General features: G+C 34.3%; 54 protein-coding genes, 1 tRNA gene and 3 pseudogenes. 43 read left to right on the top strand and 15 right to left on the bottom strand.

Annotated features, from left to right (window positions below):
• Positions 1-34 precede the first annotated feature (34 nt).
• The 13 genes and pseudogenes from NAAC61_RS07810 (at position 35) to NAAC61_RS07745 (ending at position 14,697) form a co-directional block, all read left to right on the top strand.
• The gene (locus NAAC61_RS07810) at positions 35-691 is read left to right on the top strand and encodes an MBL fold metallo-hydrolase (RefSeq protein WP_202695634.1); all 657 of its coding nucleotides are present in this window, start codon (positions 35-37) and stop codon (positions 689-691) included.
• A gap of 52 nt (positions 692-743) precedes the next feature.
• Positions 744-2,138 (top strand): YfcC family protein, encoded by a 1,395-nt coding sequence (locus tag NAAC61_RS07805; protein ID WP_121515496.1) that lies wholly within the window; start codon positions 744-746, stop codon positions 2,136-2,138.
• Positions 2,042-3,246 (top strand): annotated as a pseudogene (locus tag NAAC61_RS07795) (M14 family metallopeptidase). The gene NAAC61_RS07805 and the pseudogene NAAC61_RS07795 overlap by 97 nt, the downstream one beginning before the upstream one ends.
• 74 nt (positions 3,247-3,320) lie before the next feature.
• On the top strand, positions 3,321-4,244 hold the full coding sequence (locus tag NAAC61_RS07790) for an L-lactate dehydrogenase (RefSeq protein ID WP_012209677.1): 924 nt from the start codon (positions 3,321-3,323) through the stop codon (positions 4,242-4,244).
• 14 nt (positions 4,245-4,258) lie between these two features.
• Positions 4,259-4,942 (top strand): RsiV family protein, encoded by a 684-nt coding sequence (locus tag NAAC61_RS07785; protein ID WP_202695631.1) that lies wholly within the window; start codon positions 4,259-4,261, stop codon positions 4,940-4,942.
• A gap of 83 nt (positions 4,943-5,025) precedes the next feature.
• Positions 5,026-5,601, top strand: a complete 576-nt coding sequence (locus NAAC61_RS07780) for a nitroreductase family protein (RefSeq protein ID WP_202695630.1) — start codon at positions 5,026-5,028, stop codon at positions 5,599-5,601.
• 36 nt (positions 5,602-5,637) lie between these two features.
• Positions 5,638-7,173: a type I restriction-modification system subunit M gene (locus NAAC61_RS07775; RefSeq protein WP_202695629.1), complete on the top strand. Its 1,536-nt coding sequence runs from the start codon at positions 5,638-5,640 to the stop codon at positions 7,171-7,173.
• Entirely contained in the window at positions 7,164-8,489 is a 1,326-nt protein-coding gene (locus NAAC61_RS07770) for a restriction endonuclease subunit S (RefSeq protein ID WP_202695628.1), read from the top strand. Before NAAC61_RS07775 ends, NAAC61_RS07770 begins: the two co-directional genes overlap by 10 nt.
• A gap of 89 nt (positions 8,490-8,578) precedes the next feature.
• The gene (locus tag NAAC61_RS07765) at positions 8,579-11,524 is read left to right on the top strand and encodes a type I restriction endonuclease subunit R (protein ID WP_202695627.1); all 2,946 of its coding nucleotides are present in this window, start codon (positions 8,579-8,581) and stop codon (positions 11,522-11,524) included.
• Positions 11,517-11,795, top strand: a complete 279-nt coding sequence (locus NAAC61_RS07760; RefSeq protein ID WP_121959608.1) for a M48 metallopeptidase family protein — start codon at positions 11,517-11,519, stop codon at positions 11,793-11,795. Before NAAC61_RS07765 ends, NAAC61_RS07760 begins: the two co-directional genes overlap by 8 nt.
• A gap of 15 nt (positions 11,796-11,810) precedes the next feature.
• Entirely contained in the window at positions 11,811-12,647 is an 837-nt protein-coding gene (locus NAAC61_RS07755) for a sulfide/dihydroorotate dehydrogenase-like FAD/NAD-binding protein (protein WP_202695626.1), read from the top strand.
• On the top strand, positions 12,641-14,056 hold the full coding sequence (gene gltA / locus NAAC61_RS07750) for an NADPH-dependent glutamate synthase (RefSeq protein ID WP_202695655.1): 1,416 nt from the start codon (positions 12,641-12,643) through the stop codon (positions 14,054-14,056). Before NAAC61_RS07755 ends, gltA begins: the two co-directional genes overlap by 7 nt.
• Positions 14,056-14,697 (top strand): protein-L-isoaspartate(D-aspartate) O-methyltransferase, encoded by a 642-nt coding sequence (locus NAAC61_RS07745; protein ID WP_202695625.1) that lies wholly within the window; start codon positions 14,056-14,058, stop codon positions 14,695-14,697. Before gltA ends, NAAC61_RS07745 begins: the two co-directional genes overlap by 1 nt.
• Positions 14,698-14,750: 53 nt before the next feature.
• Here NAAC61_RS07745 and NAAC61_RS07740 read toward each other — a convergent pair whose 3' ends face one another.
• Positions 14,751-15,851 (bottom strand): BMP family lipoprotein, encoded by a 1,101-nt coding sequence (locus NAAC61_RS07740; protein WP_012209686.1) that lies wholly within the window; start codon positions 15,849-15,851, stop codon positions 14,751-14,753.
• A gap of 307 nt (positions 15,852-16,158) precedes the next feature.
• Between NAAC61_RS07740 and NAAC61_RS07735 the strand changes: the two genes are divergently transcribed.
• The 13 genes from NAAC61_RS07735 to gcvPB all read left to right on the top strand — a co-directional run bounded on the left by NAAC61_RS07735 (position 16,159) and on the right by gcvPB (position 28,803).
• A complete protein-coding gene (locus tag NAAC61_RS07735; RefSeq protein WP_202695624.1) occupies positions 16,159-17,514 on the top strand; it encodes an MBL fold metallo-hydrolase in 1,356 nt (451 codons plus the stop codon).
• Positions 17,515-17,637: 123 nt separating this feature from the next.
• Positions 17,638-17,713, top strand: a tRNA-Ala gene (locus NAAC61_RS07730).
• 202 nt (positions 17,714-17,915) lie between these two features.
• A complete protein-coding gene (gene guaB, locus NAAC61_RS07725; RefSeq protein ID WP_121515477.1) occupies positions 17,916-19,367 on the top strand; it encodes an IMP dehydrogenase in 1,452 nt (483 codons plus the stop codon).
• A gap of 256 nt (positions 19,368-19,623) precedes the next feature.
• Positions 19,624-20,667 (top strand): 23S rRNA (adenine(2503)-C(2))-methyltransferase RlmN, encoded by a 1,044-nt coding sequence (rlmN, locus tag NAAC61_RS07720; protein WP_121515476.1) that lies wholly within the window; start codon positions 19,624-19,626, stop codon positions 20,665-20,667.
• Positions 20,668-20,672: 5 nt separating this feature from the next.
• The gene (locus tag NAAC61_RS07715) at positions 20,673-21,176 is read left to right on the top strand and encodes a PASTA domain-containing protein (RefSeq protein WP_012209690.1); all 504 of its coding nucleotides are present in this window, start codon (positions 20,673-20,675) and stop codon (positions 21,174-21,176) included.
• Positions 21,173-22,075 (top strand): ribosome small subunit-dependent GTPase A, encoded by a 903-nt coding sequence (gene rsgA / locus NAAC61_RS07710; RefSeq protein WP_121515474.1) that lies wholly within the window; start codon positions 21,173-21,175, stop codon positions 22,073-22,075. The genes NAAC61_RS07715 and rsgA overlap by 4 nt, the downstream gene beginning before the upstream one ends.
• 12 nt (positions 22,076-22,087) lie before the next feature.
• Positions 22,088-22,747, top strand: a complete 660-nt coding sequence (rpe, locus tag NAAC61_RS07705) for a ribulose-phosphate 3-epimerase (RefSeq protein WP_012209692.1) — start codon at positions 22,088-22,090, stop codon at positions 22,745-22,747.
• On the top strand, positions 22,740-23,363 hold the full coding sequence (gene rdgB, locus NAAC61_RS07700) for an RdgB/HAM1 family non-canonical purine NTP pyrophosphatase (RefSeq protein ID WP_202695623.1): 624 nt from the start codon (positions 22,740-22,742) through the stop codon (positions 23,361-23,363). Before rpe ends, rdgB begins: the two co-directional genes overlap by 8 nt.
• 115 nt (positions 23,364-23,478) lie before the next feature.
• Positions 23,479-23,751 carry an HU family DNA-binding protein gene (locus NAAC61_RS07695; protein WP_012209694.1) on the top strand — a complete coding sequence of 91 codons (273 nt, stop codon included), beginning with the start codon at positions 23,479-23,481 and terminating at the stop codon, positions 23,749-23,751.
• Between the two features lie 71 nt (positions 23,752-23,822).
• A complete protein-coding gene (locus tag NAAC61_RS07690) occupies positions 23,823-24,494 on the top strand; it encodes a metallophosphoesterase (protein ID WP_202695622.1) in 672 nt (223 codons plus the stop codon).
• A gap of 138 nt (positions 24,495-24,632) precedes the next feature.
• Positions 24,633-25,958, top strand: coding sequence for a glycine cleavage system aminomethyltransferase GcvT (gcvT, locus tag NAAC61_RS07685; protein WP_202695621.1), 1,326 nt, complete (start codon positions 24,633-24,635; stop codon positions 25,956-25,958).
• Between the two features lie 65 nt (positions 25,959-26,023).
• Positions 26,024-27,370: an aminomethyl-transferring glycine dehydrogenase subunit GcvPA gene (gcvPA, locus tag NAAC61_RS07680; protein ID WP_202695620.1), complete on the top strand. Its 1,347-nt coding sequence runs from the start codon at positions 26,024-26,026 to the stop codon at positions 27,368-27,370.
• Positions 27,367-28,803 carry an aminomethyl-transferring glycine dehydrogenase subunit GcvPB gene (gene gcvPB / locus NAAC61_RS07675; protein WP_202695619.1) on the top strand — a complete coding sequence of 479 codons (1,437 nt, stop codon included), beginning with the start codon at positions 27,367-27,369 and terminating at the stop codon, positions 28,801-28,803. The genes gcvPA and gcvPB overlap by 4 nt, the downstream gene beginning before the upstream one ends.
• Positions 28,804-28,880: 77 nt before the next feature.
• Here gcvPB and NAAC61_RS07670 read toward each other — a convergent pair whose 3' ends face one another.
• Positions 28,881-29,354, bottom strand: a complete 474-nt coding sequence (locus NAAC61_RS07670) for a Fur family transcriptional regulator (RefSeq protein ID WP_158245175.1) — start codon at positions 29,352-29,354, stop codon at positions 28,881-28,883.
• 229 nt (positions 29,355-29,583) lie between these two features.
• Between NAAC61_RS07670 and pfkA the strand changes: the two genes are divergently transcribed.
• From pfkA to NAAC61_RS07640, 6 genes are all read left to right on the top strand, one after another.
• Positions 29,584-30,576, top strand: a complete 993-nt coding sequence (pfkA, locus tag NAAC61_RS07665; RefSeq protein WP_369973670.1) for a 6-phosphofructokinase — start codon at positions 29,584-29,586, stop codon at positions 30,574-30,576.
• Positions 30,577-30,684: 108 nt separating this feature from the next.
• Complete coding sequence (pyk, locus tag NAAC61_RS07660) at positions 30,685-32,121, top strand: pyruvate kinase (RefSeq protein ID WP_103064809.1); 1,437 nt, start codon at positions 30,685-30,687, stop codon at positions 32,119-32,121.
• A 44-nt stretch (positions 32,122-32,165) separates the two neighbouring features.
• Positions 32,166-33,575, top strand: a complete 1,410-nt coding sequence (gene hslU / locus NAAC61_RS07655) for an ATP-dependent protease ATPase subunit HslU (protein WP_121515468.1) — start codon at positions 32,166-32,168, stop codon at positions 33,573-33,575.
• A 60-nt stretch (positions 33,576-33,635) separates the two neighbouring features.
• On the top strand, positions 33,636-34,070 hold the full coding sequence (locus NAAC61_RS07650) for an NAD(P)-binding protein (protein WP_103064811.1): 435 nt from the start codon (positions 33,636-33,638) through the stop codon (positions 34,068-34,070).
• Positions 34,063-34,737, top strand: coding sequence for a potassium channel family protein (locus NAAC61_RS07645; RefSeq protein ID WP_121515467.1), 675 nt, complete (start codon positions 34,063-34,065; stop codon positions 34,735-34,737). Before NAAC61_RS07650 ends, NAAC61_RS07645 begins: the two co-directional genes overlap by 8 nt.
• Positions 34,738-34,747: 10 nt before the next feature.
• Positions 34,748-36,292: a TrkH family potassium uptake protein gene (locus NAAC61_RS07640; protein WP_012209705.1), complete on the top strand. Its 1,545-nt coding sequence runs from the start codon at positions 34,748-34,750 to the stop codon at positions 36,290-36,292.
• Positions 36,293-36,396: 104 nt separating this feature from the next.
• Here NAAC61_RS07640 and NAAC61_RS07635 read toward each other — a convergent pair whose 3' ends face one another.
• The 12 genes and pseudogenes from NAAC61_RS07635 to NAAC61_RS07585 form a co-directional block, all read right to left on the bottom strand.
• Positions 36,397-37,230, bottom strand: a complete 834-nt coding sequence (locus NAAC61_RS07635) for a carbohydrate ABC transporter permease (RefSeq protein ID WP_202695618.1) — start codon at positions 37,228-37,230, stop codon at positions 36,397-36,399.
• Complete coding sequence (locus NAAC61_RS07630) at positions 37,227-38,150, bottom strand: carbohydrate ABC transporter permease (RefSeq protein ID WP_012209707.1); 924 nt, start codon at positions 38,148-38,150, stop codon at positions 37,227-37,229. Before NAAC61_RS07630 ends, NAAC61_RS07635 begins: the two co-directional genes overlap by 4 nt.
• Positions 38,151-38,226: 76 nt before the next feature.
• Positions 38,227-39,474: an ABC transporter substrate-binding protein gene (locus tag NAAC61_RS07625; RefSeq protein WP_012209708.1), complete on the bottom strand. Its 1,248-nt coding sequence runs from the start codon at positions 39,472-39,474 to the stop codon at positions 38,227-38,229.
• A gap of 60 nt (positions 39,475-39,534) precedes the next feature.
• Positions 39,535-40,701 carry an ROK family transcriptional regulator gene (locus NAAC61_RS07620; protein ID WP_202695617.1) on the bottom strand — a complete coding sequence of 389 codons (1,167 nt, stop codon included), beginning with the start codon at positions 40,699-40,701 and terminating at the stop codon, positions 39,535-39,537.
• A gap of 324 nt (positions 40,702-41,025) precedes the next feature.
• A complete protein-coding gene (locus NAAC61_RS10780) occupies positions 41,026-41,214 on the bottom strand; it encodes an ATP-binding protein (RefSeq protein ID WP_337919954.1) in 189 nt (62 codons plus the stop codon).
• A 17-nt stretch (positions 41,215-41,231) separates the two neighbouring features.
• A complete protein-coding gene (locus tag NAAC61_RS07615) occupies positions 41,232-41,996 on the bottom strand; it encodes a sensor histidine kinase (protein ID WP_237729827.1) in 765 nt (254 codons plus the stop codon).
• Positions 41,993-42,691, bottom strand: a complete 699-nt coding sequence (locus NAAC61_RS07610) for a response regulator transcription factor (RefSeq protein ID WP_012209711.1) — start codon at positions 42,689-42,691, stop codon at positions 41,993-41,995. The genes NAAC61_RS07615 and NAAC61_RS07610 overlap by 4 nt, the downstream gene beginning before the upstream one ends.
• Before the next feature lie 14 nt (positions 42,692-42,705).
• Positions 42,706-43,368, bottom strand: a complete 663-nt coding sequence (gene phoU, locus NAAC61_RS07605) for a phosphate signaling complex protein PhoU (RefSeq protein WP_012209712.1) — start codon at positions 43,366-43,368, stop codon at positions 42,706-42,708.
• A gap of 58 nt (positions 43,369-43,426) precedes the next feature.
• Positions 43,427-44,195, bottom strand: a pseudogene (gene pstB, locus NAAC61_RS07600) (phosphate ABC transporter ATP-binding protein PstB).
• A complete protein-coding gene (pstA, locus tag NAAC61_RS07595; RefSeq protein ID WP_012209714.1) occupies positions 44,192-45,040 on the bottom strand; it encodes a phosphate ABC transporter permease PstA in 849 nt (282 codons plus the stop codon). Before pstA ends, pstB begins: the two are co-directional and overlap by 4 nt.
• Positions 45,028-45,855: a phosphate ABC transporter permease subunit PstC gene (pstC, locus tag NAAC61_RS07590; RefSeq protein WP_369973671.1), complete on the bottom strand. Its 828-nt coding sequence runs from the start codon at positions 45,853-45,855 to the stop codon at positions 45,028-45,030. Before pstC ends, pstA begins: the two co-directional genes overlap by 13 nt.
• Positions 45,856-45,926: 71 nt before the next feature.
• A complete protein-coding gene (locus tag NAAC61_RS07585) occupies positions 45,927-46,751 on the bottom strand; it encodes a phosphate ABC transporter substrate-binding protein PstS family protein (protein WP_012209716.1) in 825 nt (274 codons plus the stop codon).
• A 272-nt stretch (positions 46,752-47,023) separates the two neighbouring features.
• Here NAAC61_RS07585 and NAAC61_RS07580 point away from each other — a divergent pair, with 272 nt between their 5' ends.
• From NAAC61_RS07580 to NAAC61_RS07570, 3 genes are read left to right on the top strand one after another with little or no spacing between them, the layout of a single operon-like run.
• A complete protein-coding gene (locus NAAC61_RS07580) occupies positions 47,024-49,162 on the top strand; it encodes a RelA/SpoT family protein (protein WP_202695616.1) in 2,139 nt (712 codons plus the stop codon).
• Between the two features lies 1 nt (position 49,163).
• The gene (dtd, locus tag NAAC61_RS07575; RefSeq protein WP_012209718.1) at positions 49,164-49,616 is read left to right on the top strand and encodes a D-aminoacyl-tRNA deacylase; all 453 of its coding nucleotides are present in this window, start codon (positions 49,164-49,166) and stop codon (positions 49,614-49,616) included.
• Positions 49,617-49,648: 32 nt separating this feature from the next.
• Positions 49,649-49,846, top strand: coding sequence for a hypothetical protein (locus NAAC61_RS07570; protein WP_103899214.1), 198 nt, complete (start codon positions 49,649-49,651; stop codon positions 49,844-49,846).
• On the opposite strand, the gene NAAC61_RS07565 is transcribed toward NAAC61_RS07570, so the two are convergent.
• On the bottom strand, positions 49,833-50,918 hold the full coding sequence (locus tag NAAC61_RS07565; RefSeq protein ID WP_202695615.1) for a YfbR-like 5'-deoxynucleotidase: 1,086 nt from the start codon (positions 50,916-50,918) through the stop codon (positions 49,833-49,835). The genes NAAC61_RS07570 and NAAC61_RS07565 overlap by 14 nt on opposite strands.
• Positions 50,919-51,059: 141 nt before the next feature.
• Here NAAC61_RS07565 and dxr point away from each other — a divergent pair, with 141 nt between their 5' ends.
• The 8 genes and pseudogenes from dxr to NAAC61_RS07525 all read left to right on the top strand — a co-directional run.
• Entirely contained in the window at positions 51,060-52,217 is a 1,158-nt protein-coding gene (dxr, locus tag NAAC61_RS11230; protein ID WP_202695614.1) for a 1-deoxy-D-xylulose-5-phosphate reductoisomerase, read from the top strand.
• Complete coding sequence (locus NAAC61_RS07555; RefSeq protein ID WP_121567190.1) at positions 52,214-53,737, top strand: site-2 protease family protein; 1,524 nt, start codon at positions 52,214-52,216, stop codon at positions 53,735-53,737. Before dxr ends, NAAC61_RS07555 begins: the two co-directional genes overlap by 4 nt.
• Positions 53,738-53,750: 13 nt before the next feature.
• Entirely contained in the window at positions 53,751-54,800 is a 1,050-nt protein-coding gene (ispG, locus tag NAAC61_RS07550; RefSeq protein ID WP_121567189.1) for a flavodoxin-dependent (E)-4-hydroxy-3-methylbut-2-enyl-diphosphate synthase, read from the top strand.
• A gap of 17 nt (positions 54,801-54,817) precedes the next feature.
• On the top strand, positions 54,818-55,288 hold the full coding sequence (locus NAAC61_RS07545; protein WP_012209726.1) for a YaaR family protein: 471 nt from the start codon (positions 54,818-54,820) through the stop codon (positions 55,286-55,288).
• A gap of 23 nt (positions 55,289-55,311) precedes the next feature.
• On the top strand, positions 55,312-56,352 hold the full coding sequence (locus NAAC61_RS07540; protein WP_147429920.1) for a hypothetical protein: 1,041 nt from the start codon (positions 55,312-55,314) through the stop codon (positions 56,350-56,352).
• 23 nt (positions 56,353-56,375) lie between these two features.
• Positions 56,376-57,212 (top strand): PSP1 domain-containing protein, encoded by an 837-nt coding sequence (locus NAAC61_RS07535; RefSeq protein WP_202695613.1) that lies wholly within the window; start codon positions 56,376-56,378, stop codon positions 57,210-57,212.
• Positions 57,213-57,216: 4 nt separating this feature from the next.
• A complete protein-coding gene (locus NAAC61_RS07530; protein ID WP_121515455.1) occupies positions 57,217-57,426 on the top strand; it encodes a DUF2905 domain-containing protein in 210 nt (69 codons plus the stop codon).
• A 2-nt stretch (positions 57,427-57,428) separates the two neighbouring features.
• Positions 57,429-57,671: pseudogene (locus NAAC61_RS07525) on the top strand (hypothetical protein); the annotation flags it as partial.

The following is a 57,671-nucleotide window of genomic DNA, read 5'->3' as shown; positions in this document are numbered from 1 at the left end:
TTTTAAGACAGCAATTAAAAAAGGGGGAACAACTATGGCAGAAAATAAACAATTGAAAGTTACCATTTTATACGATAACACAGTGCATGACAAAAATCTTCAAGCTAATTGGGGATTCTCTGCTTTGATTGAAGTAGAAAATGCACCTAAGATTCTTTTCGATACCGGTGGGAGTGGGGAGATTCTGTTAAATAACATGAAAAAGCTAGGAGTTGATCCATCTACAATAGATGAGGTTTTTATATCTCACAACCACTATGATCATGTGGGCGGTTTGTCGGGTTTTCTCTCAAAAAACCCCGATGTAACGGTTTACGTTCCTCCATCTTTCAGGGGAGTGAAAAATGCGAAAGAAGTTATTACCATAAAAGGTCCTATTGAAATACATGAAGGCATTTATTCCACAGGAGAATTAGAAGGGATAGAACAATCTCTTTGTGTAAAAACTGAAAAAGGAATAGTAATCATAGTTGGATGTTCACATCCAAAGATGGAAAATATATTAAAAACCGCTTCAACATTTGGAGAAGTATACGGAATAATTGGAGGGTTACATGGAACACCTGCAGAATCTTTGAAGGGTTTAAAACTAATTTGTGCAACACATTGTACCCAACACAAAGAAGATATAAAAAAACTTTTTCCAGAAGCCTATTTAGAAGGTGGCGCTGGAAAGGTTGTTGAAATTTAAAAATACTAAAGACAATAAAATATCAAAACATATTATACAAGGGGGATGAGGTATGGAAAAGTCTGTAAAAATAAGCAGAAATATGTTTATAACCTCAGCACTAGTTATTTTTTCTATCATGATGATCTCAGGGGTATTAACAATTTTATTGCCTGCGGGGGAGTATCAAAGAGAGTTTATAGATGGAAGAACAGTCATCGTAGAAGATTCTTACCAGACAATAGAAAAACCAAATTATCCCTTTTGGCGATGGTTTACCGCTCCAATCGAAGTATTATGGAGCTCTGATGCACCCCTTATAATCACTATTATTGTGTTTATATTGGTAGTTTCCGGTTCGATCTATATTTTGAACAAAAACCATGTCATCGAATACATCATTAATAAAATTGTTAAAAGGTACAGCAAGCAAAAAAACGTTTTATTAGGTTTGATGATTCTAGTTTTTATGCTTTTAGGTGCATTGATGGGGATTTTTGAAGAAATTGTCCCTTTAATACCGATTGTAATAATGTTTTCAGTTTCCTTGGGTTGGGATGACCTAACAGGTTTGGGGATGAGTTTACTCGCAGCAGGATTTGGTTTTTCTGCAGCAATAGCGAATCCGTTCAGTTTAGGGGTGGCACAAAGAATAGCTGAAATCCCACTTTTTTCGGGAATAGGTCTCAGAATAATTATTTTTATCACTACTTACCTACTTTTATTCTTTTTTTTGAGGAATTATGCTAAGAAGCACCAAAAAGAGGTTGTTGATCAGCAAATAGAAACCATCGATTATGATGTAAATACTTCAAAAGCTTCTAAAATTTTAATAACAATAATTTCAATTTTGTTTATACTGATTTTAATTTCTGGTTTTACTGGATTTATGAGTGGTCTTATGTTGCCCGTTGTTGGTGTGTTATTCATGGTAGGAGGTTTTTTATCGGGTTTGGTTGTTGAAAAAAGTATTTCTAAAGTATTCAAAGATTTTTTAATAGGGATGAGCAATCTGTTGCCTGGAGTCATATTGATTCTCATGGCTATGTCGGTAAAACTGATAATTACCAATGGAAAAATCTTAGATACGATATTGTACAATGCATCTATTGTTATATCTGAATCTGGAACTGTCGCTGCAACTTTTTTGATTTATTTGCTTTTTTTTATTATGAATTTATTTATAGGTTCAGCTTCAGCAAAAGCATTTTTGACTATGCCAATTATAGTGCCTTTGGCAGATTTGGTTGGAATCACGAGACAAACCGCTGTACAAGCTTTCGTTTTTGGAGATGGGTTTAGTAATTTGTTGTATCCAACTAACGCAGTGTTGTTAATCTCGTTGGGAATTGCTGGAGTTAGTTATTTTAAATGGTTCAAATTCATTTGGAAGATTCAGCTTGCTGTGTTTTTTCTTTCTTTGCTATATTTGTATATTGCAGTAAAAATAGGATACGGTCCTATATAACAGGAGATAGAGAGATGTATGATTATTCCTATGATTATGATGAATGTAGAAAAAATTTTTTCACCTTTGAAAATGAGCTAAAGAAATATTATTCTACAGTTTCTAATGATTCCTATTCAATTGAAGAGGACAGTTATATTGATAGTTTTTTATGTCAGAACGAAGGTAACAGAAAGTTATTTCTTATTACAACAGGCGAGCATGGAATAGAAGGATACGCAGGTAATGTGTTCATTCAGATATTCGTCAAAGAGTTTTTACATCGAATAAAAAATCAAGAGATTTCGTTGTTTCTCATTCATTCCTTGAACCATGGGGGATGAGGCATAAAAGAAGAGTAAATGAAAACAACGTTGATTTAAATAGAAATTTTCTTTATCAAAACGAGGAACTAAACAACGAGTCATATGAAAAAATGCAAAGGTATTTCACTAAAAAAAGGCCGGTTGGTGTTTTAGATTCAAGTTTAATAGTGGGATTTTTTGAATTGTTACCTTATTTATTAAAATTAGGCACAAAAGGGGTAAAAGAGGCTCTAACCAAAGGTCAATATGTTGATAATAAATCTATTTATTATGGCGGAAAGGAAGAAGAGAAATCAACTAAGTATATAAAAGAAATCTATGAAAGAGTTTTTAACACCTACGAATTTATCCTCCATTTAGACATCCATACTGGGGCAGGTCCAAAAGATAAATTGTTGATTGTTGACTCTGCCTTTGACAAAGAAGATTGCAATACCAGAGAAAAGCAATTTAATTACTCTCCTATTACACAAGCAAAAAAAGAAACTTTTTACAGTATAAATGGAGATATGATTGATTATATACACAAAAAGTATCAGAGTACTTCGAATTTCTATTCTACATGCTTAGAATTCGGTACATATGGAGAAGGATTAATAGGTCAACTGAAAAGTATAAAAAGTTTGGTTTTAGAAAATCAAGCTTGGTGGTATGGTACAAAAAATTCTCAAGTAAGATCGAAAGTTGATAAATTATTCAGAGAAATGTTTTTTCCGGAGCGTAACGAGTGGCGAAATTCTTTTGAAGAAGATACTAAAAAGGCATTGAATGGAATATTGAAATATTTTGAATTTTTAAAGTAGAGAACAAAAGCATACTATAACTTTGAGATATGTTTTTAATAGATGCAAACTTAAAAAATTGGAGGGATATAATTTTGAAAATTAGCATAATAGGAACGGGAAGAGTGGGTTCAAGTACTGCTTTTGCTTTAATAAACGCAGCAGTTGCTGACGAGATCGTTCTTTACGATCTCAACAAAGAAATGGCTGAAGGTGAAGCATTGGACTTATTGCATGCAACAACCTTTCACAAAAGAATGATTATAAGGGCAGGGGAATATAGTGATATAGAAGGAAGCGATATAGTATTAATTACAGCAGGAGCTGCTCAAAAGCCTGGTGAAACAAGGTTAGATTTGACAATAAAGAATGCTAAAATAATAAAAGGCATTTCAGAAAATATAAAAAAATATGCTCCAAATACGTTGATAATAAACATTACTAACCCTGTTGATGTTATGAGCTATGTTGTGTGGAAAGTAACTGGTTTTGAATCTAATAGGGTAATTGGGACTGGAACAATATTGGACACCGCAAGATTAAGAGCCTTAATAGGGAAAAATTGTGGAGTTTCCCCAATGAGTGTTCACGCCTATATAATAGGTGAACATGGTGACTCAGAGTTGGCAGCGTGGAGTTCGGCAATGATTGGAGGTGTTCCAATTAAAGGTTTTTGCCGTAATTGCCCGTACAAAGATAATTGTAATAAAGATCTGAGTAAGATTTTTGATGATGTAAAAAATTCTGCTTACACTATAATAAGCAAAAAAGGTGCAACTAATTATGGAATAGCTTCAGCAACTACTGCACTGGTAGAATCGATAATTAAGAATGAAGGAAGAGTATATACCCCTTCCGTGTTGTTGGATGATGTGTACATAGGATATCCTGCGGTTATAAACAAAGACGGGGTGGAACGAACTATCGATATAACTTTGAATGATGAAGAAACAGAAAAGTTTGAAAGTTCAAAAAGCATAATAAAAGAATATCTCGAATCAATCAAAAACTTACTTTAAGGGGGAGAGCAACTATGAAAAAATTTTTAAGTATATTTTTATTGCTTATACTGTTTTCTATAACCCTCTATTCAATCGAATACATAACCCTATCGTCAGATCTATCAGAAAACTTAGGTGGAAGAGTAAGTATTCCATTTTTTTACGGTACAAAGGATGCACCAAGTGCCTTTCTTTTAAATAGTTACTTAGCAAAAGATGTTGAAGATTTCTTAAGTGAATATCTCGATCAGCTTTATGGTCTTAGAAATAGTATAGACGAATCTGAGGAACCATACGTTCAAGTAGTTATAGAATCAGAAATAGGATTTGTTTCAGACAGTTTTGTGAGCTTTTACACTGATTATTTTTCTTATGTTTATCACCAGGCTCATCCAATGACTACAAGAAAAACTTACAATTATGATCTAACTCTCAGTAAATTCCTCAATCTCTACGATTTCTTGGATTTATATAGTGATGACACAGGCGAATCTTTTCGAATAATCAAAGAAAGCATTATCGAAGAAATAAATGCAGACCCTAAAATTTATTTTAATGTTGATGAAACTCTAGATACAATAGGGTATGATCGAGATTATTATATTACAAATGAAGATTTTGTTGTAGTCTATCAACATTACGAAATTGCCCCATATTCATCCGGTATAAGAGAGTTCAAAATACCTCTTAAAGAATTGGGCATAGAAATTCAATAAATGAAGGGGCGCTAATAAAGACTAAGCACAGCGTAGAAAAAAGTTCATCTTTCAAAAATAATTAATGGAGGGAAAACAACAACATGGATGTAATAGAAATAATCAAACAAAGAAGAAGCATCAGAAAGTTCAAGCAAGATCCCATCGATGATAAAATATTGAAAGAGTTAGTAGATTGTGCGAGGTTAGCACCTTGCGCTTCAAATAAACAACCACTAGAGTTTATCGTTGTAAAAGATAAAGAAACTTGCGACAAAGTCTTTGAAAATTTGGGTTGGGCTAGCTATATATCCCCAAAAGGAACTCCTAAAGAAGGTGAAAAGCCAACCGCATACATTTTTATTTTAGTCAACAAACAAAGAGCTACGAAGTGGATTGGTCACGATATAGGAGCTGCCTTTGAAAATATCTTGTTAGCTGCATGGTCAAAAGGTATAGGTGGATGCCCAATCGTTACCATCAACAGGAAAAATGTAAGAGAAATCCTAAACGTCCCTGATGACTACGAGATCGATACAGTAATACCTTTAGGTTATAAAGGGCACGACTCTTTTGCAGAAGATAACGATGAGAAGGTTGAATATTATATGGACGAGAATGGCAATTTCCACGTTCCAAAAAGGCCTCTTGAAAGGGTTATTCATTTTGATAAATTTTGATTATAATTATTGATTCGGTAGATAGGAGGACAACAAATGGCTCAAAATAACCTTGATACCAAAACTTTAGAAAACTGGCTTTGGGAAGCTGCGTGTAAAATAAGAGGACCTATAGATGCCCCCAAATATAAGGATTATATCTTACCTTTGATATTTTTAAAAAGACTTTCTGACGTGTTCGAAGACGAATTGAACGAGTTATCAGAAAGATATGGTCCACTAGAGTCAGCGGAAGATGATATCAAAATAGATCCTAAATTAGTTCGTTTTTATTTGCCACCAGAAGCAAGATGGTCTGAAGTTGCTAAAAAAACTACAAATGTCGGAGAATATTTAACCGACGCCGTAAGAACAATTGCAAGATACAATCCCAAACTTCAAGGTGTAATAGATATTGTAGATTTCAACGCAACTGCAGGTGGTCAAAGAATTATAAGTGATGATGTGTTGGTGGCATTAATTGATGTTTTAGGAAGATATCGCCTTGGTTTGAAAGATGTTGATCCAGATATTTTAGGTCGAGCATACGAATATTTGTTGAGAAAATTTGCCGAAGGTTCTGGGCAAAGTGCTGGTGAGTTTTACACCCCTAGTGAGGTAGCAATATTGATGTCAAAGATCTTAGACCCAAAACCAGGTAATGAAGTCTATGATCCTTGTTGTGGATCTGGGGGATTGTTGATTAAGGCACATTTGAGATTTAAAGAAAAATATGGAGAAGACAGAGATAAAGAACATCCTAAATTCTATGGGCAAGAAATCTTGCATTCAACGTATGCTATGGCGAAAATGAATATCTTTATACACGACGTGGAAGCACAAATTGCCCTTGGCGATACGATGATTAGACCAGCATTTTTAACCGACGAAGGATCACTCAGTAAATTCGATTTAGTAACTGCAAATCCAATGTGGAATCAAACATTTGCACAATCTGTTTATGAAAACGATCCTTACAATAGATTCATTTTTGGATACCCTCCATCAAATAGTGCAGACTGGGGATGGATCCAGCATATGTTTGCTTCATTGAAAAATGATGGGAAGATGGCTTTGGTAATTGATACAGGTGCTGTATCAAGGGGGAGTGGAAATGTTGGGAAAAATAGAGAAAGAGATATAAGAAGAGAATTTGTTGAAAAAGATTTTGTAGAATCGGTTTTATTACTTCCAGAGAATTTATTCTACAACACTTCAGCACCAGGGGTTATCATAGTGATTAATAAGTTAAAACCAGCACAAAGGCAAAACCAGATACTTCTCATAAACGCATCAAAGCTCTATGAAAAAGGAAGACCTAAGAACTTCTTGCCTGATAGTAGTATTGAAAAGATAGCAAAGATCTATCTCAATTGGAAGGAAGAAGAGGGAATAAGTAAAATAATTTCCAAAGAAGAAGCAGCGAAAAATGATTATAACTTAAGCCCTTCTCGCTATGTTGCCCAGAATGGAGAAGATGAAACATTGCCGTTGGAGGATGCTGTTGTACAATTAAAAGAGGCAGAAGAAGAGAGAAAAGAAGCCGATGAAAAATTAGAGGTCATTTTAAAAGAGATGGGATTATGGAATTAGATCTTAATCAAAAAGAAGAATACAAAAAAACAGAACTGGGATTATTGCCGAATGAATGGGAAGTTGTGAGGTTAGGGGATGTTGTTCAAAAAATGAAGGCTGGAGGAACACCAAAGAGAGGAATAAAAGAATATTGGAATGGAGAAATACCTTTTGCGTTAATTGAAGATATAACTTCTTGTGGATTATATTTGTCAAAAACAAAAAATACAATCACAGAAGAAGGGTTAAAGAATTCTAATGCCTGGATAGTACCTGAGAACTCGCTTTTGTTAAGCATGTATGCAACAATTGGAGAAACAGCAATAAATACTATTCCATTAGCGACTAATCAAGCGATACTAGCAATAATTCCAAAGGGTAATTTTGATAAAGTTTTTGGGGCTTATCTTCTTAAATTTAATGCTGAAAGGTTGAAAATGCAAAATATTCAAAGTACACAAAAAAATGTAAATAAGGGTATAGTTGAGAGTTTCAAAATCCCCGTCCCTCCGCTCTCTGAACAAAAAAAGATTGCCTATGTCCTCTCTATAGTACAAGAGGCAAAGGAGAAGACGGAGGATGTTATAAAAGCAACAAAAGAACTCAAAAAGTCCATGATGAAGTACCTGTTTACTTACGGGCCTGTAAGTTTGGAAGAAATTGAAAACATACCGCTTAAAGAAACGGAGATTGGATTGATACCTGAAGAGTGGGAAGTTGTGAGGCTTGGGGATTATTTAGAGTTATTAAGAAATGGAATAACAAAGAAACAAAACAAAGAAGGTAGAGGTTTGCCGGTTTCTAGGATAGAAACAATTTCTTCAGGTAAAATAAATCCTCAAAAAGTGGGGTATATTGAAGGACTTACAGAACAAGAAATTAAAAAATATAAATTACATGAAGGAGATATTTTATTTAGTCATATAAATAGCGAACCTTATCTTGGAAATTCAGCAATATATGAGAATGAGCCTTTTGTTTTTCTTCACGGAATGAATTTATTAATGTTAAGAGTAAAAGCTGATCTGTTAAATCCTTGGTTTTTAAATTTTTTGATTAGCTTTTATAGAAGAAAAGGTGTATTTATGGGAATTGCATCAAGAGCGGTAAATCAATCTTCAATAAATCAAGGTAGATTAAAATTATTACTTCTTCCCCTCCCTCCCCTCTCTGAACAAAAAAAGATCGCTTCAATTCTCTCAGCGATCGATCAAAAAATCGAGGCGGAAGAGAGCATGAAAAAGGCCCTTGAAGATCTCTTTAAATCACTGTTGCATAATCTTATGACCGCAAAAATAAGAGTAAATCATTTGGAGAATGTTTTCGATGAATAAAAAAGATTTTTTAGTTACTTTTACCAAAAGCAAAGAGAAAATATTAGTAACTTTATTAGAGAAAAAAGTGAGAAAGTGGTGGTGTGACTATGGGCTTGGGAGATGAAAAATATTCTGCTCAGGATCCAATTATAAAATACGTACAAGAAGAATCTGCTGAATATGGATCATCAGATGGAAGCAAGGTTTTTCTGAACCTTGGTTGGGAATACGTCAATCCTGACGAAGCCTTGAGGCTAAAAGGTGGAGAAAAAGGCTTAATATTCAAAGATGTATTTATAAAGCAACTTCAAAGACTCAATCCTGGGTTTATGGACCATCTTTTCGCAGAAGAAGTATTAAAAGATCTTGAAAGAATTCTTCCCAATATACAAGGTAATTTAATAGTCTGGGAATATTTAAAAGGACTTAAAACTATATTTGTGCCAACTGAAAAAAGAGAAAGAAACGTAACGTTTTTGGATACCTCTGAGATAGATAGGAATATATTCCAAGTTACCGATGAATTTACATTTACAAATGGGAGCAAAACGATAAGGGCAGATGTGGTGTTTCTTATTAATGGTGTTCCGTTTATCCTCGTAGAAACGAAAGCACCTCATAGAATTGATCCGCTTAATGAAGCCTATAAGCAAGTAAAAAGGTATCATCAGCAAGCGCCAGAACTTTTGGCTGTTTTACAAATATTTGGTTTAATAGATGTGATTCGCTTTTATTACGGCACAACTTGGAATCTTTCAGGAGGATCCCTCTTTGAATGGAAGGATGAATTAGATCAAGATTATGAAACGTTAATTAAAACTTTTTTTGATAGAAAAAGGATAATAAAGATACTTACAGATTTTATTCTTTTTACAAAGCAAGATGAGGAGCTTAAAAAAGTTGTTTTAAGGCCTCATCAAATGAAAGCTGTTGATAAGATAGTTGAAAGGGCTAAAGATCCTTCAAAGCAACGTGGTTTAATTTGGCATACTCAAGGTTCTGGTAAAACTTACACTATGATTGTAACGGCGAAGAAAATTATAGAAGATCCCTTTTTTGAAAATCCGACAGTGATTATGCTCGTTGATAGAAACGAACTTGAATCACAGTTGTTCAGTAATCTGAAATCCGTTGGCATTGAAAATGTAGAGGTTGTAGAAAGTAAAAAACATCTAAGGCACCTTCTTAAAACCGATAAAAGAGGTTTAATTGTTAGTATGATTCATAAGTTTGATAATATTCCTGCTGATTTGAATCTACGAGAAAATATTTTTGTTTTAGTGGATGAAGCCCACAGGAGTACAGGTGGGAAGCTTGGTACATTTTTAGAAGGAGCTTTACCAAATGCAACTTATATAGGCTTTACTGGTACTCCCATCGATAAGACAAATTATGGAAAAGGTACGTTTGTTACATTTGGTAAAGATGATCCCCCTAAAGGATACCTTGATAAATACAGCATATCAGAATCGATTAAAGATGGCACCACCGTTCCCTTGTATTATACGTTTGCGCCAAATAAAATGATGATTGAAAAAGATGTTCTTGAGAAAGAATTTTTGGCACTGGCAGAGACTCAAGGGGTTAACGATGTAGAAGAGCTTAACAAGGTTTTAGAAAAAGCCGTAAAACTTAAAAATATGCTAAAAAACAATGATAGAGTTCAGTTGATATCAAAATTTGTAGCAAGGCATTTTAAAGAGTACATCGAACCAATGGGTTTCAAAGCATTTCTTGTCGCTGTTGATAGAGAAGCCTGTGCATTATACAAGGAAGAATTAGATAAACACCTGCCCCCTGAATACTCTAAAGTTGTATATAGTCAGAGTCAAAATGATCCCCCGCAAATGACGAAGTATTATTTATCTGAAATGGAAGAGAAAAAAGTTCGAGAGAACTTTAAAAAGCCTGGGGAGCTACCAAAAATTTTAATCGTAACCGAAAAATTATTGACGGGGTTTGATGCACCGATTCTTTATTGCATGTATTTAGATAAACCGATGAGAGATCACGTTCTTTTACAGGCTATAGCCAGAATCAATAGGCCGTACAAGAAGGATGAAAAAGATAAAAAGAATGGACTTGTTGTCGATTTTGTTGGAATTTTTAATAATTTAGAAAAGGCACTTGCTTTTGATTCTGAGGATATAGAAGGGGTAATCGAAGATATTGAACTTTTAAAGGAAGATTTTGCAGTACAAATGGAAATTGGCAAAGAGAAATATCTTTCTATCGTTGCCAAAAAAGATAGAGATAAATCTGTAGATGCGGTCTTAGAGTATTTTAGGGATGAAGAAAAACGTAATGAATTTTATGAGTACTATAAGAAGCTTTCTGGTTTGTATGAGATATTATCCCCCGACAAATTTTTAAAGAAATATCTACAAGATTATGACACCCTTTCAAGGATGTATAAGATTTTGAAAAATGCATATGAAAAAGGTGTATCTGTCGATGAGGAATTCACAGAGAAAACAAAGAAATTAATTCAAAAGTACACAAAAAATAGTAAAATTAAAGATACATTGGAAGTTTTTGTTATAGATGAATATACTTTAAAGAGAATTGAAGAAAGTAATGCTTCAGACGTTGAAAAGGTTTTTAATTTATACAAGAGTATTGAAAAGACTGTTGAAGAAGAAAGCAAAGAATATCCAATTCTCATTACAATTGGAGAAAAAGCGGAGAATTTACTTTCCTTGTACAAAAACAGACAGAAGAGTACAGAAGAAACTTTGAATGGTCTAAAGAACTTGGTACAAGAAACAAACGACAAGAAGAAGGCTCAAAAAGAAAGTGGAAAATCAGCAGCATTCTTTACACTCAAAGAATTATTGAAAGCTGAATCTATCGATGATGCCGAGAATATTGCTGAAAAATTCGAGAAAGAAAAGGAAAATTATCCTCTTTGGGACAAGGACGAAGATCAGGAAAGAGAAATGAGACGTGAATTTTACGGTTTATTAAGGCCGAAGGGTCTCAAAGGCGAAAAAATAAAACAGTTATTCGAAAAATATCTCTACATACTAAAAGGTAGGAATGCTAATGATTGACCCAATTGAGTTTAAAGCCGAAGTTTGGAATTTAGCAAAAGATATCAGGGTACAACCAAAAGAAATTCATATTCGTGAAATGAGTAAAAAATGGGGAAGTTGCTCTTCAAGAGGTAGGTTAACCTTTGATAAAAAACTTTTAAATGAGCCAAAAAGTTTTAGATTTGAGGTAATTATTCATGAATTATTACACTTGAGATACCCTAAACATGGGAAAATGTTCGATGCTTTAGTGCAAGAATATCTCAATAGAAACATTGAAAAAAACTAAAAAGGGGTGGAAGTTTTGTTCGAAATATCCGAGAAAAAGAAGTTAGCTCAAGATGTATACAGCGTTTGGGTTGAAGCACCAAAGATAGCAGCTCATGCACAACCTGGTCAGTTTGTTATAGTTATAGCAGAGGAAGATGGAGAGAGAATTCCTCTAACTATAGTGGATAAAACTGAGGATAAGATAAGGCTCATATTTCAAGTGGTTGGTAAAAGCACGACGAAAATGTCAACTTTTGAAAATGGTGATTCCTTTGCCCATGTCGTTGGACCTTTGGGCAATCCTTCAGAAATAGATTATTATGGGACGGTATTGTTGATTGGTGGAGGTATAGGTGTTGCCCCAATTTTACCTATTTTAAAAGCATTGAAAGAAAAAGGCAACAGGGTAATAACAATTATGGGAGCAAGAACCGCGGATCTTTTAATTTTAGAAGATGAGTTTACACAGCTTTCTGATAAGTTGATAGTAACAACAGATGATGGATCAAAAGGTATGAAAGGTTTGGTTACCGATGGTATGAAAAAGGTAGTGTCAGATGGTGAAAAAATAGATAAGGCTTGGGCTATTGGACCAGTTATAATGATGAAATTTGCCACAAAGACCGCTCAAGAACTCGGTTTTCCAATAATAGTATCTTTGAATCCAATTATGGTAGATGGAACAGGAATGTGTGGTGGGTGTAGGGTAACAGTTGGAGATAGCGTTAAATTTGCCTGTGTGGATGGCCCTGAGTTTGAAGGTGAGCTCGTTGAATGGGATGAATTGTTAAAGAGACTGGGGCAGTACAAAGTTGAGGAGAAGGAGTCTTTAGAAGAAAAAAAAGAAAAAAACGTCCAAAAAAGATTTTGAGGAATAAAGTTCCTGTGAAAAAACAACCTCCCGAAGAGAGAAAGCACAACTTTCAAGAGGTTGCATATGGTTATTGTTTGGAAGAGGCTATGATGGAAGCCGATAGATGCTTACAATGTCCTGATAGCGCATATAATTGTATAAACGGATGTCCCGTTGGTGTAGATATACGAGGTTTTATAAGAGAGTTGAAAGAAGGTAATCTTGCCAAATCTGCAGAAATACTGAAGAGTTACAACAATCTACCGTCTATTTGTGGAAGAGTTTGTCCGCAGGAGAATCAGTGTGAAGGTGCATGTACCCTAGGTAAATCAGGTGCTTTTGAACCAGTTGCCATAGGAAGATTAGAAAGGTTTGTGGCGGATTGGGAAAGAGTTCAAAGAAAAAATGAAAAGAATAATATCCAAGTGTCTAAAGACAATGTCAAGGGGAAAGTTGCCGTTGTAGGTGCAGGACCTTCAGGACTGACGGTGGCAGCAGATTTGGCAAAGATGGGATATTACGTAAAAATTTTTGAAGCCTTGCACAAACCCGGAGGGGTCTTGACCTACGGTATCCCTGAGTTCAGACTTCCAAAAGAGATAGTATTTGAAGAAGTCGAGTATGTTAAATCATTGGGAGTGGAAATTGAGACGGATGTAGTGGTAGGAAAGACAATTACAATAGATGAAATGAGAGAAGAGTTCGACGCTATATTTATAGGTACAGGTGCGGGGACCCCCAGATTCTTGAATATCCCAGGGGAAAATTTGAACGGGGTTTACTCTTCAAGTGAATTCTTAACAAGGGTTAATTTGATGAAAGCATATGAGTTTCCTTTGGTTGATACTCCGGTTAAGGTAGGCAAACATGTGGTAGTTGTTGGAGCAGGCAACGTCGCGATGGATGCTTCAAGATCGGCGTTAAGGCTTGGTGCCGAAACCGTAACAGTGGTGTACAGAAGATCGGAGGAAGAAATGCCAGCAAGAAAAGAAGAATATGAAAACGCCGTTGAAGAGGGAATTAATTTTATGTGGCTGACTAATCCAATAGAGTGTAAAGGAAACGAAAAGGGAGAATTGACAAGTGTTGTCTGTCAAAAGATGAAATTGGGAGAACCTGATTCTTCTGGTAGAAGAAGACCTATCCCCATTGAAAATAGTTACGTTGAAATACCCGCAGATCTTTTTATCGTTGCTATAGGTCAAGAGTCAAACAAGGTATTACTCAATGCATTTCCTGAATTGAAACTGAATAAATGGGGTTATATAGAGGCAGATCCCGTTACCGGGGTTACTTCTGTTGAAGGAGTTTGGGCAGGAGGAGACATAGTTACAGGTGCAGCAACCGTTATCGAGGCAATGGGTGCAGGTAAAAGAGCTGCTAAGGCAATAGATGAATATATTTCTTCTAAGGTAGGAAAATTTTGATGGATTTTGAGGAAGAAAATAGAATGATGGTTGAGTATCAGCTTAAAAGAAGAGGTATAAGCGATGAAAAGGTTCTAAATGCTTTTTTGAAGGTTAAAAGACATTTGTTTGTACTAAAAGATCTTGAGAGGTATGCATATGATGATTGCCCTTTGCCTATTGGCGAAGGGCAAACTATTTCTCAGCCTTATATAATCGGCTTAATGCTTCAATTATTAGAGTTAAGAGAAAACGACGTAGTTTTAGAGATAGGAACGGGATCTGGTTATCAAACGGCTTTACTGGCAGAGATAGTGCGTCTTGTTTATACGATAGAACGAAATGAAACGTTAGCTCAAAGAGCAAAGAATAAATTTGAGGAATTAGGTTATAAAAATATTGTTTTAGAGGTTGGAGATGGAACAAAAGGGTGGACAAAAGAAGAGATTGAGTTTGACGGAATCATAGTTTCAGCGGCAGCTCCAAAGGTTCCTGAACCTTTGTTTTCTCAACTTAAAATTGGTGGTAGAATGGTAATTCCAATTGGTTCTAGAACCTTTCAACGTTTACATAAAATAACTAAGTTAGAGGATGGAAATATGAAGGTTGAATACTCTGATGGTTGTATGTTTGTTCCTTTAATAGGTGAATATGGTTGGTGAGAGTGTTTAGTTAAAATATAAAATATCCCGCAAAAAGCGGGATATTTTAATAATTAATATGGAAAAGTTATCTCAGGAACTTCAAATGATCCAATTTGGGAAGGATCTGATGGTATTATTAATTTGTCTTCTTTTATCAATTTTTTTAGATATTCGATTTCTACAAAGTATCTAATGGGCACCATGCTTCTTGTGTATTTCATTGGCGTTATACTGACACCGTCTTCTTTCATACCTAATCTAAAGACACCAGATTCAAAGGTTCTTACGGACATGGCGGATTGAATGCCTTCAAAAGCAGCTGTGTCCACTCTTTTCATCGCACTCGTTAATACGTAACCCGGAGCCATGTAATCTTGATCTACATCCACGCCTATTGCAAAATAATTCTTTTCTAATTCATAGTATTTATCGATGATTTGCTCCAAAGATGCATTTTGGGGGAGATTGTACAGATTGCTTCCTCTTTCTTTAGCAGCATCAATTACTCCGTTACCCGTGGGCCCAGCCGCATGAAAAACAATGTCTGCTCCGTTCTCCATCTGTGTTAAAGCTAAACTCTTTCCTAAAGCAGGGTCATTGAAGGTGTTTGCATAGCCTGATACGACTTGGACATCTTCGTTATGTAATTCATTGTATACTTTAACCCCTGCTGCGTAGCCAGCTTCGAATTTGGTAACGGCAGGAACTGGAACTCCTCCTATAAATCCAACTTTTCCTGTTTTACTCATCATTGCAGCCAAATAACCTGCTGGGAAGCTTGATTCATGTTCGTTGAAAACATAACAAACTACGTTTGAAGGGACTACTTGTCCAGGAGATGGTTCGATATCTATCCCTACAAAATAAACATCAGGAAATTGGGGAGCTACGTTGAATAGAACATCCGTCATCATAAAGCCCACGGCGATTACAACGTCTGAATCTCTTGCAGCATTAGATAGATTTGGTAAATAATCTGTTTGTTCAGATGATTGGATTACTGCAATTTCTACACCTAATTCGTCTCTTGCTCTTAAAACGCCTTGCCACGTTCCGTCGTTGAATGATTTGTCTCCTAGCCCTCCTACGTCGGTGACCATGGTTACTTTGAAAGCGAAAATAGTGGAAAATAAGAACAAAACAACAAAGAAAACACTTAGGTACTTTTTCATAAAAATCGCCTCCTATGTGGTTTATAATATTATAGCATATTTATAATTTAAAGTTTTACGAAGAGTAATTTTATGATTTAATGATATAATATAAAATATGGATCATGAAGTGGGCTACGTGGCTCTTCCCTTGCTGGGTTAAAGGCTTCAGATCCTTCCTTTTCCTTATGGGTGGGCTGCGGGGATGAAGGATAAAAACTTCTTTTCCTTATGGGTGGGCAGCGGGGCGAAGGGGCGCTAACAGATGTTTTAAAGCTCCTAAGGATAGTAAAAATATAATAATAAACAAAGTAATGAGGAGATACTTATGAAGAAGGTTCTACTGATATTTTGCATATTACTTCTTCCTTTTTCCCTTTCTCTATCCTTTAATTCTCCAAGCTTTATTTGGAGTTACGTCACGAGCTACCAAACAGATGAACTAATGTATTGGAAAGTTAACTATATCCAAAAATTAATAGACCTGATTGAAGATTATTTGCCATTTTTAGAAAGATCAGGCATAACTCTTCCTATCACTTCGGATATTGAAGTTCATTTTATTGATGTTGGCCAAGGTGATTCAGTTTATATAAAATTACCGAATAATGTTGATATTTTAATTGACGGTGGTAATAATTGGTATGGTGATGATGTAGTTACTTACCTCAAATCCCAAGATGTTGATGAAATAGAGTATTTGATAGCTACTCATCCTGATGCAGACCATATAGGTGGGTTTGATGATGTTTTAAAAGCCTTTGAAGTTGAAAATGTCTATGCCCCGGATGTTTCTCACACCACGAAAACCTATAATGATTTTGTTTTAGAAGTGAGAAACGAAGGGACCTACATTAAAACAGCTAAGGCTGGGATTACTTTAATTAATCCTGCTTTAGCGGCTGTGATAGGTTGCCCTTCATTCAGCAATGTGTATTTTGTTGGACCGGTGAAAAATTATGGAACAGATCTTAATTCTTGGAGTGCTGTTATGAAGTTAGATTTTGGAAATTCTTCTTATCTTTTCACTGGAGATGCCGATAAAATTTCTGAAAAAGATATGATAGATAATAGTATGTTTTTAAAGGCAGATGTCCTTAAGGTTGGACATCATGGGTCCGATTCTTCGACCTCGCAAGAGTTTTTAAAGGAAGTTAGTCCAAAATATGCGGTTATATCTGTGGGTAAAAATAATAATTACGGTCATCCAGCACAGGAAGTATTAGAAAGATTGGAAATGTGTAAGGTAGATCTTTTTCGTACAGATTTGCAGGGACATATTATAGCTATTAGTGATGGGAATAAAATAAATTTTAACGTTGAACCAATTAACATTGTTAATCCCATGGAAGATGCTCAAGAATCAGCACCACAAAAAACTTCTATATTTATTACGTATTTAGATGTTTCTGATGAAAAGGTTACTATCTGCAACAATACTGATAAAGACGTTGATTTAACAGGATGGGTTTTGGTTAGCGAAGTTGGGAACCAAAAGTTTAATTTTCCAGATGGATATATACTTAAAGCTGGAAAATGTGTGAATATTTTGTCAGGCAGTAACGCAATAGATGAACCTCCAACTAATTTAAAATGGACGGGCGCTTATATATGGAATAACGATAGCGATATTGCAGCCCTCTACGACGCAGAAGGGGTACTATTAAGCAGGGTTGAATTCTAACGTTTTGTCAACTACAATAATAAAAATTAATTAGAAATTGTGATTTTATGTTAAAAAAAATGCTTGAAAAAAGAGATCAGTTGTGTTATAATTCTTATGCTTAAATGAAGTTTCTATATTTACGGGGTCGTGGCGCAGCTGGGAGCGCGCTACCATGGCACGGTAGAGGTCGTGGGTTCAAGTCCCATCGACTCCACCAATATGAGGGAAATATTCCCTCATTTTTTATATATTAAATCTTTTATCATGGGTGGGCTGCGGGGCGAAGGGGCGCAAATCTAGATAGAATAAATATTTTAAAAATTAAATAATTTTAAATGGGTTACAGGGCAGGGCCCCGGCTAAGGGGCGCTAAAAACGTTTTTTTACGTTAATATTCACCACGGCAAGGAGGCAGAGAAATGGAAGAGTATCTAACTTTTGATGATGTGTTACTACTACCGCAGTATAGCGAAGTTGTACCGAGCAGGGTTGATACTACATCTTATTTAGTAAAAAATATCCATTTAAAAATCCCCTTTCTTTCTGCAGCGATGGATACTGTGACTGAATCCCAAATGGCAAAAGCTATGGCAAGAGAAGGTGCCGTTGGTGTTATTCATAAAAATATGTCGATTGAACAGCAAGCCTATGAGGTTTCAAAGGTAAAAAAGACAGAGAACGGGATTATATACGATCCCATAACAATTACGCCCGATACAACCGTTAAAGAAGCTGAAAAGATCATGAGAGAGTACAGAATTGGTGGATTACCAGTTGTGGATGATGATAAAGTTCTTTTGGGTATATTGACCAATAGAGATATTAGGTTTGAACAAAATATGGAAAAGAAAGCTAAAGAATTGATGACTCCCTACCAAAATTTAGTTGTAGCTGGTTCACATATATCTTTGGAAGAGGCAAAAGAGATACTTCATCAAAATAAAATAGAGAAATTGCCTATAGTAGATGATAAAAGACATATAAAAGGTTTGATAACGATAAAAGATATTACTTCCGTAATCGAAAACCCAAACGCAACACGAGATGATAAAGGGCGTTTAGTTGTTGGAGCTGCTGTTGGTGTTTCAGATGGTTTACAAAGAACGCAAGAATTAGTTGATGCAGGAGTCGATTTTGTTGTTTTAGATTCAGCCCATGGACATTCCAAAAATATTATTGAAACTTTAAAAAAGATAAAAGAAAGATTCCCGGAACTCCCTGTAATTGCTGGAAATATAGCTACTGCTGAAGCTGCCAAGATGTTAATAGAAAGCGGAGCAGATGCAGTAAAAGTTGGAATTGGCCCAGGTTCTATTTGTACCACCAGAGTTATTTCCGGTGTTGGGGTACCACAGTTAAGTGCAATTATGAAAGTTTCAGAAGAAGCGAATAAATACGGCGTTCCTGTTATTGCAGATGGTGGGATAAGATATTCTGGAGATATCGTCAAAGCTTTAGCTGCAGGAGCCTCTACCGTGATGATGGGAAGTATTTTTGCAGGTACTGAAGAGGCACCTGGCGAAACGATAATTTATCAAGGTAGGAAGTTTAAAACATACAGAGGCATGGGTTCGATAGCAGCTATGGAAAGAGGAAGCAAAGATAGATATTTCCAAGAAGGTACACCAAATGAGAAACTTGTGCCAGAGGGTGTTGAAGCTATGGTAGCATACAAAGGTGAGGTAAAAGATGTTATAATACAATTAGTTGGAGGAGTCAAAGCTGGAATGGGGTATGTTGGGGCAAAAGATATCAAGGAATTACAGCAAAAGGCTAAATTTATAAAAATTACAACCGCAAGTATAACAGAAAGTCATCCACATGATGTAAAGATTACACGTGAAGCTCCGAATTATTTCTTTTCATCTTAGTTATTGATTTATGACGTATAATAGGCTGATCTTTCACCTACTTAAAGGGGTGGGCTGGCAGGGTCAAGGGATAAAAATTCTTTTATCCTTATGGACGGGTTGTAGGGGAAGGGATGAAAATTCTTTTATCCTTATGGGCGGGCTGCGGGGCGAAGGGGCGCTAAAAGTAAGATTTAGAAGATATTAAACTAAGATTCTGATTTTCAAAGGGGTACAGGGGAAACGATAGTATATATTTTAATGGAGAGGAAGTTATATGCAAACAAAAAACATTTTAGATTTTGAATATTCAGACTTGCAAAGTTATTTGCTCAATGAATTGGGACTTGAAAAGTTTAGAACTGATCAAATTTGTGATTGGATTTATAAGAAAAGAGTTTTTGATTTCGAATCGATGACTAATTTATCTAAAGACGATAGACAAAAACTCAGTGATAATTTTAAAATATCTATTCCTCATATTGTTAAAAAAGAGGTTTCAAAGATAGATGGAACCACCAAATATCTTTTGGAGTTAGAGGATAAGAACACTGTTGAAGCGGTAATTATTTACTACCCTTCAAGAACGATAGCTTGTATATCAACACAAGTTGGTTGCCCACTGAAATGTTCTTTCTGCTCTACAGGACAAAGCGGTTACGTTAGAAATTTATCGACAGGTGAGATCATTGGTCAACTGTTAGCTATGGAAAAAGACAAAGAGATGGATGTAAAAAATGTTGTATACATGGGAATGGGTGAACCATTATTAAATTTTAACAACGTTGTTCAAACCATAGAGATATTAAACCATCCAAAGATGAAAAAGTTAGGGGCAAGACATATAACCATTTCAACCGCGGGAATTCCTCAGAAAATTGAAGAATTAGGAGATTTGAACAAAGAGTTTCGACTTTCTGTTTCACTTCACGCACCAACGAATCTTCAAAGAGATCAAATAATGCCAATAAATCATAAATATCCGGTAGAGCAGGTTATTCAGTCATGCCGAATTTATCAGAAAAAAACAAAAAAGAGGGTTACTTTTGAGTATATTTTGATAAAAGGATTTAATGATTCAAAAGAGGACGCTTTGAAATTAGTTGAACTATTTGGTGATTTGAAAGTGATGGTTAATTTAATTCCTGTCAATGAAAATCCAGCGGGCTTTGAAAAGCCGTCAAAAAGGTTTATTCAAGCTTTTTTGGATACTCTCGTTAAGAACGGAATTGATGCTGTGGTGCGAGCTGAGAAAGGTAGTGATATATCAGCCGCATGTGGCCAATTAAGAACTAGAGAGTTAAAAGAAGCTAATAGGTGAACATAATGATTAAAGTAAGAAAATTAATAAAAAATTTGATATTTTTTATTTTAGGGATAGTTGCCTCTGGAATATTTGCCTTTTTTTTTATGACAGTTTTTGCCAATAGTTCCAATATGGTTGAGATTCCATATTTGATCGGGGAAGATAAAAAGGTAGCAATCTCTTCTTTAGAGGAATTAAATCTAATTCCAAACGTAGTAGGTAATGGAGAAAAAGTTTTGTATACCGATCCTGAACCTGGTACAAAGGTAAAAGAAGGACATCACGTAATAGTCCAACTTAGAGAGATGAATACTCTGAAGATTCCTGATCTGATAGGAATACCTTCCGGGGTAGCACAACAGTTTTTAAATGAGTACAACATAGCCTTTGAAATTAGAAATCAATTAACTTATAAACCTGAAGAAAATGATGTGGTATTGAACATGTCTCCAACACCAGGAAATAATTATAGTGGAGAAAGGGTGATTCTCTATGTCGGTAAATATGAAGGGAGTAATCAATGAGTTGGAGAAAGGGTATAGTTGTTAGATTTCATTCGGATATGGTAACCGTTCAAGATTTGGAAAGTAATCAAAAAATTAACTGCTTTCTCCCTGGTAGATTCAAATTACAGAAGATTAGGCCCATTGTTGGCGATTATGTAGAGTATTCTAAGGACCAACAAAATACTTATGGAAGAATAGAAAACATTTTAGAGAGAAAAAATGAATTATACAGGCCTAGAGTAGCTAACTTGGATCAGCTTGTTTTAGTTACCTCAATTAAAGAGCCTCAAGTAGATTTGATAGTAGTCGATAAAATCATAGTTCTTGCTGAAAAAGAGAAGCTTGATGTAGTCATAGTGTTAAACAAAACGGATTTGCTTGGTAGTGACGAAGAAAAAAGAGAAATGGAAAGATTTATAGAAATTTATGGTAAAATTTATCCTGTGATTCCTACATCGAAATTAACGAAAAATAATTTAGATATATTAAAATCATATTTAAAAAACAAAGTATCGACCTTTGCAGGTCCTTCTGGAGTTGGAAAGTCCAGTTTATTGAATGTTTTAGATCCAAAATTGAAACTTAGAGAAGGAGAAATCTCCAAAAAATTAGGTAGAGGTAAACACACAACAACTTATGCTGAACTGCTTTATTTTGATTTTGGAGGATATATAGTCGACACACCTGGTTTTTCGAGTTTAGAGTTAAGGGGAATAAAAAAAGATGAAGTAAGGCGTTATTTCAAAGAATTTTTGGAATTTGACGGTTTTTGCCAGTTTTCTAATTGTTCCCATACGGTTGAACCTGGATGTGCAATTAAAGAGGCTGTAGAGAACGGACAGATTTCATTGAGTAGGTATACCAATTATTGTCAAATATACGAAGAAATAGAAGATAGTTCACTAAAATTACAATAGGGGTGTTTCAGTTTGATAAAAATATATCCTTCCATTTTAGCTGCTGATTTTTTGAATTTAGCTCAAGAAGTAGAGAAAGTTTCTAAAGATGCTGATGGAATACATCTCGATATTATGGATGGAGTGTTTGTTCCAAACATTACTTTTGGTTTTCCAATAGTAGAATCGATTAGAAAAAAATTTAAAGATATATATTTGGATGCTCATTTGATGATAGTTGAACCAGATAAATATTTAGAAAACTTTTCTAAGTCTGTGAATAGCATAACAGTGCATTATGAAGCAGTCACACATCTACACAGAACTGTATTAAAAATCAAAGAGTTGGGGTGTGAAGCAGGTGTTACTTTAAATCCGCATACTCCAGTGTCACTTTTAGAAGAAATTCTACCATATGTGGACAAGGTATTGATTATGTCGGTTAATCCAGGATTTACTGGACAACATTTTATAGAAACTACTTATGAAAAAGTGAGAAAATTAAGAAGACTCTCTGATGAGAAAGGACTGAATGTTGAAATAATGGTTGATGGAGGAGTGAATAAACAGAACATCGGATTACTTCACCAAAGTGGCGTTAACACTTTTATCATTGGTGCCAGTGTGTTTTATTCAGAAAATCCTTCACAAGAGATAATCGAACTAAAAAAGGTGGCAGAAGATTTTGAGTGACGTCTATTTGGCTACATCAAACAGAAACAAGGTAAGAGAAATCAATGAAATCTTGCAAAATATTGATATAAATGGAAGTATCACTGTTAAATATATATTTGATGAGATAAAAGAGGATAATTTTGAAGTAGAAGAGTATGGTGAAACTTATGTAGAAAATTCTGTTATTAAAGCTTGGGCTTATTCAAAATTAATAAAAAAACCGGTTTTTTCAGATGATTCTGGTTTGTCTATAATTGCACTAGGAGGATTCCCTGGCGTGAACTCTGCAAGGTTCATGGAAAATCATTCCTATGAGCAGAAAATGAAGGAATTATTATCAATGCTGGAAAATGAAAAAGATAGAACCGCTTATTTTGCCTGTGCGGCGACGTATTTTGACCCTCAAAAAAATATTTTAGTTACTTGTCAAGAAGAAGTTTATGGTAAAATAGCATTTGAGATAAGAGGAAAGAATGGTTTCGGTTACGATCCTATTTTTATTCCCGATGGATACGATTATACATTTGGAGAACTGACCAAAGACGTAAAAAATAGCATAAGTCATAGGGCAAAGGCTATAAAAAAGTTGCTTCTTTTTTTAAAAAGTGCTAAAATATTAGAAAATAAAGAGTAATTTTTCATAATATTGATTCAAAAGTGGATATTTTTTTGGTTTTATGGTATAATTTCGTTGAAGTTCCGTAGAATCAGGATTTAAGAATCTTTATCTGTTGAAAGGGGGAATGTTTGTGAATAAGAAAGATTTAGTTGATGCTTTTGCAAAGAAGGCTAACGTAACAAAGAAAGATGCAGAAAGTTTCGTTGATGCTTTTGTTGATGTAGTGTCTGAGGCTTTAAGTAAGGGTGAAGAGGTTAAGTTAGTTGGTTTTGGAACTTTCAAAGTTCAGAAAAGAGCAGCTAGAAAAGGTGTCAACCCACAAACTGGAAAAGCTATTAAGATTCCAGAAAAGATGGTTCCAAAATTCGTTCCTGGTAAAGAATTAAAAGATATGGTGAAGTAAATTCCAAAAAATGGGCAGGGTTCCTGCCCATTTTTTTATGATAAAGACTTGATCACATGGGAGGGTTTCAAGTGATCTGGGCGATTTCAGATATCCACGGTATGTACGATACTTTAATTTCGCTTTTAAAACGGATACAGATCAAAGATTCTGACACAATGATTTTTCTTGGTGATTATGTGGACAGAGGACCTGATTCAAAAAAGGTGCAGGATCTTTTGATTACTTTAAGCAAACAGAGGAATCGTATTTTTTTAAAGGGGAACCATGACGATATGATGGTCGACTATTGTCAAAAAACTCATGAGTATGGAGAAGGTGTCTGGTTTTACAACGGTGCATTGTCGACAATTAAAAGTTTCAATAACAATATTGGGGAAGAGTACATAAACTTTTTAAAAGATCTACCTCTGTATTATGAGTTGGAAGTAGAAAACGAGAAATATTTGTTTGTACATGCGGGAGTTAATCCAAAAAAGTCACTTTCAAAACAAGATAAATGGGATTTGTTGTGGATAAGAGATGAATTTTTAAGTATGTCAGAAAGGTATTTTAATTATACCGTTATTCATGGACATACTCCAACATTGTACTTAACAGGTGAAGATAAGATCTTTGTGAAACGTGATAATAATAAGAAAATAATAAGTGTAGATATAGATACGGGATGTGTGTACGGTGGGAAATTGACGGCCTTTGGAATCACTGAGGATAACAGACACGTAGTTTTACAAGCTGTTTGAAAAATCGATTTAAACTTCTTTAATCGTCTTTAATTGCTTTTAAACTCTTCTAATTAAAAATACTTCGACTTTCTAACTTTTTCAAAGAGTGATATAATTAAGGTTGAATAGTATCTTCTCTCTGAGAGGTGTGAGACAATGCTGAAAAAACTAAAAGATTACTGCAATTATTCACAGAGTCAGATTTTGAAACAAATTTTGGAAGAAAACGGTATACAAGTATTTTTAAAATCTCCCATTGGAATAGGTGGAGAATATTTCGGTGAAGGAGCAATTTACGATTTATATGTTGAGGATAAAGATTTTGAAAGCGCGATAGTTATAATTGAAGAATTGGAGAAGGGAGGAATTACTTTGTCTGAACTTAAAAAGACTCCGCTTTATGAAAGACATATAGAACTTGGAGCGAAGTTGGGAGAATTTGCAGGTTGGGAGCTTCCGTTATGGTATTCTTCTATTATTGATGAGCATAACGCAGTAAGAAATTGTGTTGGAGTTTTTGATGTATCTCATATGGGTGAATTATTTGTGCAAGGGAAAGATGCTCAGAAATTTGTAAATCACCTTATTACGAATAATGTGGAAAAGATACCCATTGGTAAAATTGTGTACTCTCCTATGTGTAACGAGGATGGTGGTATTTTAGATGATCTTCTCGCTTATAAATTAGACGAAGAAAAGATCTTGTTGGTAGTCAACGCATCTAATACTCAAAAAGATTTTGATTGGGTAAGAAAGCAATCTTCTTCTTTTAATGTTGAGGTTATTAACAAGAGTGATGAATATTGCCAAATAGCTTTCCAAGGTCCTAAATCCCAGGATCAACTGCAAAAATATCTTAAAGATATTGATCTGGATAGTATAGAATATTATTCCTTCAAAATTCTAGGATTGGAAGGAGAAGAAGTAATATTATCAAGGACCGGATACACAGGTGAAGATGGTTTTGAGTTGTACCTGTCTCCAGCGATCGCTGTTAAAGTTTGGGATAGACTTATACAACTTGCTAAAGAGGTTGATGGGAAACCATGTGGTTTAGGAAGCAGGGATACTTTGAGATTCGAGCCTAAAATGCTCCTTTATGGCAACGATATGGATGAAAATACTACTCCTTTGGAGGCAGGTCTAAGTTGGACTGTTGATTTTAATAAAGAATTTATTGGTAAGGAAGCTTTGCTGAAACAAAAAGAAGAAGGAATCAAAAGAAAATTAGTTGGTATGGAAGTACACGACAAGATGCCCGTGAGACATGGGTATGAAATTTTCAAAGATAATGAAAATATAGGGTTTGTGACAAGTGGTGTAAAGTCTCCTACTTTGGGGAAAAATTTAGCCTTAGGCTATGTAAGTAAAGAATTTTCAAAATTAGAAACCATTGTGAGTATAAAAGCAAGGGAAAAGTTACTAGAAGCTGAGGTCGTGAAAACTCCGTTTTATAAAGGAAGTGTAAGAAGTACAAAGTAACAAACGAGGCAAAGGGGCGCTATATCAACTTATATAAGAATAATAAAAAGAGGTGAGATGTTATAATGAATGATTTTCCATATTTACCCCATACCCAAAAAGACATAGAAGAAATGTTTTCTTTTTTGGGAATAAAAGATATAGATGAACTTTATCGGGATATTCCAGCACTGTTCAAAGGTGAGTTGAATATCCCATCGGGTTTGAGTGAATTAGAAGTTAAAGAAAGGCTAACCGATTTATCGCAAATGAATAAAAATATGGAAGAATACGGGATTTTTAGAGGTGCGGGAATTTACAATCATTATATTCCTTCTGTGATATATCCTTTAGCTTCAAATAGGAATTTTTTAACTGCATATACGCCTTACCAGGCTGAAGTTTCTCAGGGTACCCTCCAAATACTCTATGAGTATCAAACTCAAATTTGCAATCTTACGGGGATGGAAGTTTCTAATTCATCTATGTACGATGGTGCTTCAGCTTTAGCTGAGGCTATTTTAATGGCAAAAAGAATTAATGGTAAAAATCATGTTTTGATGTCTAAATTGGTTCATCCCGAATATCAAGAAGTATCAAAAACTTATGTTGAAGTGCAAGGGATGAATATAGAGCAAATAGGCTATTTATCTGAAACGGGACAATTAGATCTAGACGATTTAACTTCTAAAATCACCCAAGAAACATCTTGTGTTGTAGTTTCATATCCAAACTTTTTTGGTGTAATAGAAGATTTGAAAGCGATAAGAGGAAAGGTTCCTAGCGATGTTATTTTCATTGTAGTTACCTATCCAATCTCTTTAGGGTTGTTAGAAACTCCTGGAAAATTTGGGGTGGATATAGTAGTAGGAGAAGGTCAATCTTTAGGAAATACACCTTCATTTGGGGGACCAGGTTTGGGAATCTTCGCTTCCAAAAAAAAGTACATCCGAAAGATGCCTGGCAGAATTATCGGTGAAACCGTGGATCAAGATGGTAAAAGAGGATTTTGCATGATTTTGCAGACAAGGGAACAACATATAAGAAGAGAGAAGGCTACTTCTAATATATGTTCAAATCATGCATTCAATGCTCTTTTGGCTTCTTTGTATATGAATGTGATGGGAAAGCAAGGGATAAGAGAAGTTTCTCTTCAGAATTATCATAAAGCCCATTATCTAGCAAAAAAATTGGTAGAGACTGAAAAGTTTAAACCTGTATTTGACGGACCATTTTTTAACGAGTTTGTATTAGAAAGCAAAATTGATCCTGATCTTCTCAACGAAAAACTGTTGGAGCAACATTATTTTGGACCTTTGATACTGAAGAATTTTTATGAAGAAATGGGGAATAAGGTACTGTTTTGTGCAACAGAACTGACTAAAAAAAGAGATATCGACTTTTTATGTTCTTTCTTGGAGGGATTATCATGAAATTGATATTTGAAAAATCAGTTAGCGGGAGAACATCATATTCGCTTCCTAAATTGGATGTCAAAGAATCTCAGATAGATATACCAGAACATTTAGTTAGAAATGAAGCTCCGAATCTACCAGAACTTTACGAAGTTGATGTTGTTAGACATTACAATCAATTAGCCAGTCTAAACCATTCGGTTGATAGAGGTTTTTATCCTTTGGGTTCTTGTACAATGAAATACAATCCTTTTCTGAATGAAGAGGCTGCATCTTTGAATGGATTCAAATTTATTCATCCCTACCAAGAGGAAAGTACAGTACAAGGTGCGTTGGAATTGATGTATGAATTGCAAGAATTTCTCAAAGAGATAACAGGGATGGATTATGTTACCCTGCAGCCTGCTGCTGGTGCCCATGGGGAGCTTACAGGAATGCTTGTTATCAAGAAATATCTACAAGAAAATAATTTAGGTCATAAAAATGAAGTTATCATACCAGATTCCGCTCATGGTACGAATCCTGCATCTGCGGTAATGGCAGGGTTTGAAGTGGTTAAAGTTAATTCGAATAATGAGGGAAGAGTCGATTTAGATCATTTGAAATCTTTAGTGAATGAAAATACTGCCGCTATTATGCTTACCAATCCAAATACTTTGGGATTGTTTGAAAAAGATATTCTGAAGATATCTGATTTGATGCATAAAAACAATGCCTTGTTGTACTACGATGGGGCGAATTTAAACGCAATAATGGGAAAAGTAAGACCTGGAGATAATGGTTTCGATGTTGTTCATCTAAATCTACACAAAACATTTTCCACCCCTCATGGAATGGGGGGACCTGGGAGTGGTCCTATAGCTGTAAAGTCTTTTTTAAAAGAGTATTTGCCTAAACCTGTTGTGGGTATGAAAGAAAGTGGGGAATATTATTTTGATTATGATATCCCTAAAAGCATTGGTAAAGTACGTAGCTTTTATGGTAATTTTTTAGTACTAATCAAAGCATACACTTACATATTATCAATGGGCAAAGAAGGTTTGAAGAAGGTAAGTGAACTTGCAACTTTAAATGCGAATTATTTGAAAGAGAAGTTGTCGGAATTTTTAGACGTTGCTTATCCAGATGTCTGTAAGCATGAGTTTGTAATAAAAGGGACTTCGTTGAAAGATTATGGTGTAAGCACACTGGATTTTGCAAAAAGGCTCTTAGATTATGGTATGCATCCTCCAACAGTTTATTTTCCTTTGATAGTGGATGAAGCAATGATGATTGAACCAACTGAAACCGAAAGCAAAGAAACCTTGGATGAAGTTGCGTCTATATATGAGAAAATCTTAGAAGAAGCCAGGAAAGAACCAGATAAATTAAAAGAAGCTCCTTTGAGTTTAACTATTAAAAGATTGGACGAAATAAAAGCCAATAAGGATTTAAAGGTGAAATTTGAGTAGGCGTTGATAAGCTGGGGATGAAAGTTGAAGGTATTTGTTATATTAAGTCAAAAAAACAGTGAGGCAAAAATATCGACTTACGCCTCACTGTTTTCTTGTTTTAAACATTCTCCACAGATTCCATAGAAAGTGATTTCAACAGAGTCGATTTTGTTGTCTTTTAATTCTTCTTCAGTAAAAGTTTTAAAACTAATTAATTTCTTTTCATCTATGAAATTTAGTTTATCTAACTCTATATCTTGCACTTTTCCACAATTTTTGCAAATAAAATGCGCATGAGGGGTGATGTTAGAATCGTAATGGATTTTATTTTCAATTAAAATTTCTTTTACTAGTCCTGCATTTTCAAATAATTTTACAATGTTATACACTGAAGTGAAAGAAATCTGAGTTTCATTACTTTTTACTAACTTTTGATGCAATTGATCAATCGACGGATGTTCATTAGAGTTAAAAAGCTCAAAGGCTACTTTGAATCTATTTGGAGTAACCTTAATCTTTTTATCTTTTAATATTTTGATTATACTATTTTTATCGTATTTAATTTCCAACTCTACCACCTTAGTTTAAATTATTTTACTGGTTAATTATAACACAAGATTTTAAAGAATTATTTGAATTATAGTGAAATTAACAATAGTGTCAAAAAACAAGTGATATAATAAAAAGGTAGTTTAAAGAGCAAAGAGCAAAGAATTGCGACCTTATATCTTAATGGGCAAGGATTGGGGCGACGGGGCGCTAAATGAATTTTGGGATTTCTAAATGAAGTATAAAATAATGAAGATTTTTAGGAGGGATACAGTGAGTGAGGTTAAAAAAATCGGTTTAATGACCAGTGGTGGAGATGCACCTGGAATGAACGCTGTTATTAGGGCTGTTACAAGAAGTGCAGTTGTGGAAAATATCGAAGTGTATGGGTTTTTGAGAGGATTTGCTGGTATTTTAGATAAAGAATATAAAAAACTAACATATTCAGATGTTGGTGGAATAATGGAAAGAGGGGGAACCATTTTAAGAACCTCTCGAGTACCAGAATTCAAAGTTCCTGAAGTTAGAAAAAAAGCTGCTGATATATTGAAGGATTTAGGTATAGATGTGTTAGTTATAATTGGGGGTAACGGGAGTCTTACTGGGGGAAAGTTGCTAGCAGAAGAACAAGGGATATCTGTAGTAGGCGTACCGGCTTCTATAGACAACGATATTGCATATACCGATATGAGCATAGGTGTTGATACCTGTCTTAACACAGTAGTTGATGCCATGCAAAAGTTAAAAGATACCGCTTCTTCCCACGAAAGGGCTTTTATCGTCGAAGTTATGGGAAGGACCTCTGGATACATAGCGTTGATGTCAGGTCTTGCTATAGGTGCGGAAGCTATAATAATACCAGAAGTTCCCACCGATTACGACGCTTTAGCAGAAAAAATGTGGGATGAAAGAAAAAGGGGTAAGATTAATTCAATAGTCGTTGTTGCGGAGGGATCTGCCAGCGCTTATACAGTTGCCAGACATTTAGAAAATAGAATTGGTTTTGAAACGCGTATAACAATTTTAGGCCATATTCAAAGAGGTGGTTCACCTACTGCTTTCGATAGAATTTTAGCTTCAAGAATGGGGAACGAAGTAGTAAAATCTATTAAAGACGGAAATTTTAACGTGATGGTGGGCTTGAGTAAAAACGATTTAATAAGAACACCTCTTGAAAAAGTGCTTTCTGAAAATAATAAATTGGATATGGAGATTGTAAAGCTGGCAGGGATTTTATCCTAGGGCGTTCAAGGGGTAAACCCCTTGAAAATTCCCAAGGCATGGAATCTAAAAAAAAGATGTAATTTGGGAAGAAACACCCAAAAGTTACGCATCTTTAGGAGGATAGTTATGAACGAAAAAATAGAAAATAAAAAGACGAGAATCGTTTGCACAATTGGTCCAGCTACACAAGATGAAACGATGATAAAAAAATTGATAAATGCAGGAATGAATGTAGCAAGATTGAATACTTCTCACGATACCATTGCTGATCATGAGAAAAGAGTAAATTTAATAAAGAAGATACGAAAAGATTTGAACATACCTTTTGCCATTTTACTCGATTTAGAAGGTCCTAAGATTCGTACGGGCAAATTTGAGACGGATCAAGTAATGTTGGAAGAGGGACAGAAATTTATTTTGACTATCGAGGAGATCGTTGGCAACAAAGAAAGGGTGAGTATAAATTATAGAGAATTACCTAAAGAAGTTAAAAAAGGAGATTTTATTCTTCTTGATGATGGAAAAATTCGACTTGTAGTCGTTAGCAGCAACGAAAAAGAAATTGTTACGAAGGTTGTAACCGGTGGCAGTATCACTCACAGAAGAGGGATAAACGTTCCTGGAATAGATATCAGTTTGCCACCTTTAACAGAAAAAGATATGGAGTATTTAAACAAGGCTGTAGAATGGAACGTAGATTATATAGCACAATCTTTTGTTAGAAAAGCTGAAGATATCACTAGAACGAGGAGAATTCTAACGGAATTGGGTATGCCCGATCTCCCCATTATCGCTAAAATCGAAACATTACAAGCTCTAGACAACCTTGAATCGATCATTGAAGAAGCTGATGGGGTGATGGTCGCAAGAGGAGATTTGGGTGTTGAAGCACCAGTTGAACAAATTCCTTTACTTCAAAAGAGAATAATAGAGATTGCAAATACAATGGCAAAGCCTGCTATAACAGCTACCCAAATGCTTGAAAGTATGGTTAACAATCCTTTTCCTACAAGAGCAGAAGCTACTGATATAGCTAATGCTATATTAGATGGGACGGATGCAGTTATGTTGTCTGAAGAAACGTCGATTGGGAAATACCCTGAACAAGCTGTCAAAGTTATGGCTAATGTAGCTAAAGAAACCGAAAAAATACTAGAAGAGTACTACTACAAATTTGATTATTCAACATACGGTGGTGGAGATCCCGCTACCAATTCGATAACGATGTCTGCAATAAAAATTGCCGAGCAATTAGGAATTGATGTTATAGTTGCCACCACTTATAGTGGTTATACGGCAAGAGCTTTGTCTAGGTTCAGAAGAAATATTAAAATAGTTGCTGCATCTCCAAGGATAACTACTTATCATCGATTGGCATTGGTATGGGGAGTCACCCCCGTTATCATGCAAAAATTTACCGACACAGATAATATGTTGGAGAGCGTTAGCAATATCGTGAAATCTTTAGATTTTGGTGTATCAGGAGAAAATATCATAGTGACGGCTGGGATTCCCTATGGTTTCTCCAGTAAAACCAATCTCTTAAAGGTTCATGAGATATGATATAATTGATACATTAGTAAAAATTTATTTTTGAGGTGATTTTTATGAATAAAATAGATGAATTAACTCCAAAAAAAGTTGTAGAAAAATTGGATAACTATATAATCGGTCAAAAGGAAGCAAAGAAACAAGTTGCTATCGCTTTGAGAAATAGAATTAGACGGTTGTCTCTATCAGAAGATGTTAGAAAAGATGTTATACCAAAAAATATTCTGATGATAGGTTCTACCGGTGTTGGAAAGACTGAGATTGCTAGAAGATTAGCAGAGGTTGCCAATGCACCATTTGTGAAGGTTGAAGCTACAAGGTTTACCGAAGTTGGATATGTTGGAAAGAATGTAGAAAGTATGGTCAGAGAATTGGTTGATTCTTCAGTCAATATGGTTAAAAAAGAAATGATGGAAGAAGTTAAAGATAAAGCTCAAAGGCTCGTAGAAGAAAGAATAGTAGAAGTACTCGTGCCTTCAAAGAAAAGAGCAAAAGCTCAGCCCTCATTTATGGATGTGATGCAACTTTTCAATCAAAACGCTGAATATTCCCAAAATAAGGACTACGATGAAAATGAAGACGAAAATATAAGAAGAAGAAGAGAGGAATTATTGGAAAAATTAAGAAAGGGAGAATTAGAGGATGTAGAAATAGAAGTAGAAGTCGAGGAACAATCTTCCCCAATGTTTGCTGGATTAGGACCAGAATTAGAAGACATGGGTATACAATTTGGAGAAATGTTTCAAAATCTTATGCCTAAGAAGAAAAAAAGAAGGCGAATGAAGATTTCTGAAGCGAGGAAGGTTTTGGAACCTATCGAGTCCGAAAAGTTGATCGATCAAGATAAATTAATTCAAGAAGGTGTAAGTAGAGCCGAAAATAGAGGCATAATTTTCATTGATGAGATAGATAAAATTACATCCAAAGGTGTTTCTTCAGGACCCGATGTATCCAGAGAAGGTGTTCAAAGAGATTTGTTGCCGATAGTTGAAGGTACAACCGTCATGACAAAGTATGGTTCCATTAGTACTGATTATATATTGTTTATTGCTGCTGGTGCATTCAGTGAAGCTAAACCTTCGGATCTGATTCCTGAGCTGCAGGGTAGATTCCCTATCAGAGCAGAATTATCAGATTTGACTAAAGAAGACTTTATTAGAATACTAACCCAGCCAAAGAATGCAATATTAAAACAGTATCAGTACTTACTCGAAACCGATGGGGTGAGAATTGAGTTCACTGAAGATGGCGTTGAAAGAATGGCAAATATTGCCTTTGAGCTCAATGAAAAAGTCGAAAATATTGGAGCAAGAAGACTTTACACTGTAGTCGAAAAAGTTCTTGAAGAGGTTTCTTTTGAAGCCCCCGCATCAGGAGAATGGGAATTGAAAATTGATAGCAATTATGTAGATCTAAGACTTGGTAAAGTATATGGTGATGAAGATCTTAGAGAATATATCCTTTGATGGACGGTAGTGAGCTAATAAATTGTATATTTCAATAATATTTTTTGGAAGTGAGGATATATGCGATTAAATGGTTCCAAACTAATTATCATAATAGGTTGTGGAAGATTAGGGTCTGAACTAGCTTTACAGTTGAGTAAATCTTATAATGTTGTGGTTCTTGATAAAGAAGAATCCTCTTTTGAAAGATTATCGAAAAGAAATTTTACTGGTTTCACAAGAGTGATTGACACAAGTGATATGGCTGCATTAAAGGATGTGAATATTGAAAAAGCTCACATGGTTTATATTGTCACTCCCGATGACAATTTAAATTTTATGTTGGCTTATGGAATTAAAAAATTAAATTCGGGAGTAAGAATAGCCGCAAGGGTGAACGACCCTTTAAAAAAATCAATTTTTATTAAGGCAGGATTGAATTTATTTTGTCCCATTGAGGATTCAGTAATGGATTTAGTTGAGGAATTGGAGAAGGAAGTAGTTAAGTATGAGTAGAATTTTTTATATCATAGAGGGAAAGATATTAGCCTATTCTTTAGCTAAAAAATTACTCTTATTGGGTAATCAGGTTTACTATGTGAGTCAAAATAAGGAAAATTTGGAGATTTTAGATGGATTAAAGGTAAATTTTCCGGCTCTTGAGCTCGTCAAGCAAGATCCCACCGATATCAAATGGATAGAAAATTTGGATCTAAATAAAAAAGTAGAAGCCTTAATAATAATCTCTGAGGATGACGCATTGAATTTTGTTGTATCTTGGCTGCTGAGAGAATATTATGAAGATATAAAGATAATCTCTCTAGTCAATGCAACAGAAAACGAAACTATTTTCAAAGGTATTAATGTCGAAACACTAGTTCCAATTTCTTGGATGCAAAAAATAATAGAATCTTCTTTGATTCATGAAGATATTACCGATTTTTTCAATCCCTATGTGGAAAAGTTATCCATTCTGGAACTCACTATACTTGAAGATGATAAAGCGGTAAATAAAAAACTGAAGGAATTAAATATACCTCAGAATTCAATAATTGGAGTTTTGATAAGAGAAGACGGAGATATAATGGTTCCTCAAGGTGAAACAATTATTTATAAAGGAGATAGATTGATCGTTCTGGCTTTAAAAGAACAAGCTGACAATGTTATAGAAACGTTAAAATAGAGGTGATCAAGTGCCTTCTTACACATATTTTTTAAAATTAAGGTATAAAGCTATTTTTAGAAATACAGGAAATATTATAATAGGTCTTTCAGTTTTGATACTTTTAGTGGGTTCTACGGCTTTTATTTATGATTCATTTAAAGATTTTCTACCATTTTTGATTACTGGGATATTGTCCTTTCTTAGCGGTGGAATGTTTCGCTTCATTGGAAGTGGAGAAAAAAGAAAAGAATTAAATACACAGGATGCTGTCGTCACAGTTTTTTTTGTTTGGACACTCGCAATATTCCTTTCTTCTCTGCCTTTTATTTTTTCTGGTGAATTGAATTTTTCACAAGCGGTTTTCGAATCCACAAGTGGCTGGACAACGACGGGGCTTTCGATGTTTTCTGATGTGGAAGTACTACCCCGGTCTATTTTAATATGGCGCTCGGTGATGCAATTTATTGGTGGAGCTGGTTTTGCTATAATTACTGTAATCATAGCTGGTACTATGGGGGTTGGCATATATCAAGCAGAAGGAAGAAGTGATAATTTAGTTCCAAATTTGAGGGAATCAGCTAGGATTATTCTTAGAATCTATTTAAGTTGGGCGGTTATAGGTGTTTTGCTTTTGATGTTTGTAGGAAAACTCTCTTTTTTTGACGCCTTTAACCATACATTAACCGGCTTGGCTACAGGAGGATTTTCTACAAAAAATTTTAGTATAGGTTCTTTTGGTAGCTTGAAGGTAGAAATAATTATCATGTTGCTTATGATTATGGGCGGAACCGGGTTTGGAGTCCATTATGCTGGTTTATTAATGATTAGAAATTTTATTAGGAATCGCAGAGACTATCGGTCCAAAAAAATTTCTTTACTTGAATTAAGAGAAAAAATTAAATCTGAGCCTTTTTTAAAAAATCCCGAAATTAAGACCATGTTCATAATTTTAGTTATTTCCTTTTTGCTGCTTTTTGCTTTTACAACAGTTGAAATTTACGGAGTTGGAAATGGTTTAGTTCATTCTGCGTTTCAGAGTATTTCAGCTTTAACAGGTACGGGTTTTTCAACCGTAGCTTTTTCAAACTGGAATTATTTCGGATTGTTAATTTTGACAATATTGATGATCTTAGGCGGAATGATGGATTCCACATCAGGCGGTTTAAAATTATTCAGGGTATATATCGCTTTCAAATTGATAATTAACCAGATCAAAGAATTTTTTAAACCCTCTGGAACCACTTTTTACATAGAAGTATATAAAGGGGTATCAAGAAAGAAAATTGATCTTAACTCAATAAAAAATGTGTTAGTAGTCTTTACAATGTATTTTATCACTTATTTTATTGGCGTTTTTATATTGTTGGCTTATGGGTATCCCCTTCATAACGCGTTGTTTGAGTATGCTTCGACTTTATCTGCTGTTGGACTTTCTACAGGTATTACTTCTAATCAAGCTCCCGTAGGAGTGATTTGGACTCAAACATTAGGAATGTATTTAGGGCGTCTGGAATTTTTCGTCATTATAAATGCACTTATAAAATTGTTTAAAGATTTGAGAGATATTTTTTAAAAAATATGCTTTAATACTTGAACGATCTTTTGTTTTTCATATTAAAAAAAACAAATTTAGGAAAGTGAAAAAATACCCGCCATCTATAATTAGGCGGGTTTATTTTATCCTTTGACTGAACCGGCGAGCAAACCTCTTACAAAATACCTTCCCAATATCATGTAAACGATGAGTGTAGGAAGGGCAGCTATTAAAGCTCCTGCCATTTGAACATTCCATTGAACGACCTGACTGCCAGCCAAATTGACTAACGCCACCGTTATGGGCTGTTTCGTTGGGTCACTAGTTATCGTTACTGCAAATAAGAATTCATTCCATATGTTAGTGAACTGCCATATTATAACAACTACGAAACCAGGTATAGATATAGGTAAAAGAATCTTTGTATAGGATTGCCATATGTTTGCTCCATCCACAGATGATGCTTCTACTAATTCGTTTGGGATTTCCTCATAGTAATTTTTAAACATTAATGTTGTGATCGGTATTCCGTATATAACATGGGTTATTATTAATGCTGGTATTGTTCCATATAAACCTATTGCTTGAAAGAATTGTATCAGTGGAAATAATACGCTCTGATAAGGTATGAACATGCCAAATAGTATGAGTGCAAAAATAATATTTGAATATTTGAATCTTAATTTTGAAAGGGCAAAGCCATTTATAGAACCAATCATTGCAGATATTAGTGTTGCTGGTATTGTAAGATAAAAACTGTTTTTTAGATTCGGCCCTAACTTTGCAAACGCCTCTTTGAAACCTTCAAAAGAAATCTTAGTTGGAAGTTTCCACATGTTTGATATAGAGACTTCTTCAAACGGTTTAAAAGAGGTGCTTAGAGTTACATAAAACGGCAACACGTAAAATATTGTGAATAAAGTCAATATAATGTAATAGATTGTAAGCGAAGTTTTATTTGTTTTTTCTGCCATCATCTCTCCCCCCTAAAAGAGCTATAAAGATATGGTACTATAACCGCTGCTACCATTACCAACATTATTATTGCAATAGCTGATGCTACTGCATATCTGTTTGATCTGAACATCTGTTCAAACATGTAAACAGCAGGCATATCGGTAACGTTGTTAGGCCCACTTCCAGTCATAGCGTATATTAAATCAAATATCTTTAAGGACATGTGTCCTATTACTATCATTGCACTAAGTGTAATTGGTCTAAGCATAGGCATCTTTATTCTCCAAAATAATTGAGTACCTGTTGCACCGTCTACTTGTGCTGCTTCTATCATCTCTTCAGGGATAGCTCTAAGCCCAGCTAAATACATTGCCATTACGTATCCTGACATCTGCCAGGTTGCTGCTATTACCACTGGTATCAACGCTAAATTGAATTTTCCTATTGATTGAGTACTCGTGTACCACATCCATTGTAAGTTTGACCATCCAAGGTTTTCAAGTAATAAGTTAATTCCCTGTGGGGAAGTTGGTATGTTCCCCGGAGCGAATATCCAACCCCAAACAGTTCCTGTTACGACAAATGAAATTGCCATTGGGAATAAAAAGAGGTTTTGAAAAAAACTTGATCCTTTCAATTTTTTGTCAATAATATTGGCTAAAAATATACCGAGTATAATACAACCAGCAAGAAAAAATAGGGTAAAGAATAATGTATTCCATAAATCTGTTTGAAATCTGGGATCCATGAATAACCTTTGATAATTTCTAAGCCCTACAAACTTGTATTCCCCACTTAATAATGAGGAGAAACTATTCCAGTTGGATGTTGATGTTCTTAGAGTTAAAAATATGAAATAATATACAAATATTCCTATGAATGCTAAAGAAGGGAGAATTATAAGGAATCCTGCTCTTGCTTTTTTCTTTTGAACGGACATATCTATCTCTCCTTATCGATTGAGGTATATTGAAAATCTCGGCCCCATAAAGGGCCGAGATTAAGTTATCTTAATGTTAATCTGTGAGTAGATTTACGTCTTCAGCAGCCCATAATATCATTTGTTTTGCTTGGTTAACATTTTTAGTAGTTACTAAATTGTTGATGGCATCGTTAAATGATGTGACAAATGCTTCGGGCGCAGCGGATCCGTGAACGATGGATGGTGATATGATGAGAGTTCTGAAATCTTCAGCTGTTTCTATTAGATATGGATCATCTCCTGGATCTGCATCAATTCTTGCTGGGATAGAACCTTTGATTGGGTTAAACAATGATTGAGCCCTTGTGGAAGCCAAATATTCCAAAAAGATTAGTGCATTTTGTCTATGTGGGGCATTCTTTGGTAATCCGAAGGTATCAGATACTAGTACAAATACCGCTTGCGTACCAGGCAGTTCAAACCATCCAAAGTCTTCTCCTGGTGTCCAACCTAAGGTTTTGTAGTAACCTTCCGCCCAGTCACCCATTAAGTTGAAAACAGCTTTGTCTTCATACAATAGCCTTGCAGCATCTTGCCATTCCAAAGCTGCATGGTCTACGTTCACGTAGTTCATAAGTTGAACCATTTTCTCTAATGCACTGTCAAGCCTTTTGTCGTTGAACGATAGTTCACCGTTGAATAATGCGTTGTAATTAACGGCTCCAAATTCGGCTACCATGAGATTTTCCGCAATTTGACCGGCTTCCCACTTGTTTTTATCTCCCAAAGCAAGTGGGGTATAACCTGCAGCTTTTGCTTTTTCTAATGCGTCTATGAATTCCATCCAAGTTTCTGGCTCTTTTGTCAAACCTATTTCGTTGAATAATTTCTTGTTATAGAAGATTACGTTACTTCGATGGATAGTCAGAGGAATGGAATATACTTCACCCTGATAACTTACAATGTCTATTAGACCTTTTGGAAATTTATCGTATACTCCCCAAGATTTGAGATAGTCTGTTAAAGGTTCCATGAGTCCAGGTATTACGTATGTATCTGTTAGCTCCCAACCAGCATGTACTTGGAATGTATCTGGTGGGTTACCACCAAGGGTTCTTGTTTTCAATACCGCTTTGGCGTTAGTCCCTGCACCACCGGCAACAGTTGCGTTAATTACTTCAATGTTTGGATATAGTTCATTGAAATCCTCAATAGTTGCTAAAAGAGCCTCTTCTTCTCCTCCACCTGTCCACCAACTGAATATCTCTACCTGCCCGCTTTGGGCAAAGATCATTGTGAAACTTAATACACTTAGAAGTACTAAACCTACTAATTTTCTCATCTTACGCTACCTCCTTTTTGAGAATTCACAATTTATTTGGAAGCTCTAAAACTTTCTTTTTTATTTGGGTTTGTTGTAAGATATGTTTTTGGCATTGTTTAGCAAAAATTCATATGGAGAAGATACGATGTGTTCGATCGCAATTGAGGCTGCACCTGACAAAATAGCATCTTCTTTCTTTGTTGCGACTAAAATTTCTGGTATTTCATTGGAAAAGGTGTATTGTTCAACTATTTTTTTTATTTCTCTGATTACAGAGTTGCCTACTTTTAAAATTCTCCCTCCTAAAATTACTGCTTCGGGATCAATCGTATTTACCAGGTTCACTATTCCCAAAGCTAAAAATTTACTGATTTCATCAATTGCTTTTTTAATTTCATCAGACTTTTTTGATTCATTTAAAATTATCTCTAATGGTAAGTTAAATTCATCTGCTAACCTTGATAAACCTCCGAAACTTTCCAAAGGAATTAAATCTTTAGTTATGACTGTATGGCCTATTTCTCCAGCAGAATTAGAAGTTCCCGAATATAACTTTCCGTTTATGATAATTCCTGCGCCGATTCCGGAATCACCTACAATAAAAACATAATTGTTAAATTTTTTTCCATGTCCAAACCACTTTTCACCTAAAACGGCACCATTTGCATCATTTTCTAACCAAATTGTTTTTTCATAGTGTTCTTCAAGCTGCTCAACTAGCGGGTATTCTTTTAGTAATGGGAAAGGATGAACTGATCGTAAAATCCTTTTTTCACTGTCTATCAAACCCGGCATAGCAATACCCATCCCTTTAATCTTGTAGAAGTCGACTTTGGAGTTATTGATCAATTCATCAATTATTAAAATTAGGTTTTTTAAAACATCGGTTGGTCTTCCATATGAATTTATTTCTTTTTCAATACTATTAATTTTTTTACCCTTAATATTGAATATTCCTGTACGTACTATATTTACCCCGAATTCAATACCTATAACATAAAAAGCGTCTTCTTTGATTTTTATAAGTTTTCTTTTTCTACCTAATTTGCCATCTACAGTGCCAACTTCTTCTACTAAATCCTTGGAAATTAATTCGTTGACTATATTTGTTATAGTTGCGTTTGTAAGCCCTGTTATGTCTGATATTTCTGATCTTGTGCTTGTCCCTTTAGAATTCAATAATTCTAGAACAACAGTCCTGTTTCGCTCTTTAACTAATTCTATATTGTATGTTTTATTTGTCATCAGTAAACCCCTTTGCATTTTATTTCTGCTTCACTTTCAATTTAAATACATTTTATTATAAATGTCAAGTTTGATTATGAGCGTTTATACTCAATTATTATCATTTAAAAGCGATTATTTAGGAATATCTTAAGAAATCATACTTTTTTTTATTTAAAAAAAATTCGGTCTATATATTTATAGTTTAATACTTGAACGAATATGTAGTTTTCATATGAAAACCTCATTAAATACTGTTCATTATGCAGTACTACCTAATGTAAATTTTAAAAATTTAGCTAATAAATTCGTTAAGGTTGTTTGAGTGGGAATTAGAAGTTAAGTTTACTTGTAGAAAAAGACTTTAAAGGTTGTACCTACCATCCATTTTGATTCAAATTCTATTTTATAATTTGCTAGTTCGCATAGATATTTAACCACCGCCAAACCCAACCCCGATCCTTTGGCGTGATTTTTTGCCTCGACCCCTCGATAGAATCTTTCAAAAATTCTTTTTTGTTCTTCTTCTCTTATACCTATACCTTCATCCTTTATAATGAGTTGTTCATTTTGGAAATCAATGTATATATCAGAATTTTCGTAAGATATTTAATCGCATTGGAAAGTAGATTTCTGAAGATTGTGTAGAGTACAAACTTGTCACCTTTTAAGGAGTGAATATGGCAGTTGAAGTGTAGCTTTACCGATTTTTCTTGTATTTTTTCGTAGAGATCAGTTACTACTTCATTGTATAGTGTACTTGGATTTATTACTTCTTTTTTTAATTCGTATTCTCCAAATTCTGCTTTCGAAAGAAGAGTTAGTTGAGAAATTATATTTTCTATTCTGTCAAGAGATTCTTCGATTTTGGTAACTTGTTTTATAAATTGATTATCTTTCATGAAGTCTTTGAGAATTTGAGTATTTCCTTTTGCTATAGTGAGGGGAGTTCTGAGTTCGTGGGACACAGAAGTTATGAAATCCTCTTTCACTTTTTTTAGTAATTCAAATTCTGTTTTGTCCTGTAATATTAAAAGTTGATATTTTTGTTTGAATGTGAGTTTGCAAAACTTGCTGTATCCTTCAAAGAAATATATATTTGTTTCTATTTCAAAGTCCTCATTATTCAATATATGCTTTGCAAGCTGATCGATTTCATTGAAACTTATGGTGTTTAATAATTCTTTATTTGCTCCTAATCCCCAAGCTTTGGCCGTGGTATTTGCGTTAAGTATAGTTGTTTTGTTTTCTAACTGTAATACCGCGTCTTCTAAAGAGTCAAATATTTGAAAATCAAACGAATTGGTATTTTTCATATTTTATTTTCACCGTTGTTATCTACTGCATAAGCGTTTTTGTTGAACTTGTATCCTACGTTTCTAATAGTTTTTATCCATTCTTTCCCTATCTTTGATCTGATCATGCTTATATGTACGTCGATGACCCGGTCTGTAATAAATTCATCTCCAAACCAAATCTTGTCGATAATTTCTTCTCTGGTGTAAACTTTTTCTGAATTCCTTGCTAATAGATCAAGTATTTCAAACTCTTTTGAGGTCAATTCAATATTTTTACCTTTGTAAGTTACTAAATAATTGTTTGAGTATATTTCCATTGGTCCAAAAATCATTTTACTTTCGGATTTTTTTAGTCTTTTTAATAAAGCCCTCACCCTTGCTGTAACTTCTCTGGGATTGAAGGGTTTAGTGATATAGTCATCTGCTCCTGATTCAATTCCCAAGATTTTTTCTCCATCTGTATTTTTTGCAGAAATGATTATTATACCTATTTCTCTATTCAAAGCCCTAACTTTAGGTAACTCATCAACTGCGTTACCATCGGGTAGCATTAAATCTAGTAAGATTATATCGATGTTTGATTCTTTGTTTAAAACATTTCTCATTTGTGATAACGTACCGGCTTCGAAGATTTGTAAATCTTCTAAACGAAGATAAGTTTTTAATATATCTCTTATGTCTTCATCGTCTTCAACAATTAATACTTTAGGCATGAAAAAGCCTCCATTTATAGATACTCTTCGATTTCCTTGCCTGTTTCTATGTAAACTATTTCTTCGCAAAGGTTTGTTGCGTGATCAGCGATCCTCTCTATGTCTCTAGCCAACAATATATAAGGTATGATAAGTTCTTTGTTGAATGATTCATCCTCCAATTTTTGCACAGCTATTTTTCGAATTTGTCTTTCTAGGTCGTCTACTTCGTCGTCTCTTTTCCATATTTTAACTGCTTGTTGAATGTTTTTTTCTCCAAAGGCTTTATACGAGTCCTTTATCATTTCTAAAGATATACCGAACATCTTTTTTATTTCTTTATTATTTACAATGTCCTTTAAATCAACATGGGCATAGGTTTCAGTTTTTTCTGCAATATTGCATGAAAGGTCTCCTATCCTTTCAAGATTGTTTGCAAACTTTATCATTGTTACTGCGTATCTCAAATCCTTAGCTAAAGGTCGATACCTTGCTACAATTTGATATACTGATTCTTCAATTTGGCGGTTTAATTCATCTATTTGATCATCCGCTTTTAAGACTTTTTCGGCTAATTCAAGGTTTTTATCTTCTAGCGATTTAATAGAATTTTCAAAGGATCTTAAAACTACAGTTAAAAGCTTGGATATTTCGCTTGTTAATCGTGTCATTTCAGTTTCAAAATGTGTGTAATCCATTTATTCCACTCCCTATTTTCCTTATATACTTTCTTTTGTTTGCTTGTTTATTAAAGTTTTAGCTAATTCTACCATTTAAATAATCTTCTGTCAATTGTTCTTTAGGGTTTTTTATAATGTCTTCTGTTTTTCCAGATTCGATAAGCTCTCCTTGAAACATAAAATACATATAATCTGATATTCTAATGGCTTGAGCTAGGTTATGTGTAACAATGATTATAGTGTAATTTTCCGACAGGTGTTCAATTAAATTCTCAATTTTTTGCGTTGCTATAGGATCTAGGGCAGATGTAGGCTCGTCCAATAAGATTATTTCAGGATCAATGGCGATAGCCCTAGCAATACACAAACGTTGTTGTTGTCCACCAGAAAGTGAGCTCGCTGGTTTGTCGAGGTCGTCTTTTACTTCTTCCCATAAAGCTGCTCTTTTTAGTGCTGCTTCGATGATTTCATCCATTTTTCTACTATTTCTTGGTGTGTGTAATTTTATTCCAAAGGCAATGTTTTCATAAATAGACATCGGAAAAGGAACAGGTTTTTGAAAAACCATTCCAATTTTTTTTTCGAAGCGTTGATAAATCAATGTTATTTTCGTATACATTTTTTCCCTCAAATATTATTTCTCCGCTTGTTCTATAGCCTGGAATTTCATCGTTGATTCTATTAATACTTCTCAACAACGTTGATTTTCCACAACCTGAAGGTCCTATTATTGCGCTGACTCTTTTCTTTTTGATTTCCATATTTATATCTTTTAAGGCTTGTTTTTGATCGTACCAACCATTAAAATTTTTGATTTCTATCACAATTTCTTTTTCTGTATTCAACTTTTTTGTTTTCCTCCTCTTATTTTAAAGGCTATAGAGTATATTACTAAAATAAGTAATATTAAGAATGCAGAAGTTGCTTTTGCCATCCATTGAGCACTCTCACCATAAGCCATGGTTATAAAATATATATGAGTTGGGAGAGTCATAACGGGATCGAGTAAAGAGTTTGGTAACTTAGTTGAATAGAAAACTGCTCCAGTCAATAAGACAGGAGCGGTTTCTCCGATAACTCTTCCTGCACCAATTAATATTGCTGTTATTATTCTATTTTTTGCTGCAGGAAATAGTATTTTGTAAATAGTTTCAGTTTTTTTTGCTCCTAATGCATAGGCTGATTCCCTTAGTTCCCTTGGTAGAGAGGCAAGGGCTTCTTTTACTGATGATGATATTACTGGTAAAGTCATTATCGCCAAAGTTAAACTTCCACTAAGAAGCGACGTCCCAAATCCAAGAGTTATTGAAAAGAGTGCTAATCCAAACAATCCATAGACAACAGAAGGAACACCGGACAACGAGGTTACGGATACGTCAATTATTCTTCCTAATCTTGATTTTTGGCCGTATTCAGATAGGAATGTACCAGTGAGAACTCCTATTGGTATTGAAAATAACAGGATAAAAAAAATCATCAATAGACTTCCCAATATAGCTGGTCCAATTCCTCCTGCAGTCATACCTTGACTGGGGTACTCTACAAAAAAAGAAGGAGTAAAATATCTTGCACCATCTACTATTACTATTATGATTATTGACAATATTATGCCAAAGGCGATATAACTTATAATTCTGAAAATGAGTGATATAATAGAATCTATTCCAGTTTGCTGTTTCAACTTTTCCAACTCCTCGTTATTCTCCTAGATATCATCGTAAGAATAAAAGATATCGTTAACAAAATTAAACCCGCTGTAAACAACGCAGAGTAGTGAGTACTTCCTATCGGTACTTCCCCCATCTCGCTTGCAATAGTAGCGGTCAAAGGTCTAACCGGATCCCAAATTGATCTAGGAATTATGGCAGCTCCACCCGAAACCATCAATACAACAATAGTTTCTCCTATGATTCTATTTATAGTTAGAATTATTGAATTCAAAATTCCTGATAGGGCTGCTTTGCTTACTATTCTAAATCCGGCAGTGAACCTACTTGCTCCTAAGGCTAAGGCGCTTTCTTTTAAACTGATGTCAACAGATGATAATGCTTCCTGCATGAGAGATGCAGCGTATGGCAGAGATAAAATTGATAATCCAATAGCTGCCAAAAGCAAGTTACCTGCTGACCAAGCACCGAAATTCATCAGGATAGGTGAAATATAAATGAATAAGAATGAACCTATTATAACAGTTGGGATCCCAGATAACAAATCTATCGCTGATTTTATAATTCTTTGCTCCCTGTTCGTGGCATAGTCATACAAGAAAAAGGCAATTATATACCCTACGGGTATAACTATAATAGAGGCAAATCCTGTTAGTATGAAAGAACCTACTATCATTGCTAACATTCCGTACTCTGGTGGATCATATGTTGGATACCAATATTTACTGGTAAAAATTTCAGCCCCAACTTCTGTCAGGGCTGGAAGTGATTCTCTTATGATAAAAATGAATAGACCAATTAATGCCAAAATTCCTACCATTGCAACAGCTGTGATTATACTTTGATTTGCGATATTTTTTAAATCTCGTCTATTCACGAATAAAGCACTCCTTCTAAAAGATAATCTTTTTAAAATCCGTATGCTGCAACGTAACCAGCTTGTTCAACCAACTCTTGACCTCTTTTTGATAGTCCAAATGTCAAATATTGTTTAACTGGACCAGTTTCTGGGTAACCGTTTGTAGCATCAACAAACATATACAATGGTCTTGAGATTGGATATACAGAATTTAAAATATTCAGTTTTGTTGGTTGTACACCTTCAACCGATAAAACTTTTACATCGTCAGTTACGTAACCTACACCTGTATAAGCTATGGCATACATGTTTTGTGCAACTGCTTGTATTTCCGCTTGGGTAGATTCTAACATCTGAACTGTTGGAGTCATCCTTTTACCCTCTAAAACTTTTTCCACAAATGTTTCATAGGTTCCTGAGGCTGTGTTTCTTGAATATACAACGATTCTTTGACCTGGTAAATTAGGGCTCAATTGGTTCCATCTTGTGATTTCACCAGTGTAAATTTTTGCCAATTCTTCTATAGTGATATCATCAATTCCAAGATTCGGATTAACTATTACTGCTATTCCATCGTATCCTAAAACAACGGGAATGAAGTACTTACCTTCTTCATGCATCTGCTCTAATTCAGAATCTTTAAGCCATCTACTTGAGTTTGCAATGTCTGTTGTTCCGTTGAATAAAGCAGCAATACCGGTTGAAGAGCCAGCACCTTCCAATGTGATTGTTAAATCGGGATACATATCTTTTAACTCTTCAATCCAAAGTTGAGCTACTGGAAAAATCGTGTTTGAACCTTTTAGAACAAGTGTTTCTGCAAAACTGAAAAGAGCTATACCAACTAAAACAAACGTTAATAATACTTTCTTCACAATATTTCCCTCCTTAATTTATGTTTTCGATGTTATTATAACAATCTTTTTTTTAGGTAAAATCAAGTGATATTAAGAAATATTAAGGAGGTACTTTCATTGATATTTAACCATAATTGATGAACCTAAAAATAAAAATGCTATTACAATTTGATAAATTTTTTAAGCTTCTATCCTTTTCTAAATTTCTAGAATTTGTGCTATAATTGTATTGTAATGTCTCTAAATAAACTAAGTAATTATTTTTAAGAATCGTTAAGAGGTGTTTGATTATGTTGATTGAATCGAAAAGTTATGAGAAAGAAGTAGAAAAGCTATTAAATGTGAAGCTTACTAAAAAAGAAAAAGAAAGAATAAAAACTGCCTATGAATTGGCTGAAACATCTCATAGTGGTCAATTTAGGGATTCTGGTGAGGAATTTTTTGAGCATCCAAAAAGTGTTGGATTGATACTCGCAGGTTTAAAAATGGATGTGGATACTATTATAGCTGGTCTTTTGCACGATGTAGTTGAAGATTGTGGTGTTTCAATAGATAAAATAAAAGATCTTTTTGGGATCGATGTTGCTAATATAGTTTCAGGTGTCACTAAGATTAGCAATTTAAAGCTCAATGAGCGGCTAAACGAAAATGACATGAAATCTTTAGAGAAAGTGGAAACTATCAGAAAGATGCTTTTTGCTATGTCCGAGGATATAAGAGTCATAATCGTTAAATTGGCAGATAGATTACATAACATGAGAACTTTAGAATTCGTCGATAGAAAAAAGCAGATTGCCAAGGCCGACGAAACTTTAAAAATATACGCACCTATTGCCCATAGATTGGGTATCTATAAGATGAAGGAAGAGTTGGAAGATTTGTCTTTTCGGTATTTGTATCCTGAGACATATTTTGATCTAAAGACTAAAATCGAGGAAAAAATAAGACTTGGGCAAAATCGATTGAACGAATACGCGCAGATTATTAAACAAGAGCTTGATAATCAGAAAATTAAAGCGACGGTTGAAGGTCGCTCTAAGCATTTATATAGTATATGGGATAAGATGATTCGAAAAGGAAAAACTTTAGATGAAATATATGACTACATAGCTCTTAGGATAATTACTGAAGATCAGAATAAATGTTATGCTGTGTTGGGAATAATTCATTCTATTTGGTCCCCTGTTCCAGGTAGAATAAAAGATTACATTGCAACCCCTAAATTCAATGGTTATAAATCGCTGCATACCACCGTTATAACCCATAAAGGAGATCCTTTGGAAATTCAAATTCGAGATTGGGAAATGCATGAAGAAGCTGAATACGGCTTAGCTGCCCATTGGGTCTATAAAGAGGGTGTTAGTCAGGAAAAGTTGAAATTTTTAACTGATCTTATGGAATTACATAGGTATATTGCTCAAAATGCTTTTGAATTGAAAGATATCGAAACGAATCTTCTTTCAAAAGAAACTTTTGTATTTACACCAAAGGGAGAAATAATTCATTTACCAAGAGGAGCAACACCTATTGATTTTGCTTTTGCTATTCATACTGAGGTTGGCAATCATTTTTCTGGAGCGAAAGTCAACGGTAAATTAGTCCCTATTTCATACAAATTACAGACTGGGGACATAGTAGAGATATTGATCAATAGGAATTTTCAAGGACCTAGTATTGATTGGTTAAAATATGCTCATTCTCCCAAGACTATATCAAAGATAAAAAAATATTACAGGCAAAAAAACGAAGTGGAGTTAATAGAAAGAGGCAAGGACAAGTTTAGAGAGCTGTCTAAAAAACTTAATTTTTCTATGGATGAAATTCTCGAGAAATTGAAAGAAATAGGATTTTATATTAAATACAATATAAAAAGCGACGATGAATTTTTCATTAAGTTATCTTTAGAAGATATCAATATTAATACTATTAGAAATATTTTTACCCTCAATGAAAAAGAAGAGGAAACGATCACTACGGTCGAAAAAACTAACTCAAGTAGGAAAGGGATCTCTGTTCTTGTTGATGGTGAAGAAGGAGTCGAAAGTTATTTTGCTAAATGTTGTATGCCTGTTCCAGGTGATGAAATTATTGGTGTGATAACCCGTAGAGGCATCGGCATACATAGAAAAGATTGTAATAATATTCAGGATATTGATGATAGTAAGAAGGTAAATGTTGAGTGGAACGAATTCAATCAAAACAAATTTTCTACGGTATTAATGATTGATGTTGAAAGTAAAAATGTCTTAAATAACGTTAGAAATGTTATAAATAATGAAGGTGGACATATTGAAAAATTTGAAATGACGAATAATTCTAATTATCTTAATATTAGGATATATTTAGCTGTTCAGAATTTAAAGCATCTGAGTATTTTGAGTAATAAATTAAAAAATTCTAAAGGTGTTTATTCTGTTAGGAGGGTATAATTTGAGGGCTGTGGTTCAAAGAGTATCACAAGCTTCCGTAACCATTTCTGATAACATTGTTGCTCAAATAGAAAAAGGTCTCCTGGTTTTCTTGGGCATTTCGAAAATTGATCAAGTATCAGATATTAGTTGGATGGCTGATAAGATTGTAAATCTTAGAATTTTTGAAGATGATCAAAATAAAATGAATAGATCTTTATTAGATATTATGGGAGATATGATCGTTGTCTCTCAATTCACTTTATATGGTGATTGTAGAAAAGGAAGGAGACCATCCTTCACTGATTCGGCAACTCCCGAGAAAGCTAAAGTTCTTTACGATAATTTTCTTTCCTACCTTAAAGAAAAATACCCTATAAACGTTCAACAAGGTGAGTTTCAAGCTCATATGAAAGTAAATATTGTCAACGATGGTCCAGTGACTTTACTTTTAGATTCTCAAAAGTTGTTTTGAATTTAATAAATATCTTTGATTGGAGGGATTTTATGAAAGAGTTAGAAGTTACCGTTTTTGTCTACAACGAAGATCCTTTTGAAGCACACATTTCATCGGAAGGTGTAGAATCAGGAGTTAATCAATCTAATGTGCATAAAATATATTTAGGTTATGAAAAACCTCAAAAAGGAGTCGTTGTTAAATTCAAACTACCTAACGGCGAAAAGAAATATGTTAGGGGTGAATAGATGATTCTATTTCATTTATAATTTCACTGATATCTATTGGAGAGAAGTGTAATATCTCCTCTTTTATAGTTTTAAAGGTATCGATAAAATATTTATTTTGGTTTCCGGTACTTATTTCTAGTGAACACTCTATTAGTGCAGCCATTAGATCAGAAGTTTTCACGTATGCTCCATAATCATTTTCGAATGGAGCATATATGTATTTTTCGTATTTTTTAATTTTCTCTTTCAAAGCAATTTTATCATTGTACCAGTCTTTAATGAAGTCTTTTTCTATTTCTCCAATTATCTCTTCTAAGCCTCGTACTTTTCTTTTAGTGGGGCTTATCACATCACCTGTAAATGCTTCAGGCAAATCATGTAGTATTGAAGCAATCATAATATCGTAAATTTCTTTCATTTGTAAATTAGCTTTTAGAGCTAAAAGATAAGAAATTAAAAAAACGAAAAAAGTATGTGAAGCTACAGAACTTTTAATATTTCTATGATTTTTGTTCCATCTTATCATAGTCACCAATCTTGTTGATATTTCTAACAATTCATTAGCTAATTCTTCTATCTCTTTTTTACCTTGTATATCCATTTTTTTTATTTTTCGTTTTGGTTTTTTTATTTTAGGTTCAGTGTAATATTCAGGAAAGACTCTTTCGTTAATACTGGCTTCTTTTTGAGCGACGAGAAGGTTTATCATTCTAACTTTTTTTTCTATTTCTTCATCAAAGGCATAATGAATTAATAGTTTTGATCTAATATCGCTATCAAAATAAGATTCTACTTCTTTGTAGGTTTTGTTAATCACTTCATCCCAAAGTCTTTTGCCTTTTTCTTCAATTTTGCTTTTGGTAGCCAATGATATGTCTGATAATCTTATTTTGGGAATTGCTTCATATATTTTGTTGTGAAGTATTTTTACCAAATTTTCCTTAGATTCTTCGGAGAATACAAATATACTTAAAAGAAGGTTGTTGTATATGTTGTCGGATTCGCTAAATCTTACAATTGCAGGATTGTTGTTCCATCTGTAGACTGTAAACAAATTAGAACTTTCTAAAAGAAAATTACCAATGTTCATTTAATCACCTTCTTAATTGATTCAATATTTCGCTTTTGTATTTCTTAATTATTTTAACACATTTTTTAATTTATGATTATTTGAATTGATGGTATAATTTATTTTGTGCTTAGAATAGTGAAATGAGAAAGGGGTTTATATGTGAAAAGTATTTTCATCGCTGGAATTTCCGGATCAATTGGTCAACAGGCTATAGAAGTGTTAAATAGCGGGTGGTTTAAAGACAATTTTAAGATAGTAGGAGGATCTGTTTATAAGAGTTGGGATAAATTAAAAGAAGCCATAGATAAATACGATCTGATTAGTGCTGGGATAGTTGAAAATATTGAAAATATGCCCAAAACTTTTAATGGTTGTCGCATTTTTACTGGCGCAGATGCTGTTGAAAGGAGCATAGAGTTTTGTAATCCTGATTACTCTCTGATCGCTACTTCTGGTTTTTCTGGGGTTAAAAACACCTTAAAGGCTTTAGAAGTTTCCCAGCGGGTCTGTTTGGCGAATAAAGAATCGATTGTGTGTGGTGGAAATTATGTTTTGGATTATGCTAGCAATCTCAAAAAAGAGATAATCCCTGTTGATAGCGAACACAGTGCGATATTTCAACTTTTGATGGGTGAAACCTCGACTCCAGAGAAGATTATATTAACGGCTAGCGGTGGAGCTTTAAGAGATTACCCAGTTGAAATCTTTGAAAATGTTTCAGTGGAAGAAGTATTGAACCATCCCGTTTGGTCGATGGGGAAAAGAATAACCGTTGATTCTGCATCGATGGTAAATAAGTCTCTTGAATTATTTGAAGCTTTTCATTTATTCAAAATAAACAATATCGAGGTTGCCATCAACAGAAACAGTAGGATTCATTCTATGGTTCAATTTTCTGACGGAGTAATTAAGATGCATTACGGTGTAGCAGATATGAAAATTCCAATAGCTTTTTCGATTTCTTATCCTGAACGAAATTTTGTTTTTGAAAAACCTGATTTATTTTCAGAGAAGATATATTTTGAGAGAGTAGATTTCAATAGATTCCCCGCTTTAAAATTAGCTTATAGCATTCTTGGGAAGGCCCCATTACAAAATGCATTTAACGCCGCAGATGAGGTTGCAGTGGATAGTTTTTTAAAAGGTACAATTAAATTTGGAGATATTTATCGTGTGATATACAAAACGGTAAATGAGGTGCAAACCCAGTATTCTTTTGCAAATAACTTGAGTTTTAATGATTTTGATGATATACTTAAAGTGGATAAAATCAGTAGAAATATAGCGAAAAAATATATTATGGAGGTTATCGAATGACGGTTTTATTATCAATTATTTGGTTTTTGATTATCATATCCGTTATTGTAGTTGTGCATGAATTTGGGCATTTTATTTTTGCGAAAATTTTTAAGACGAGAGTTGAAGAATTCTCTATTGGATTTGGGCCTGCATTATTCAAGATTCCTGGTAAAGAAACCACATTTCGCTTCAATATCATTCCATTGGGTGGTTATGTTAGATTGGCTGGTGAGGAAGTATTAGAAGAAGGTTATACTGATACTGATCCTGCACTGTTTTACAACAAAAAACCTTTCCAGAAATTTTTGATAGCTTTTGCAGGGCCCTTGTTTTCTTTCCTTTTAGGTTATTTTCTTTTTGTTGGAATAGCTGGTGTTTATGGTTTTCCAGAGGTAATGGTTGAAAGATTAGGAAGGGACAGCGTTGCTCTCCAAGCTGGTCTTGAGCCCGGTGATATCATTAAAACAGCAAATGGTGAGTATGTATTTAACCCTTCGATTTTAGAGATGGAAATAGCTTCTGGGAAACCGTTAGAGTTAACTGTTATAAGAAACGGAGAGGAAGTTAATGTTACATTGATTCCAGAGCTTACCAACGATAGGGCAATTTTCACTTTTTATGATATTGAAAACGCCGAAGCGCTCAATTTGAAAAACAAAGAGATTGTTTCACTAAATGGTGAAGAAGATTTATATTTGGTAATGAGCCGAATGGAAAATGGTGATCCAATAGAAATACAGTTAGAAGATGGATCCGTTATTGAAGGTAAGTTAGCTCAATATTCTTATTTTCCCCCCACGTATGAAACAGGTATCGTGTACGCTACTTTTTCAAATGTTATAGCAAAAGGTAACGATTTTTTCCAACAGGGAGATAAAATAATTGAAATTAACGGAGTAGCAATTAATAATGGATCTGATTTGCAAAATATAATTTATCGAACCCAATTGAATACTGGAGAATTAATGTTTGCTGTTTCTGGTAAAGAAATTATTAATGAGTATAAGCCATTTAGTGACGATGCTCTTGAGGTGCTGGTAGAGAGAAACGGTCAGATAATTAATATTGATTTACCCAAAGAAGAATTTTTAGATTTCATCGTTCAGCCTGGGATTTTAGAGGTTCCATACGAAAATTGGCATCCTAAAGGGATTGAGGCTCTTACAGTCCCCATTCAATGGGCAAATAATTTGATTGCTTTAACGTTTAGATCTTTCGGTCAGTTATTCACAGGAAGGTTGAGCGCTGATCAATTGGCAGGTCCGGTTGGAGCTGCTGCCATAATAGGGCAAGCAGCAATGGTTGGTTTTGATGCTATTTTAAATTTAACCGCTTTAATAACTATCAGTTTAGGAGTTTTTAATTTGATTCCAATCCCTGGTTTAGACGGTGGCAGAATCGTTTTTTCTATTTATGAAATGATAACTAGAAAAAGGGTGAGTCCAAAAGTTGAGGCTATAGTGAATACGATAGGATTTTTGTTCTTAATATTTTTGATGATCTTCGTCACTTATAACGATATAATGAGATTTTTCTAATGAGGTGTTCTAAATGTTCTCAGAAAAAGTAGTGGATGTTGGCGGGGTTAAAATTGGCGGGAAGTATCCCATCGTTATTCAAAGTATGACGAATACGGATACAGCAAATGTTGAGAAGACTATGCTACAAATTGAACGTTTGAAAAATTCAGGTGCCCAGATTGTAAGGGTATCAGTGAGAAGTAAGGATGACATTCAACCTTTTGGTGAAATCGTAAAAAAATCTCAAGTGCCTTTAGTTGCAGATATTCATTTTGACTACAGGTTAGCTATAGAATCTATTAAGGCCGGTGCTTCGAAAGTAAGAATAAACCCAGGCAACATTGGTTCAGATGTTAAAATACGAGAAATAGTTAAAGTTGCTAAAGAGTACAACGTACCAATAAGGGTCGGATCTAATTCTGGTTCGATCGCTAAAGAATTTTCTGATTTACCTAGACATAAAGCATTGGCTGAAAGCGCTTTAAAAGAAGTTCGATTGCTAGAAAAAGAAGGTTTTTACGATATTGTCGTCTCTGTGAAATCTGTTGATGCTAAAGAAACTTTTGTTGCCAATCAATATCTTTCGAGGTTGATACCTTATCCTTTTCATATAGGAGTTACTGAAGCAGGTGTGTTTGAGGATGCAGTTATATTGTCATCAGCAGGTTTAGGTTCTTTGCTTATAAACGACATCGGAGATACAATCAGAATATCCATCAGCGGGGATCCGATCAGAGAAGTTGAATTGGCAAAAGATTTGCTAATAGCATTAGGCTTGAAAATAGGGGTAAGAGTAATAGCCTGTCCGACTTGTGCAAGGACGGAAATCGACGTTGAAGGATTAGCCTACGAAGTAAAAAAAATGTTAAAAGGTAAAGAGGTTAAAAAAAATATTACCGTAGCGGTCATGGGATGTGTTGTTAACGGTCCTGGTGAAGCTAAACACTCTGATATCGCCATAGTTGGAACCAAAAATTCATCAGCGGCTATTTTCCTTAAAGGGGAACTTTTCGGTACTTTTAAGAGAAGTGAGATAAGAGAGAAACTTTTTGAGATTATAGAAGAAATTCAGAATTCTTAATTGAAGAAGGGAATACTATGGAGATAGATCCCATTACCGGAAAAAAAATGGATAAAGAGATGAAAAAAAAGAAGATAAAAAAATCTAACGATCAAGATGTTACTGTTTCTGAGGTGAAAGAAAAAGAAGGATTTTTTGATGTATTAGTTGACACAAATATAAAAATTTCTGAAAGTGAGTTAAGGAGTTTGATTGACAATATTCTTAAACTGGGAAACAACTTTGTAAAATCTCCCACCCAATCTAATTTACGAGGATATAGGAATGCTATCAAAGATTTCCTTAAAAGATTGGAGAAACATTGGTATGTGATAAAAAACGATCTTGATTTTAAAAATTCAACACCGCAACTACATATGGTAGCCGAAGTAGTTGATGGCAAACTCATGGAATTGACTGATATGATTTTAAAAAGAGAGAAAAATACTTTAGTGTACGCGTCCAAAATTGACGAAATAAACGGATTGATTTTAGATTTGTACAAATAAAAGGTGTATGGAAGGTGTTTTTTTTGAGTGATTCATTTTTTTATGATACAATAGAAAAAATTCAATCGAAAATAGAAGTAATTAAGGCAAGTTCCATGTGTTTTGTTGCAGAAGATAATTTTATTTTAAATAATTTTAGAGATGAATTATTAAATTCAGTTTCAGCTTTCAATCAGTTAGATACATTAATTATTAAACCTTCTGGTGGAAATATTAAGATAGAGCAAGTTAGGGATGTGGAAGAGTTTTTAATGTATAAACCTAACTATGCAAAGGTGAAGGTTGTTTTTTTTGAGGATATTGATAGATTGAACATAGAAGCAGCAAATGCCGCACTCAAATTAATCGAAGAGCCTCCAGAATATGCTTTGATATTTGGAACTACTACGAGATGGAATTATTTGTTACCAACCATAAAAAGTCGTTTTATAAGGTATGATCTTTCGATCCCTTCACTTTTGGTTGAAAATATTAATCGCAAATATGGTGAAATAGCGATTTATTTCAATTTTTTCCGACATTATGATTTGGGGGTTTTATTGTTTCTGAACGATGAAAGTACCGATGTTTCTAAAGTTAAAGATGAGGTCGAGAGGGTGCTTAACTTTTCATCCAACAATATCGATGAATTGATAAGCAATTTTAAATTATCTCTTGATTTGCCATACAACAAACTGAAGTTTTCTCTTTCATATTATAAATTGTGGAATATATTAATAAATTCAGACGATAAAGAGTTCTTTTATCTAATAAAAAATATTTCTCAAATAAAAAATGATGTTGAAAATTTATCTTTTTTAAGTAATATATCTTCTTTAGGTGCTATTTTGTTGAGAGATGCGATGGTATTTTTGAATTCTTCCAAATGGAAATTTTTTTGGAACAACTCGTTAGTTTATTTCTTTGGCTTAAATGAACATATTGTTAATTTAGAGCAAATTAAAGATAATATATCATATTTGAATAGGGTATCTACGATGAGATTGGCTAACTTTAACTTTGAAATGGAAATATTTACCCATTTTTTTAGAATTAAAAGATGCTTTATTAGAACCATTAAATAATAATACAATGGGAGTGAAATCTTTTGATAGATCTTGAAGCTGAAGTTTATGGGGTAGAATTGGAAAAGTTAGGTCCCATATATTACTATAATTATATAGGAATCGAAAAAATCAATATATTTGATTATGTTTTGGTTCAAACAGAAAATGGAATAGAAGTTGGTAGGGTTGTGTTGGGCCCTGTTACAATGAGGTTTGAAGAAATAGGCTATGAACCCAACTCAATTATTAGAAGGGTTTCAGACGAAGACAAACAACAAGTAGAAGACAATGTTAAACTAGCCGAAGAAGTTGCACAATATGCAAAACAGATGGTTAGAGAATTAGGATTAAAAATGAGGATTCTTGATGCCGATTTTACTTTTGATAGATCAAAATTGGTAATTTACTTTGGTTCCGATGTTAGAATCGATTTCAGAGAATTGGTAAAGATATTAGCTAAAAGGTACAAAACAAGAATAGAACTTAAACAAGTAGGAGCTAGGGATGAAGTAAAGAAGATTGGATCAATTGGCTTATGTGGACAAGAGGCTTGTTGTAGCAGATTTCTGAGAGATTTTTCTTCTATAAAGATGGAGCTAGCTAAAACCCAACAGATGATGATTAACACAGCTAAAATTTCGGGTAGATGTGGTAAGCTTCTTTGTTGTTTGAAATATGAAAATGATTTTTATAAAGAAGTCCTTAAAAATGTGCCAAATGAGAACTCTACAATAGAATACGATGGAAAGCCAGCTAGAGTTGTAACGGTCAACGTGTTCTTGAAAGAAGTCTCGCTACAAGTAATAGAAGAAAATCAACCAATCTTAATCAAAGTTCCTTTTTCCTATTTCAACAATGGTAACTCTCAAAACGGGTGATCATATGAGAACAATTGCAGCTGTATTCATAACAATCGGTATTTTGTTTTTAATAATAGGGTTGATGTTTGCATTTAATATAAAACTTGGTAGACTCCCCGGAGATATAATAATAAAAAGAGAAAATTTCGTTTTATATATTCCTATTACAACGATGCTTATTGTTAGTGGATTAGTCACATTACTATCAATTATCATTCGAAGATTTTTCTAATAATGAATGTAAATTCCTTGGAGGTGTATTCGTTGAAAAAAAATTTAAAAGAACTAAAAAACTTGTCGGTTATCGCCAGAGGAGATATATTGAAGATGACCACTGTGGCTAATTCTGGTCACCCCGCAGGGTCTATGTCTTCTATTGATATGTTTTTATCGGTTTTAAATAGGGCAAATATATTCCCAGATGATCCGTTTAATCCAGATAGAGACAGGATCGTGGTTAGTCATGGTCACACTTCA

This window comes from Petrotoga sp. 8T1HF07.NaAc.6.1, assembly GCF_016772115.1.
GTDB lineage: Bacteria > Thermotogota > Thermotogae > Petrotogales > Petrotogaceae > Petrotoga > Petrotoga mobilis.
Note: the sequence above shows the minus strand (reverse complement) of the source record. Positions and strands in the feature narration are given on the sequence as shown.

What these genes read in the sequence shown, in the direction of transcription:
- NAAC61_RS07810 (WP_202695634.1), top strand. Translation starts at nt 35, where the DNA reads ATGGCAGAAAATAAACAATTGAAAGTTACCATTTTATACGATAACACA.
- NAAC61_RS07805 (WP_121515496.1), top strand. Translation starts at nt 744, where the DNA reads ATGGAAAAGTCTGTAAAAATAAGCAGAAATATGTTTATAACCTCAGCA.
- NAAC61_RS07785 (WP_202695631.1), top strand. Translation starts at nt 4,259, where the DNA reads ATGAAAAAATTTTTAAGTATATTTTTATTGCTTATACTGTTTTCTATA.
- NAAC61_RS07780 (WP_202695630.1), top strand. Translation starts at nt 5,026, where the DNA reads ATGGATGTAATAGAAATAATCAAACAAAGAAGAAGCATCAGAAAGTTC.
- NAAC61_RS07775 (WP_202695629.1), top strand. Translation starts at nt 5,638, where the DNA reads ATGGCTCAAAATAACCTTGATACCAAAACTTTAGAAAACTGGCTTTGG.
- NAAC61_RS07770 (WP_202695628.1), top strand. Translation starts at nt 7,164, where the DNA reads ATGGAATTAGATCTTAATCAAAAAGAAGAATACAAAAAAACAGAACTG.
- NAAC61_RS07765 (WP_202695627.1), top strand. Translation starts at nt 8,579, where the DNA reads ATGGGCTTGGGAGATGAAAAATATTCTGCTCAGGATCCAATTATAAAA.
- NAAC61_RS07760 (WP_121959608.1), top strand. Translation starts at nt 11,517, where the DNA reads ATGATTGACCCAATTGAGTTTAAAGCCGAAGTTTGGAATTTAGCAAAA.
- NAAC61_RS07745 (WP_202695625.1), top strand. Translation starts at nt 14,056, where the DNA reads ATGGATTTTGAGGAAGAAAATAGAATGATGGTTGAGTATCAGCTTAAA.
- NAAC61_RS07740 (WP_012209686.1), bottom strand. Translation starts at nt 15,851, where the DNA reads ATGAAAAAGTACCTAAGTGTTTTCTTTGTTGTTTTGTTCTTATTTTCC.
- NAAC61_RS07735 (WP_202695624.1), top strand. Translation starts at nt 16,159, where the DNA reads ATGAAGAAGGTTCTACTGATATTTTGCATATTACTTCTTCCTTTTTCC.
- guaB (WP_121515477.1), top strand. Translation starts at nt 17,916, where the DNA reads ATGGAAGAGTATCTAACTTTTGATGATGTGTTACTACTACCGCAGTAT.
- rlmN (WP_121515476.1), top strand. Translation starts at nt 19,624, where the DNA reads ATGCAAACAAAAAACATTTTAGATTTTGAATATTCAGACTTGCAAAGT.
- NAAC61_RS07715 (WP_012209690.1), top strand. Translation starts at nt 20,673, where the DNA reads ATGATTAAAGTAAGAAAATTAATAAAAAATTTGATATTTTTTATTTTA.
- rsgA (WP_121515474.1), top strand. Translation starts at nt 21,173, where the DNA reads ATGAGTTGGAGAAAGGGTATAGTTGTTAGATTTCATTCGGATATGGTA.
- gcvT (WP_202695621.1), top strand. Translation starts at nt 24,633, where the DNA reads ATGCTGAAAAAACTAAAAGATTACTGCAATTATTCACAGAGTCAGATT.
- gcvPA (WP_202695620.1), top strand. Translation starts at nt 26,024, where the DNA reads ATGAATGATTTTCCATATTTACCCCATACCCAAAAAGACATAGAAGAA.
- gcvPB (WP_202695619.1), top strand. Translation starts at nt 27,367, where the DNA reads ATGAAATTGATATTTGAAAAATCAGTTAGCGGGAGAACATCATATTCG.
- pfkA (WP_369973670.1), top strand. Translation starts at nt 29,584, where the DNA reads ATGAAGATTTTTAGGAGGGATACAGTGAGTGAGGTTAAAAAAATCGGT.
- pyk (WP_103064809.1), top strand. Translation starts at nt 30,685, where the DNA reads ATGAACGAAAAAATAGAAAATAAAAAGACGAGAATCGTTTGCACAATT.
- hslU (WP_121515468.1), top strand. Translation starts at nt 32,166, where the DNA reads ATGAATAAAATAGATGAATTAACTCCAAAAAAAGTTGTAGAAAAATTG.
- NAAC61_RS07650 (WP_103064811.1), top strand. Translation starts at nt 33,636, where the DNA reads ATGCGATTAAATGGTTCCAAACTAATTATCATAATAGGTTGTGGAAGA.
- NAAC61_RS07645 (WP_121515467.1), top strand. Translation starts at nt 34,063, where the DNA reads ATGAGTAGAATTTTTTATATCATAGAGGGAAAGATATTAGCCTATTCT.
- NAAC61_RS07635 (WP_202695618.1), bottom strand. Translation starts at nt 37,230, where the DNA reads ATGATGGCAGAAAAAACAAATAAAACTTCGCTTACAATCTATTACATT.
- NAAC61_RS07630 (WP_012209707.1), bottom strand. Translation starts at nt 38,150, where the DNA reads ATGTCCGTTCAAAAGAAAAAAGCAAGAGCAGGATTCCTTATAATTCTC.
- NAAC61_RS07625 (WP_012209708.1), bottom strand. Translation starts at nt 39,474, where the DNA reads ATGAGAAAATTAGTAGGTTTAGTACTTCTAAGTGTATTAAGTTTCACA.
- NAAC61_RS07620 (WP_202695617.1), bottom strand. Translation starts at nt 40,701, where the DNA reads ATGACAAATAAAACATACAATATAGAATTAGTTAAAGAGCGAAACAGG.
- NAAC61_RS07615 (WP_237729827.1), bottom strand. Translation starts at nt 41,996, where the DNA reads ATGAAAAATACCAATTCGTTTGATTTTCAAATATTTGACTCTTTAGAA.
- NAAC61_RS07610 (WP_012209711.1), bottom strand. Translation starts at nt 42,691, where the DNA reads ATGCCTAAAGTATTAATTGTTGAAGACGATGAAGACATAAGAGATATA.
- phoU (WP_012209712.1), bottom strand. Translation starts at nt 43,368, where the DNA reads ATGGATTACACACATTTTGAAACTGAAATGACACGATTAACAAGCGAA.
- NAAC61_RS07580 (WP_202695616.1), top strand. Translation starts at nt 47,024, where the DNA reads ATGTTGATTGAATCGAAAAGTTATGAGAAAGAAGTAGAAAAGCTATTA.
- NAAC61_RS07570 (WP_103899214.1), top strand. Translation starts at nt 49,649, where the DNA reads ATGAAAGAGTTAGAAGTTACCGTTTTTGTCTACAACGAAGATCCTTTT.
- NAAC61_RS07565 (WP_202695615.1), bottom strand. Translation starts at nt 50,918, where the DNA reads ATGAACATTGGTAATTTTCTTTTAGAAAGTTCTAATTTGTTTACAGTC.
- NAAC61_RS07555 (WP_121567190.1), top strand. Translation starts at nt 52,214, where the DNA reads ATGACGGTTTTATTATCAATTATTTGGTTTTTGATTATCATATCCGTT.
- ispG (WP_121567189.1), top strand. Translation starts at nt 53,751, where the DNA reads ATGTTCTCAGAAAAAGTAGTGGATGTTGGCGGGGTTAAAATTGGCGGG.
- NAAC61_RS07545 (WP_012209726.1), top strand. Translation starts at nt 54,818, where the DNA reads ATGGAGATAGATCCCATTACCGGAAAAAAAATGGATAAAGAGATGAAA.
- NAAC61_RS07530 (WP_121515455.1), top strand. Translation starts at nt 57,217, where the DNA reads ATGAGAACAATTGCAGCTGTATTCATAACAATCGGTATTTTGTTTTTA.